At 67.9% G+C, this 48,637-nt stretch carries 31 protein-coding genes and 4 pseudogenes (1 of these 35 only partly in view); 18 read left to right on the top strand and 17 right to left on the bottom strand.

Annotation, left to right across the window (positions count from 1 at the left end; genetic code table 11):
• Positions 1-159 precede the first annotated feature (159 nt).
• Positions 160-438: a hypothetical protein gene (locus ACTWPT_RS47220; protein WP_443184080.1), complete on the top strand. Its 279-nt coding sequence runs from the start codon at positions 160-162 to the stop codon at positions 436-438.
• A 133-nt stretch (positions 439-571) separates the two neighbouring features.
• Here ACTWPT_RS47220 and ACTWPT_RS47215 read toward each other — a convergent pair whose 3' ends face one another.
• Both ACTWPT_RS47215 and ACTWPT_RS47210 read right to left on the bottom strand, forming a co-directional pair.
• Positions 572-1,384 (bottom strand): glycoside hydrolase family 12 protein, encoded by an 813-nt coding sequence (locus tag ACTWPT_RS47215; RefSeq protein WP_443184079.1) that lies wholly within the window; start codon positions 1,382-1,384, stop codon positions 572-574.
• 172 nt (positions 1,385-1,556) lie between these two features.
• Positions 1,557-2,282 carry an SMI1/KNR4 family protein gene (locus ACTWPT_RS47210; RefSeq protein WP_443184078.1) on the bottom strand — a complete coding sequence of 242 codons (726 nt, stop codon included), beginning with the start codon at positions 2,280-2,282 and terminating at the stop codon, positions 1,557-1,559.
• A 338-nt stretch (positions 2,283-2,620) separates the two neighbouring features.
• Here ACTWPT_RS47210 and ACTWPT_RS47205 point away from each other — a divergent pair, with 338 nt between their 5' ends.
• A complete protein-coding gene (locus ACTWPT_RS47205; protein ID WP_443184077.1) occupies positions 2,621-3,787 on the top strand; it encodes an erythromycin esterase family protein in 1,167 nt (388 codons plus the stop codon).
• A gap of 192 nt (positions 3,788-3,979) precedes the next feature.
• Here ACTWPT_RS47205 and ACTWPT_RS47200 read toward each other — a convergent pair whose 3' ends face one another.
• Positions 3,980-4,774: a phytanoyl-CoA dioxygenase family protein gene (locus ACTWPT_RS47200; protein WP_443184076.1), complete on the bottom strand. Its 795-nt coding sequence runs from the start codon at positions 4,772-4,774 to the stop codon at positions 3,980-3,982.
• A 102-nt stretch (positions 4,775-4,876) separates the two neighbouring features.
• Between ACTWPT_RS47200 and ACTWPT_RS47195 the strand changes: the two genes are divergently transcribed.
• The gene (locus ACTWPT_RS47195; RefSeq protein WP_443184075.1) at positions 4,877-5,815 is read left to right on the top strand and encodes a helix-turn-helix domain-containing protein; all 939 of its coding nucleotides are present in this window, start codon (positions 4,877-4,879) and stop codon (positions 5,813-5,815) included.
• Positions 5,816-5,855: 40 nt separating this feature from the next.
• Here ACTWPT_RS47195 and ACTWPT_RS47190 read toward each other — a convergent pair whose 3' ends face one another.
• The gene (locus ACTWPT_RS47190) at positions 5,856-6,977 is read right to left on the bottom strand and encodes a DUF1835 domain-containing protein (RefSeq protein WP_443184074.1); all 1,122 of its coding nucleotides are present in this window, start codon (positions 6,975-6,977) and stop codon (positions 5,856-5,858) included.
• A 425-nt stretch (positions 6,978-7,402) separates the two neighbouring features.
• Here ACTWPT_RS47190 and ACTWPT_RS47185 point away from each other — a divergent pair, with 425 nt between their 5' ends.
• Both ACTWPT_RS47185 and ACTWPT_RS47180 read left to right on the top strand, forming a co-directional pair.
• Positions 7,403-8,533 (top strand): AAA family ATPase, encoded by a 1,131-nt coding sequence (locus ACTWPT_RS47185; protein ID WP_443184073.1) that lies wholly within the window; start codon positions 7,403-7,405, stop codon positions 8,531-8,533.
• Complete coding sequence (locus ACTWPT_RS47180; RefSeq protein ID WP_443184072.1) at positions 8,533-9,246, top strand: RloB family protein; 714 nt, start codon at positions 8,533-8,535, stop codon at positions 9,244-9,246. The genes ACTWPT_RS47185 and ACTWPT_RS47180 overlap by 1 nt, the downstream gene beginning before the upstream one ends.
• Positions 9,247-9,499: 253 nt before the next feature.
• Here ACTWPT_RS47180 and ACTWPT_RS47175 read toward each other — a convergent pair.
• The 3 genes and pseudogenes from ACTWPT_RS47175 to ACTWPT_RS47165 all read right to left on the bottom strand — a co-directional run.
• Positions 9,500-10,612 (bottom strand): annotated as a pseudogene (locus tag ACTWPT_RS47175) (YbfB/YjiJ family MFS transporter); the annotation flags it as partial.
• Between the two features lie 538 nt (positions 10,613-11,150).
• Positions 11,151-11,840, bottom strand: a complete 690-nt coding sequence (locus ACTWPT_RS47170) for a type 1 glutamine amidotransferase domain-containing protein (protein WP_443184071.1) — start codon at positions 11,838-11,840, stop codon at positions 11,151-11,153.
• A gap of 74 nt (positions 11,841-11,914) precedes the next feature.
• Complete coding sequence (locus ACTWPT_RS47165) at positions 11,915-12,520, bottom strand: TetR/AcrR family transcriptional regulator (protein ID WP_443184070.1); 606 nt, start codon at positions 12,518-12,520, stop codon at positions 11,915-11,917.
• Between the two features lie 677 nt (positions 12,521-13,197).
• Between ACTWPT_RS47165 and ACTWPT_RS47160 the strand changes: the two are divergent.
• Both ACTWPT_RS47160 and ACTWPT_RS47155 read left to right on the top strand, forming a co-directional pair.
• Positions 13,198-13,613, top strand: a pseudogene (locus tag ACTWPT_RS47160) (YciI family protein).
• Positions 13,613-14,839 (top strand): RNA polymerase sigma factor, encoded by a 1,227-nt coding sequence (locus tag ACTWPT_RS47155; RefSeq protein WP_443184069.1) that lies wholly within the window; start codon positions 13,613-13,615, stop codon positions 14,837-14,839. Before ACTWPT_RS47160 ends, ACTWPT_RS47155 begins: the two are co-directional and overlap by 1 nt.
• Positions 14,840-15,303: 464 nt before the next feature.
• Here ACTWPT_RS47155 and ACTWPT_RS47150 read toward each other — a convergent pair whose 3' ends face one another.
• On the bottom strand, positions 15,304-28,629 hold the full coding sequence (locus ACTWPT_RS47150) for a Tc toxin subunit A-related protein (RefSeq protein WP_443184068.1): 13,326 nt from the start codon (positions 28,627-28,629) through the stop codon (positions 15,304-15,306).
• A 207-nt stretch (positions 28,630-28,836) separates the two neighbouring features.
• Here ACTWPT_RS47150 and ACTWPT_RS47145 point away from each other — a divergent pair, with 207 nt between their 5' ends.
• Both ACTWPT_RS47145 and ACTWPT_RS47140 read left to right on the top strand, forming a co-directional pair.
• Positions 28,837-31,893, top strand: a complete 3,057-nt coding sequence (locus ACTWPT_RS47145) for a hypothetical protein (RefSeq protein WP_443184067.1) — start codon at positions 28,837-28,839, stop codon at positions 31,891-31,893.
• Positions 31,894-32,142: 249 nt separating this feature from the next.
• The gene (locus ACTWPT_RS47140; protein WP_443184066.1) at positions 32,143-33,126 is read left to right on the top strand and encodes a LysR family transcriptional regulator; all 984 of its coding nucleotides are present in this window, start codon (positions 32,143-32,145) and stop codon (positions 33,124-33,126) included.
• Here ACTWPT_RS47140 and ACTWPT_RS47135 read toward each other — a convergent pair.
• Together ACTWPT_RS47135 and ACTWPT_RS47130 are read right to left on the bottom strand one after the other, a co-directional pair.
• Positions 33,113-33,856 (bottom strand): SDR family oxidoreductase, encoded by a 744-nt coding sequence (locus tag ACTWPT_RS47135; RefSeq protein ID WP_443184065.1) that lies wholly within the window; start codon positions 33,854-33,856, stop codon positions 33,113-33,115. The genes ACTWPT_RS47140 and ACTWPT_RS47135 overlap by 14 nt on opposite strands.
• A 39-nt stretch (positions 33,857-33,895) precedes the next feature.
• A complete protein-coding gene (locus tag ACTWPT_RS47130) occupies positions 33,896-34,744 on the bottom strand; it encodes an oxidoreductase (RefSeq protein ID WP_443184064.1) in 849 nt (282 codons plus the stop codon).
• Positions 34,745-35,862: 1,118 nt separating this feature from the next.
• On the opposite strand from ACTWPT_RS47130, the gene ACTWPT_RS47125 reads away from it, so the two are divergent.
• Positions 35,863-37,545 (top strand): TROVE domain-containing protein, encoded by a 1,683-nt coding sequence (locus ACTWPT_RS47125; RefSeq protein WP_443184063.1) that lies wholly within the window; start codon positions 35,863-35,865, stop codon positions 37,543-37,545.
• 469 nt (positions 37,546-38,014) lie between these two features.
• Here the strand turns inward: ACTWPT_RS47125 and ACTWPT_RS47120 are convergent, their stop codons facing one another.
• Both ACTWPT_RS47120 and ACTWPT_RS47115 read right to left on the bottom strand, forming a co-directional pair.
• Positions 38,015-38,227 (bottom strand): alpha/beta hydrolase, encoded by a 213-nt coding sequence (locus ACTWPT_RS47120; protein ID WP_443184086.1) that lies wholly within the window; start codon positions 38,225-38,227, stop codon positions 38,015-38,017.
• Positions 38,228-38,437: 210 nt separating this feature from the next.
• Complete coding sequence (locus tag ACTWPT_RS47115; RefSeq protein WP_443184062.1) at positions 38,438-39,253, bottom strand: CPBP family glutamic-type intramembrane protease; 816 nt, start codon at positions 39,251-39,253, stop codon at positions 38,438-38,440.
• 429 nt (positions 39,254-39,682) lie between these two features.
• Between ACTWPT_RS47115 and ACTWPT_RS47110 the strand changes: the two genes are divergently transcribed.
• Positions 39,683-40,099 (top strand): nuclear transport factor 2 family protein, encoded by a 417-nt coding sequence (locus ACTWPT_RS47110; protein ID WP_443184061.1) that lies wholly within the window; start codon positions 39,683-39,685, stop codon positions 40,097-40,099.
• A 128-nt stretch (positions 40,100-40,227) separates the two neighbouring features.
• Here ACTWPT_RS47110 and ACTWPT_RS47105 read toward each other — a convergent pair whose 3' ends face one another.
• On the bottom strand, positions 40,228-40,878 hold the full coding sequence (locus ACTWPT_RS47105) for a hypothetical protein (RefSeq protein WP_443184060.1): 651 nt from the start codon (positions 40,876-40,878) through the stop codon (positions 40,228-40,230).
• Between the two features lie 888 nt (positions 40,879-41,766).
• Between ACTWPT_RS47105 and ACTWPT_RS47100 the strand changes: the two genes are divergently transcribed.
• Together ACTWPT_RS47100 and ACTWPT_RS47095 are read left to right on the top strand one after the other, a co-directional pair.
• Positions 41,767-42,165 carry a hypothetical protein gene (locus tag ACTWPT_RS47100; RefSeq protein WP_443184059.1) on the top strand — a complete coding sequence of 133 codons (399 nt, stop codon included), beginning with the start codon at positions 41,767-41,769 and terminating at the stop codon, positions 42,163-42,165.
• Positions 42,162-42,821, top strand: coding sequence for an ABC transporter permease (locus tag ACTWPT_RS47095; RefSeq protein ID WP_443184058.1), 660 nt, complete (start codon positions 42,162-42,164; stop codon positions 42,819-42,821). Before ACTWPT_RS47100 ends, ACTWPT_RS47095 begins: the two co-directional genes overlap by 4 nt.
• Before the next feature lie 289 nt (positions 42,822-43,110).
• Here the strand turns inward: ACTWPT_RS47095 and ACTWPT_RS47090 are convergent, their stop codons facing one another.
• Complete coding sequence (locus ACTWPT_RS47090; protein WP_443184057.1) at positions 43,111-43,599, bottom strand: RICIN domain-containing protein; 489 nt, start codon at positions 43,597-43,599, stop codon at positions 43,111-43,113.
• Positions 43,600-43,657: 58 nt separating this feature from the next.
• Between ACTWPT_RS47090 and ACTWPT_RS47085 the strand changes: the two genes are divergently transcribed.
• Positions 43,658-43,924 (top strand): hypothetical protein, encoded by a 267-nt coding sequence (locus ACTWPT_RS47085; protein ID WP_443184056.1) that lies wholly within the window; start codon positions 43,658-43,660, stop codon positions 43,922-43,924.
• Between the two features lie 954 nt (positions 43,925-44,878).
• Positions 44,879-45,115, top strand: a pseudogene (locus tag ACTWPT_RS47080) (hypothetical protein); the annotation flags it as partial.
• A gap of 14 nt (positions 45,116-45,129) precedes the next feature.
• Here ACTWPT_RS47080 and ACTWPT_RS47075 read toward each other — a convergent pair.
• Entirely contained in the window at positions 45,130-45,501 is a 372-nt protein-coding gene (locus ACTWPT_RS47075) for a hypothetical protein (protein ID WP_443184055.1), read from the bottom strand.
• A 286-nt stretch (positions 45,502-45,787) separates the two neighbouring features.
• Between ACTWPT_RS47075 and ACTWPT_RS47070 the strand changes: the two genes are divergently transcribed.
• The 3 genes and pseudogenes from ACTWPT_RS47070 to ACTWPT_RS47060 all read left to right on the top strand — a co-directional run bounded on the left by ACTWPT_RS47070 (position 45,788) and on the right by ACTWPT_RS47060 (position 46,808).
• Complete coding sequence (locus tag ACTWPT_RS47070; protein ID WP_443184054.1) at positions 45,788-45,973, top strand: hypothetical protein; 186 nt, start codon at positions 45,788-45,790, stop codon at positions 45,971-45,973.
• Positions 45,906-46,247, top strand: a pseudogene (locus ACTWPT_RS47065) (GMC oxidoreductase); the annotation flags it as partial. The gene ACTWPT_RS47070 and the pseudogene ACTWPT_RS47065, both read left to right, overlap by 68 nt.
• A gap of 147 nt (positions 46,248-46,394) precedes the next feature.
• Positions 46,395-46,808 (top strand): SgcJ/EcaC family oxidoreductase, encoded by a 414-nt coding sequence (locus ACTWPT_RS47060; protein WP_443184053.1) that lies wholly within the window; start codon positions 46,395-46,397, stop codon positions 46,806-46,808.
• Positions 46,809-47,143: 335 nt separating this feature from the next.
• Here ACTWPT_RS47060 and ACTWPT_RS47055 read toward each other — a convergent pair whose 3' ends face one another.
• Positions 47,144-48,001 carry a nitrilase-related carbon-nitrogen hydrolase gene (locus tag ACTWPT_RS47055; RefSeq protein ID WP_443184052.1) on the bottom strand — a complete coding sequence of 286 codons (858 nt, stop codon included), beginning with the start codon at positions 47,999-48,001 and terminating at the stop codon, positions 47,144-47,146.
• A protein-coding gene (locus ACTWPT_RS47050; RefSeq protein WP_443184051.1) for a purine-cytosine permease family protein crosses the window boundary here: on the bottom strand, positions 47,998-48,637 show its final stretch. 806 nt of this gene lie beyond the right edge of the window; the window shows 640 of its 1,446 coding nt (coding positions 807-1,446); its start codon lies beyond the right edge, outside the window; it ends in the stop codon at positions 47,998-48,000. The genes ACTWPT_RS47055 and ACTWPT_RS47050 overlap by 4 nt, the downstream gene beginning before the upstream one ends.

The following is a 48,637-nucleotide window of genomic DNA, read 5'->3' as shown; positions in this document are numbered from 1 at the left end:
TACGGTAAGCGGCACGGGTGTGCCTTCCCGACCGACGTTGGCGCGTCGGCCTTATCTCGAAACCACATCGGATGATCCGGGAAGGTACACCCCTTCCCGGCAGATCCACAGGTTTCGATCATTGCTCTCGGTCAGGCCGAGGGCCGCACTGCCCTGCAGGTGTTCGATACCCCGCCGGTGAACCTCCAGGTGAGCGAGTATCGGATGCTCAAGGTGAGCTGCCCTGGCTGCCGTCGGGTGGTTCAGGCCGCCACGCCGCCGGGGATGGCCGGGCCGTGCAGCTACGGCCCGAACTTCTCCCAGGCACTCGACGAGGTGATCGACTCGCGCGTGTGGGGCGGTGTTCACTTCCGTACCGCGGACGTGCAGGGCGCGCGACTCGGCAAGGAGGTTGCGCGGTGGGAGCCCGCCAACTACTTCAAGTCTGTCTCGCGTTGATCAGATGGCGGCGATGATCGGCCGTCGGGACCGCCGCCGTCCGCGGCGGTCCCCTGGCCCGCGGCGCCGGTGGACCGGACCCTTCACCCGTATCGACTTCCCGGGACGGTATATCTGTCCCCTCCAGCCGATATCAGCTCGCAGACACCGAGAAACTGTTGGTACGGAAGTCCATCCCGCCACTGGACGACGTGATCTCGTAGCCGAACTGGACGTCGCCGAGCGTCACGTCACCGAACCAGTTCCTGGACCGGAGCCAATTCAAGATCGCCTTGATGTCCACGGTCCCGGAGTTGACGTTGCCCTGCCGCACGAAGGAGAACACCTGGTTGGACCCGTTGGAGCCGCGATAGACGTCCCAGCTGTGGCCGCCCACCGAGGCGCTTGTCTGTCGCGACCCGATCGGGCCCACCGGGCCGTACTTGTTCATCCACAGCATGATCTCGTAGGTGTGGCCGTCGCACCAGATGTCGTACGCGCTCGTGTAGGCGCCGCCGTTCGGCACGGTGACGTTGAAGCTGCTGGTCACGCTGCCGAGAGCACTCAGCCGCCGGTTCACGTTCTTCGTGGCGTTGGGGTAGGACTTGACGCCACCGGTGTTGGGGTGGTTCGCCCAGACGCCCCAGTTACTGCTCGAATTAGCCCAGATCGTCTGTGGGCCGGCACCGCTGCCCCAGATGTTGTTGTACAGGGTGTAGCCGCCGTTGGTCCATGTGCCCCACTGGTCCGACGACCACCAGACGGCGGCTTGGGCCGGCTGAGCGAGCACCCCGATGAGCGCGACGAGCATGGACGCCGAGACGACGAGGCGGAGCTTCCTGAGCATGGTCTCCCTTTCCGCTGTTGTCCGCCGATGGCGGGCACCACTTTGTCGAATCCGGTCATCGAAGCGCTTCGACGAAATTCCGACACGACCGAGACCGGTTTCAACGGGAAGTGGAGTCACCGTAAGTCCGCATCGGACCCGAGGAAACACCAGCGAGAAAGAAACCCTCACTGTCGCAGGTCAAGCGACGATCGGCAGCGGGATGGATGTGAAAGTTTCACACCGCCTGCCGGTCGCCGTGCCGGGGCCCCGGGTCGGATGTCGGAGCCTCGCGAGGCTTGAGTTCGCAAGCTCAGTAGGAGTAGTCCATCATCCAATCACCGGGCAGCTCGGTGCGGATCTGAGCGAGTGCTTCAGCGGTTCGGGCCCGGACCCAGATCCAGGTGCGCTGGTCATCCCGGATGATGAGGTCCGGGTCGGCAAACCAGCGAACGGCCGGAACCGCCGTCTGGGACGTCGGGTAGTCGGGCAGCGGCAGCCGCGTGAAGCGCTGAGCCAGCATGCTGGCTTCGCCCTCAGCGAGCGCCCGGTTGTCCCCGAGGTCTTCGGAGGAAAAGAGCGACTCCGACAACACGAGCTCCAGGCAGGCGTGCGAGAACCGGTCCAGCCAGCTATCCCAGCTCTCGGCGCCCTTGTCCGCCAGGTCCGTCCGGAGGACCACGGGAGGGTCGGGCTGGTCCAGCTCAGCGATCGGGATGCCCCAGAAGACAACAGCCTGGTTCTCGGCGCGGAACACCAGCGCTTGATCTTTGACTTCGAGATCCGCCGGGCTGAGCAGCACATCTTGGAGGCTGGTCAGGTCGGTGCGGCGTCCGAAGAGCTGGTAGGCCTCCCGCAGCGCTGCGGGAAGGCGCACGCCGAGTCGCGCCTCGGCGGCATCCAAGTCCGCTTCGGACCAGCCATCGCCGTCGGCCAGCGGAGACCTCCATGTCGCCGCGAACCCACGGATGAAGTTCCACGCTCCAGCTCGGTCAGCCATTGCCGCCGGGAAGTCGTGAATCACCTCGAAGGCCGTCATGGTCGGGAGGTTATCGCTGCCCGAGTCCGCAAGTCACTCCGGGCTGACCTCACCCCCACCTCGATTAGTTGTCTGCGTTTCTTCGACCTTCGCACCTACCACGAGCTCCACCGCGAGCACTGACGCACCCGACTCGATCACCACTTCAAGTGCGCGTTCAGAGAACGTGCAGCATGCCTTTCTCAAGACTGCCACCGCCAGCCCACTCGGCTTCGCCTACTTTCGGATCGAGGTCCACTGGCCTCATGGATGCATCACCGATTGAAGGTCCATCGCGGTGGAAGCAGGTACGCGGACGGAAAAGTTTACACCGGAAGTTAAACGATACCGTTAAGACTATGGATATCAAGGACACAGCCCGTCCGCTCGACGGGGCGGGCGTCTCGGCGTTCCTGCGGTCGCTTCCCGCCAAGCCCCTGCTGCTCGGCCTGGGCGAGGCCAGGCATTTCGTGGGGGAGCTGGGCGAGCTGCGCAACGAGATCTTCCGGCATCTGGTCGAGCACGAGGGCTACCGGTCGTTCGCCATCGAGAGCGACTGCCTCAGGGGCCTCGTGGTGGACGACTACGTCACGACGGGCGCGGGCACGCTCGATGACGTCATGGAGCGCGGCTTCAGCCACGGCTTCGGCACGTCGCCGGCCAACCGCGAGCTCGTGCGCTGGATGCGCGCGTACAACGAGGAGCATGACGAAAAGCTCCGGTTCTTCGGGTTCGACGGCCCGCTGGAGTATTGGGCCGAGAGCCCGCGCCAGGCGCTCACCGCCCTCTACGACCTCCTCGACGGCCCGCTCCCCTGCACCAGGGAAACCCTCGACGCGCTGCTCGGCCCGGACGACCGGTGGTTGAACGAGGCCACGGCCATGGATCCGTCCCAGTCGATCGGCCAGTCGGCCGAGGCCCAGCGGCTGCGGCTGCTCGCCGACGACCTGGTGGCACTGCTCGACACGCAGGCGCCGCGGCTGAGCGCGGAGGACAGGGAGCGGGCGGCACTGTACGGGCGCACCGCCACCGGCCTGCTCCGCTACCACTACTGGATGGCCGACGCGTCCCCGGGACGGTGGACGCGGCTGTCGGCCCTGCGGGACGCGATGATGGCAGCCAACCTGTGTGCCGTCGCCGAGCACGGCCCGGCCCTGGTCTTCTCCAGCAACCTCCACCTGCAGCGGAACAAGAGCTTGATGCCGTTCGGCGACCAGCTGCTGGAGTGGTGGAGCGCGGGAGCGATCACCGCGACGCACCTGGGCGACCGGTACGCCTTCCTGGCCTCAGCCCTTGGCACGGTCGGCGACAACACCCCGCCCCCGGACACCGTCGAGGGCATCCTGTCCACGCTCCCGTGGGACCGCTCTCTCATCGACGCCCGCCGCCTGGCCGGGGCCATCACGAAGCCCGCCCCGCGCATCTCCCCCGACTTCGCCTATTTCCCGCTGGACCCGGCCCAGCTCGACATGATCGACGGCATCGTCTTCCTCAAGCAGGCTGTCGAGCTGAAAAAGCTGGGTTGACAGCACATGGCTGTCGGTCTGGCCTGACCACCGGCTGGATGCCGCCGGCCCGAGCCCGGGCCGCTCCCGCTGCGCCGCGGCCACGTACGCCTCCGCACCTTCGGCGAAACCCGCCGCCGGGTCAGGCCAGCAGGCCCACCAGCGCTAATAGCGGGTCTGACGCCGCCACGCACGAGACCCGCTTGGCACCGGTCACCTAGCCCAGGGGCGGGGGAAGGCGTCGCCGTCCAACCGGTCGCCCACGGCGAGTCCGAGAGGATCGGTCACGATGTGTTCGCTCCCCCCGTAGGTGGTCGCCTCGTCCATATAGATGGTGACGTGCGCGAACCGGGCCTGGCCGGTGCGGTTGGGCAGCGCCATGTGGCCGGTGTAGCCGCTGTGGAAGGTGCAGTCGCCGGCCCGGAGCGGCACGGTGACCCGGGGGATCCAGCGCAGGGACGGGTCCATCGCGAACAGGTCTTCCTCGTGGTGGAGGTCCTGCGGACGCAGGCCGGTCCGATCCTGGGTGCCGGGCAGGAAGGTCATGCAGCCTCGCTCCGGCGGCACGTCGACCAGCGCGATCCATGCCGACAGCGGCAGCCGGTCGCCCGCATGCGGCCAGTACGGACGATCCTGGTGGAACTCCGTGGCGGCGTTGTTGTGCGGCTCCTTGACCAGCATCTGGTCGTGCCAGAGCCGCAACGGGAACCCGGCGAGCTGTTCGGCGATCCGCCCGAGCCGCGGGTCCAACGTGAGCTCCCGCAGCGTCCGGTCGCGTTGCCAGACGTTGACCAGCTGGCTGAAGACGCCGTGCTTCTCCAGACTCTCCGCGCGATGCGCCTCCAGGAACGCCTCGGCGGCGGCCCGGAAGCGCTCGACCTGACCCGGCTCGAGAACGCCCCGCACTCGGACGAAACCGTATTCACGGTACGCCGCCACAAGCTCCTCCGGCACCCGGCCGTCGGCGCCCATGTCGCTGCCGGACTGCCCGGCCGTCGTCATCGTCATCACTGACCTCCAAGGTTCTCGCGGCTGGGATACCAACCAGCGTCGACGAGACGCGCCGTCAAGGGCTAGGCCGATCCCGGCGAATAGTCGTACGATTCCGACATGCCTGCCACGCTGCACGAACACGCGCTGTTCGCCGGGAGCCCGGTCTTGGCAGGTGTCCACCACGTGGATCTCGACCTCGAGCCGCACGCGCACGACTTCCTCGAGATCGCCGTCATCGGAAGCGGTGACGGACGGCACGTGACCAGCCAGGGCGAGCACCCGCTGCGGCGCGGGCAGGTCATCGTGCTCCGCCCCGGCGCCTGGCACGGCTTCCTGGACTGCACTGACCTGACCGTCGCCAACTGCTGCCTGTCCGCCCATGCCCTGCGAGCCGAACTGGCGGCACTGTACGACATCCCGATGCTGCGCCGGACGCTGTGGACCGACCCGGTGGCATCCGGCACACACGGCGTGGCGGTCACGACCGTCGATCCGGCCGCCGCAGAGGAGGCCATCACGGAGATCAGCCTGCTCGAACGGGACCTCGGAGCCGACCAGGGCCGGCCGGGCCGCGTGCTGGGCCGACTGATCACCGTGCTCGGCATCCTGGCCGACGGCCGTGACCCCGAACGGGAGACGCCCGAGTCCGCCATCCACCCCGCTGTCGCCGCCACCATCGCCCGGCTCGAGGCAGCGCCTGCGGATCCGTGGCGGCTGGATGATCTCGCCCGGGCGGTCAACCTCGACCCCGCCTACCTCGGCCGGCTGTTCGGACGGTACGTCGGGCTGACGCCGCTGGGCTTCCTGGCCCGGCTGCGGGCCGAGCGCGCCGCCACGTTACTGGCACACTCGACCCTGCCGGCTGCCCGGGTCGGCGCCGCCGTCGGCTGGGACGACCCGACCTACTTCGCCCGCCGCTTCCGGACGCTGGTCGGACTGACACCCACCGAGTACCGGCGACGCAGCCGATCAACCGCCCATACGCAGCTCGGCACCCCGGCCGAGTCGACGGACGAGCGGCGCAGGTCGCGCTCCTTGCCGCCGTCGCCCACGTAGCAGATGGCGTCCACGATCCAGCGGCGGCAGCACTCTTCGATCAGTTGTTCACGGCGAGGTGGACGATGGTTTCGGTGCCGTCGTCCCAGCGCCACGGCACGTGGTGGCCCTGCAGATGCACGCCGCCGATCCATCGGTCGATGCCGTTGAGGGCGATCTGGTCGGCCTCGCCGGCCAGCACCCGTGCCCCGGTGTCGGTCAGGCTCACGCCCGTCGTCCGCTCGACGGGGCGGCCGGGCGGGTTGAGGCGGAGCAGCGGGTGCGGCCCCTCCGCCATCCGGTCCATCCGGCCGAAACACGTGGTGTCCCCCATGTACGGCCGCGTCTCCCGTGCCCCGGCCCGCACGAAGGCCGTCCCGGCGTCGGTTGCGCCATCGGCGACGGCGGCCAGCACCCGCCGCTCGGTCAGCGACAGGCCGTCCCGCGTCGCCGGATACTCCCGGCTGAGCCGGTCGAACGCCTCGCCCAGGAACCGCAGCTCGCCCAGCCGCGCGGCGGCGATGGTGCCCAGACCCTCCGGGGTGGGTGCGCGGAAGGCCGCCCACGCGCGGGTCGCCAGCTCGAGCGCCGCCGGGGTCAACCGCGCGCACGCGTTCGTGTGCGGCAGCTCCCGCAACTGCTCGGCGGTCAGCTCCCCGAGGCCGCCGAAGCGGGCGATGCCCGCGTGTTCGCCTATGCAGATCAAGGTGATGCGCTCGGCGGGAACGCCCAGATCGGCCAGGCGGGCGAGGATCTCAGCGATCTGCAGCTGGTCGTACAGGTCCGCCTCGAACCACAGCACGTATTCCCCGCCGCGGTTGACCTCCAGCGCCTGGTCCCGCTCGGTGAACTGGCGCGTCGCCTCGTCGCGTTCGGCGCTCTCGTAGCCGGTGAGGTAGTCGACCCTGATCCGGCGCAACTCGGTCGGCGCGACGTCGGGCACCGGTCCCTCGTGCAGGATGTCGCGCCAGTAGACCACGCGCCGTGCGAGCCCGGTGCCCGGCACGTCGGTGCTGTCGCCGTTGCTGATGTGGAGCGCGTCGGGCATCCAGTCGAGCGGGGAGTCGTCCGGCGTCGTGCCCGGGTGCTCAGCGAGGAGCCTGCTGCGGGCGGTCGCGTACGATTCGCCGGTCTTGGCCATCCGGGCGCGCACGCGCCGCTTGAAACCGGCCTGCTTGGTCATAATCGTCTCCCGCGTCCCGCCCGCGGATCCCCCAGCGATCGCTGCGGCGGGCGCACGATCGACGAATGACGCCCCGGCCGAGAGATGGGTCTCCCTTTGCCTCCGTCGGGTGACCCGGCTGGGGCGGGTCGCCGGAGGTTGGGCGCGGACGGTCGCCACCTCTCAAGGTACTCGGCGGCCGGTACGTCGCGCGATCCCTCCCGCCTAACTGACTCCTCAGCGCTTCTCGCCAAGCGTTTTGCGTAGATAATCTGCACACATCAATCTAGAATGGATGCGGGATATGGATTAGAGGGCACGTGATGCTGCTTAGGTTCAGAGGTGCGAACCATAGATCGTTTCGCGACGAGTTCGAGGTCTGGCTGGCGGCGAGCAAGTTCAACCAAGGGGCAAGGCGCTCTGCCGGTCTCGCCGAAGATCCCGACTTGACCTACCTGCCGGCGACCGCGATCTACGGCTCGAACGCGTCCGGCAAGTCGAACGTCCTGCATGCCATCCGCTGGATGCGGCAGGCCGTCCTCAACTCCGTCCATGGGTGGTCCGCTCTTGACGGCATCCCCCGCGAGCCGTACGAACTGGACCCGACCGCCCGCACGGACACTTCCCTTTTCGAGGTCGACATTGTTCTCGGCGGTGACCGGTACATCTATGGCTTCGAGGTCTCCGACGAGCAGGTCGAGACCGAATGGCTGCATGCATATCCAGGCGGTCAGGCCCGTCGGCAGGTCTGGTTCGAACGCGACACCGACACCGCCGAGCCCTTCTCCTTTCCCGGTGAAGGACTCAAGGGGCCCAAGGAAAGCCTTGTCTCCCAGACCCGTCCCAACGCGCTGTTCCTGACCGTCGCCGCAGCCTTCAACCAGCCCCATCTCAAGCCGATCCACGACTGGTTCCGGCACAACCTCTGGTGGATCAGCCCAGGGCGCGACTTCGAAGACCGCCAGAGCTTCACGCGCAAAATGCTCGACGACCCGCACCAGCGGGATCGCATCATCGGACTTCTCAAAGTCGCCGACCTCGGCGTCGTGGGAACCGAGATCGACAGCCTGACCGGCGAGCTCCGGCTCGTGCACCAAGGGCCCCACGGCCCTGTCGCGCTGAGCTATGACCGGCAGGAATCCATGGGCACCCGATCCTGGTTCGCCTTCCTCGGCCCTCTCCTCACCACCCTGGACCACGGGGCGGCTCTCCTCGTCGACGAACTCGACACCAGCCTGCATCCCCTCTTCGCCGCCGAAGTCCTCCGGCTCTTCCAAGACCCGGCTGCCAACCCCAACAACGCGCAGCTGGTGTGCACGGTCCACGACGCGACCCTGCTGGGCCGCACGCACCTCTTCCAGCCGTTGGAACGGGACCAGGTCCGCATCACCGTCAAGAACCGGGACGGCGTCTCCGAGATCTATCCGCTGACCGACGCCCGTCCTCGCAAGACCGAGGCCCTCGACCGCAACTACCTGGCGGGCGCGTACGGCGGCGTGCCCAGGCTGACCGTCGGCGAGATCGCAGAGACGCTCGCCGGCCCACTCGCGGAGCCGTCAACGGAGGTGCACGCCTGATGGCCAAGCGCGGGGCACCCGGTGGAGCCACGCCTCCGCGTCCAGGTGCGGGCAGCCCCAGAAAGAACAAAGTCCTGTTCATAGTCTGCGAAGGGCAGACCGAGCGGAGCTACTTCCACCATCTCAACCACCGTTATGGAGCGGAGCACAACTTCCAGATCCAGCTCACACCACGCAAGGTCACCGAGGGGCAGCAGTTCAACGGCTACAAGCCCGTCCCAGCGGTACGAGAGGCGATACGGCTCAAGAATTCCACGAAAGGGATCAAGAACACGGTGTTCTGGGCGGTCTTCGACCGTGACGAGAACGAGGACCTCTACGAGGCGTTTCGCCTTGCCCGCCAGAACGGGATCAACGTCGCCTTCTCCCACCCGCACTTCGAGCTCTGGCTCTGGCTCCACCTCGCATCAGGCCCACCTGGAAGGCTCGGCGGGGACCGTACGGTGATCCCGGCGAAGCTTCGAAGGATCAAGGAATTCGCGGACTTCGTCAAGCTCGTCGAGCCGCATCATTTCGAGGAGCTGATCAAGGAAGGTCGGCAGGCGACAGCCGTCAAACTGGCCCAGCACCTCGTGGCCGACTGCCCAAGCGGACGCTGCGCACCCGCACCAGAACCCGGTGCGTCTGGCCACGCTCCCAACTGCGACATCCTCCTACGCGATCCCTCAACCGACGTCTACCGCATCCTCGAGGTCCTCGGGATCGTCTCCTGACACAACAGGAGATCGAGAGCATACGAACTCGGCCCTATCGGATTTGGTGTTACCCGTCGGTCGGCATGAGCATGAGTTGACTACCGATCCACCGGAGGGTTGAAGTTGTATCCCGCCCTTGGTGAGGATCTGGCGGCACTGCGTAGCCCTGGAGCGCCAGTCAGCCGCGTTCTGCTGCCGACCTTGAACGACCGGACATATCAGCGGTTGTGATGAGCGACTGTCCAAGCAGTCGGAGAGCAAGGGCGTGGACCTATGGCGCGTCCCGCGTCAGGCGGGACGGCTCGGTCATGTTGCCCACTTGGTGCGGGAATCGGACTCTGAGCGCTACGGCGGCCAGAGTAGCGGCCGCCACGATCATGCCCCCCAGCAGCAATGGTGCTGAGTAGCCGGTGCCCAGCAGAGGCTGGGAGACCAGTGGCCCGATTATCTGCCCGATCCCATAGCCGGCGGTCAACAGCGCCACGGCCCGGGGCAGCTGAAGATGCTCGCCGAGGGCCACTGCCAGGGAGCTGATCCCCACGAATGTGCCGCCGAACGCAACCGCCGCGACCAGCGCGCTGACCTCGCCGGGAACCAGTCCGGCCAGGGCGATCCCGACGGCCTGGAGCATCAGTGCCAGAACCAGCAGGGTGGGTCGGCTCCACCGGCGTGCCAGGGCCGTCCACAGTGCCGAGCCGGGTATGGCCGCCAGGCCGACGACCACCCAGGCGCCAGCGCCGATCCGGCCCGGAGCGGCCTGGGTGACCGATGCGACGAGGAAGGTCCCCGCGATGATATAGCCGATGCCTTCGAGGGTGTAGCTGAGCGCCAGCGCGACGAACCAACGGTGTGTACGCGTTCGGCCCTCCATCGCTCCGGCCGCCGGCGGAGCTGCGGGGGCCAGCTTCCATGAAGCCGCGCCCAACAGCAGCGTGAGGGCGGTTGCGATCCACCACGCCGTACGCCATGTCGAGACGTCACGGACTGCCAGGACGAGCAGTCCCGAGAGCACGATCCCCGCGCCGATCCCGCCGAATCCCCAGCCGGCAAGGTGTGGGGCCAACCGGCGCAGCCCCGAGAGCAGCGCCCCGACCGCGTACACGAAGATGATCGCACTCGTGACCCCCGCGACGAAGCGCAACCCCGACCAGACTGCGGCGTCCCAGGTCAGTGGCATCAGGGCAAGAGCCGCGGTCAGCACGATCATCGATACCCGCATCCACGGGCGCGAGCGGACCAGCCGAGGCGCGACCATACCGGCCAGCGCACCGACGAGATAGCCGACGTAGTTCGCTGTCGCCAGGTTCGCACCGCCGGAGGCCGAGAGGCCGGCCTCGTCCTGCATCAGCGGCAGGATCGGGGTGTAGACGAAGCGGCCGATCCCTGTGCTCGCGGCAAGCGCCCTGGACGGCTACCGCCCACGGTGCGGGCCCGAGGGATGGGCGCTCACCGGCCTGTTCGAGAGTGGCAGGCTGTCCAGGGGCGAGAGTCACGAAAAGTTCTACCTTTCAAGAGGGTCTGGGCACGTTGCGGCCAGTCGGGCGGCAGTGTCCTCGACGCCAGGTCCGCGGTGGCACTGAAATACCGTTCACGGTGCGCTGGGGCTTGATGTTGTTCTCCTGCAGGCGGCCGGCCGGGTGGTCTCAGCGGCTCTGGGAGCCGTCGACGCCTTCGACGATGGACACGCGGTAGTCCGAGCTGGCCTGGCGGTGCGGACTACGCCAGGCCGGCCGGGCTGTCGTGTCACGCCCGCGTGTCCGGAATGTCGGAAGCGATGGATCAGTACTCCGTCGAAAGCCGCGTCTTTCAGGGCTCGATGACCTGGCATCCGACGACCGGTGTCACCGGGCGGCCCACCTGGGCCGCGCAGGGGGACTCGGCCGGGGCGATCAGGCGCTCACGGAGAATGACCACGTACGCGCTTACGCGGCGGCCGTGGTGACCAGCTTGATGAGGGCGTCGGCCGCCGGGGCCGAGGAGGCCGGGTTCTGCCCGGTGATCAGGAGACCGTCCTGCACGACGTAGGGGTTCCAGTCGCCGGCCTTGGAATAGACGCCTCCCAGGTCTTTGAGCTCATCCTCGACCAGGAAGGGGACGACCTCGGTGAGCTGGACCGCCTCCTCCTCGGAGTTGGCGAACCCGGTGACCTGTTTGCCCCGCACCAGCGGCGTGCCGTCCTCGTTGACCGTGTGCCGCAGGACGCCGGGGGCGTGGCACACCAGAGCGAGCGGCTTGCCCGAGCGCAGGGTCGTCTCGATCAGCCGCGCGGAGTCGGTGTCCTCGGCCAGGTCCCAGAGCGGGCCATGGCCGCCGGGGTATAAGACCGTGTCGAAGTCGTCGGCCGAGACCGAGTCCAGACGCACGGTGTCCGCCAGCGCCGCGGTGGCCTCCGGGTCGGCCTCGAAGCGCCGGGTCTGGTCGGTCTGGAAGTCGGGTTCGTTGCTTTTCGGGTCCAGCGGCGGCCGGCCGCCTTGGGGCGAGGCGAGCACGATCTCCCAGCCGGCCTCCTTGAAGCGGTAGTACGGCGCCGCCAGTTCCTCCAGCCAGAACCCGGTCTTACGGCCGGTGTCCCCCAGCTTGTCGTGCGAGGTGAGAACGATGAGAACCTTCATGACTTTCCTTAAGTAGTAGACCGGTCGTCTAGTGATGGACAAAAAGTGCTCCACGCCCCGGCCGGGCGTGAAATTCAGGAACCCTGCAGGTGCAGGAGCCGGCGGGTCGCCGCCAGGGTGGTGTCCATGGGCGCGAGATTGCGGTGGATCTTGACCATGACACTCGTGCCGAGCCACATGTCATACAGGACCTGGGCCACGGCGCGGGGGTGGTCACCGTCGATCGAGAGCGAGCCGTCCTCAAGGCCAGCGGCGATCGTCCGCTCGATACGGTCGACGACCGCGTCCGTGCCCTCCTTCAGAGCCAGTCGCATCGACTCCGACAGGTCGGCCACCTCAGCGCCGAGCTTCACAGCAAGGCACTTGCCCTGACACTCATCCACGCTCTGCGTCTGCCGCCACTGCTGCCAGTAGGCCATCAAACGCTCGGCGGCCGACTCGCCGGACCGCGTGAGGATGCGGTCCATGTCGGCGATGTAGTCCGCGAAGTAGCTCTTCAGCATCGCCTCACCAAAAGCGTCCTTCGAGGAGAAGAAGTGATAGAAGGAGCCCTTCGGCACACCGGCCTCCGCGAGCACCTCGCTTAGGCCGACCGCGGAGTAACCCTTGTGGGCCATGATCCGCTGGGCGGCGTCGAGGATGCTCCGGCGGGTGTCGGTGCTGCGCGTGGTGACCGGCATGTCAGTGACCATAGCATCGAGTAGACCGGTCGTCTAGTAGCGCCAACCTCAACAACGCGCAACTGGTGTGCACGGTCCACGACGCGACCCTGCTGGGCCAGCGGAGGACATGAAGGAGCCGCGCTCCACTGTCATGCCAGCTCCGTCATGGTTTCGCACCTGTACGGGCGAACCGGCTACGCCCATCACCTCCCATAGGCCGACTGGCAGAGTTCGATACGTGGCCCCTTCAAATACGTCACGGTGGCGCGCCGATTGCGACGGCCGCGCCCGGCATCGAACGGATCTCCGCTCGCGCATAGTGACGAACCATGGGAGGCCGGCCACGCGTTGTCTGCGGCATGAGAGTGCGCCGCGGGCGAAACGCCGCTGAAGATTCCCGTCGCTCTCTCTTCAGCCCGGTAGCGGAAAGAAGTCACTGAGCGCGTTCCGAGTGCTCTTCCCCAGATCTGTGTGAGCGTCGCCGCCTTCCAAAGATGCGACGATAAGCTTTCTGATCAGCAGGGCGTCCGCGTCAGGCATCACTCAGGGGCCGCTCTGACGGGCGAAACGCGGGTCGGACGGATCGGCTGCATCGCGGCGAGAGATTTCTTCGGGACTGTGTCGATCCGCGGGCCGCTCGTTCGACCTGTGGGTGCGAGGGCCGAGAGGCGGCCCCGCCGGACGAGGAGAACGCGATGCCGAAGTACCTGCTGATCATGCGGGGCACCGACGAGTCGAACGCGGCCATGATGGCCAACATCGACGAGATGATGGCCACGACCCGCCAGTTCATCGAGGAGATGGTCAAGGCCGGCGTTCTCCTCGCGGCGGAAGGGCTGGACGATCCGCGCAAGGGCGTCGTGGTCGACTTCAGCGGCGAGGCCCCGGTGGTCACGGACGGGCCGTACGGCGAGACCAAGGAACTGTTCGGGGGCTTCTTCCTGCTCGACGTCGCCTCGAAGCAGGAGGCGGTCGAGTGGGCCAAGCGGGTCCCGGCGGCCCCCGGGTCCAAGATCGAGGTCCGGCGGGTGCCCGGGAGCGACGAGGTCCCGCAGGTCGGCGAGTGATCATCAAGGACGGGGCCGGGCGCGAGAGCAACGGCCGGATCTGATGGGTACGGCCGATGTCGAGGCCGTCTGGCGGATCGAGTCGGCGCGGATCGTCGCCGCGCTGACCCGGTTCACCGGCGATTTCGGGCTGGCCGAGGACGCGGCCCAGGAGGCGGTGGCCGAGGCGCTGGTGTCGTGGCCGCTCGCCTCTCCGGCCAGTCCGGCCGGCTGGCTGATGGCCACGGCCCGGCGGCGGGCGATCGACGCGATCCGCCGCCGGACCGCTCTTCAGGACCGATACGCCCTGCTGGCGGCGGACTTGGCGGTCGACTCGGCGGTTGACGAAGAAATCGACCCCGACAAGATCGACGACGACGTCCTGGCGCTGATGTTCGTCAGCTGCCACCCGGTGCTCTCCCCGGAGGCCCGGGTGGCGCTGACCCTGCGCGTGGTCGGCGGCCTGTCCAGCGAGGAGATCGCCCGCGCGTTCCTCGTACCCGTGCCGACCGTGCAGGCCCGCATCACCCGGGGCAAGAAGACGATCGCGGCGGCCGGGGTGCCGTTCGAGCTGCCGCCGGCCGCCGAGCGCCGGGAGCGGCTGGGCGGCGTGCTCAGCGTCCTTTACGTGATCTTCACCGAGGGGTCGACGGCCACGTCGGGCGACCGGCTGCTGCGCCCCGACGTCGCGTACGAGGCGATCCGGCTGGCCCGCACGCTGGCCGCGCTGCAGCCGGACGAGCCGGAGGTGCACGGCCTGCTGGCGTTGTGCGAGCTGACGGCCGCACGCTTCCCGGCCCGGACCGGCCCGGACGGTTCGCCGGTCCTGCTCGACGAGCAGGACCGGCGGCGGTGGGATTTCTCGGCGATCCGCCGTGGGCTGGACGCGCTGGCCAAGGCATCGACTCGCGGCCTCGGCCCCTACGGCCTGCAGGCCGCGATCGCCGCCACCCACGCGTCGGCGCCCTCGGTCGAGGCGACCGACTGGGACCGGATCGTGGTGCTCTATGAGGCACTCGGCCGGGTCGCACCCTCGCCGGTGGTCGAGCTCAACCGGGCCGTCGCCGTGGCCATGGCCTCGGGTCCGGCGCAAGCTCTGGCCATGGTGGACGAGCTGATCGCCTTGGACCGGCTCCCCGGTTCGCATTTGGTTCCGACCGTACGCGGTGAGCTGCTGGCCCGGCTCGGACGGCGACCGGAAGCGCGCGCCGAGCTGGAGCTGGCGGCCAGGCTGTGCGCCAACCAGCGCGAACGCTCAGTGCTGCTGCGCAAGGCGGCCGCGCTGGGCTGACTTCTCCACCGACTACGAGCAGCAGATCACCGCTAGAGTGCTGCTCGCCGCATAACCACCGGTGTCCACGTCCGCATAGGCGCCAGCCAGCCTATCTCCATTTGCATCGAGCCCCTGGCCGTAGGGCCGAAAGCAGCCACAGACCCGTGACATCGCCTTTGAGCTCTGGCCGCCCGCCGAGCCCGACGACGTGGCGGAATGCGTGTGCCCACGCGGCCGGTCGGACTCCGGAGGGGCAGGGTCACTGGCGCTGAGCGGGCGGCGATCCACGCCGACGTGATGAGCGACGTCGCGACGGCGGCGGAGGCCCGGAGATCGATGCCCGGGGTGTCGTCATGGACGCGGTCGCCGCGACGGTGGTGGTCGGTCGGGTTTCTTGGTCCGGACGTGCCGGGGGCACGGCGTCGGGACGCGGCATGGCCCGTGCCCCCGACCAGGACTGGCCGGGGGCACGGGAGACCCCGCTAGCGGGCGCGGTAGGACAGGATCAGGCCGAGACCCTCGAGAGCGGACTTGTCGCCTTCCAGGACCAGACGCCAGGTCCCGGCGGTCAGGCCGGGGGTCGGCAGGAGCTTGCCCTCGTTGAGGGTCAGGCGTCGTTCGCCGTTGAGGAGGAAGCGGGCCGAGCCGTTGCCGGCCGGCGAGTACAGGGCGTACACGCCGGTGATGGCGCGGCCGGTCATGCCGGGGAACATGTCCGGGGTGAACGGGAGGGTCAGCGTGTCGTCGGAGCCCTCGACGAACGTTGACCACTCTTCGGGGAACTCCGCCGGGATGTCGCAATAGCGAGCCGTGGCATAGGGCTTGAGCATGCCCTTGACCGCACCGGCGAAGAGCTCACCGCCCTGTTCGGCGGAGTACTTCACGGTGATGGTGACGTCCAGGAGTTGCGGGGCGCCGCCGGAGGGCAGCTCCAGGCGCCACCGGGAGACCGCGCCGGTGCCCTCGAAGGGAAGGTAACGGTCGTCGTCGTAGCGAAGCTCGAAGAGGCCGTTGTTGTCCTTGTACTCCTCCAGGTCCGACAGTGCGATCTGCTGGCCGCCGCGCCAGTCGGCGCGCAACGTCGCCGGCATCGGGCCCTTGGGGTCGAGGAGGTACTTGATGGCCTTGGGATCGGCCGCGAGCACCGTCCTGCTGTCCAGCTGGGTCAGCACGGCGTTGAGACCGACCGGCCCCTCCTGGCCAGTGAAGGTGACCGACACCGTCTTGACGCGCCGACGGTAGTGGCCGGGGAAGTCGCGGTCGAAGAGGGCCTCGGTCAGGGCAAACTCGCAGCGGCCGGTGGTGCGGAGGCTGAGCGCGGCCACCGGGTCCAGCGCTAGCAGCGACACCTTCTTGATGATCTCCAGGCCGCGGCGGTCGCTCTCGAGCCAGGCCTTGCCCAGCCGCTCCAGGTCCAGCCCCAGGCTTTCCGCAGCGAGCAGGCCGTTGCGCCGGCTCTCCCAGTAGAGCGGCTGGATATAGTCGGCCTCCCCCTCGGGGACGCCCCGCTCGTACTGGAAGGACCGTTGCGCAGCGCGCGCCATGTCGTACGCCATCGAGTAGGTCTGGAAGTACAGCCCGGCCAGCCGCCCCGACATCCACTGGTACAGCTGGAGGTTGGTGAACTTGCCGGTCATGAAGGCGCCGACGGCCTCCAGGTTGGCGATCTGCTGATCCAGGATCTCCAGCTCGCGCTGGGCGGCCTTGAGCCGGAGCTCGGCGGCCTTCACCTGGTGGCCGAGCTGCTCCACGTCGTTGCGGGCGAGGGCGAGCTGGAAGGCCCAGTCGCTCGCCATCCGCTCCTGCTCGGCGCGGATGCCGAGCAGCTCGCCGATGACATTCAGCGCCTCGGCCGCCGACGACGAGGCCTCGCCGCCGTGCTCCAGGGCCTCCGTCACCTGCTCGCGGCCCAGCTTGGTGCCCGTGATGAACAGGCCCAGCAGGACGTCCGGCAGGCCCGAGGCGATGGCCGCGCCGGCCTGGAAACCGGTCGCGACGACGTGGGCGACGACCGCCGCGGACATCATGCCGAGCTGCGCCTGCTCCAGCGGTGTCAGCCCGGCGGCGATCAGCCCCTCGTAGTGGTCGACCCGGTTCAGCGCGCCCTGCTCGCTGACCTGCACCTCGCTCAGGCCCTGGGCGGCGATCTCCACCTCCGCCTCGCGCACGGCGCGGGTGAGGGCCAGGATCGTGCCCTCGTGCCGGTTGTTGAGCAGCGCCAACTCCTCGGAGTCGCGGCGCTCCAGCACGCTGAGCAGGTCGCCGCCGAACTGCCGCAGCTTGTCCACCAGCTCCTGCGCCTTGCGGAAGACGGAGGAGAAGCGGTGGTGCGGCACCGGTATGGTCGCGGCGGCGGCGAGCCGGTCGAGCAACGCTCCCGCCGCCGCGCCGCGCACCAGCGCCATCACGTCGGCCGGCGGCTCGAACAGCGGCAACGGCCGGCTGACGCCCATGATGTCGAGCGAGGCCCGGATCTTGCGCAGCCGGTCCTCGACGCGGTCCCAGTACTCCAGGAACACGCCGTTGGCGGGGACGTGGAAGTACGGTCCCGCGACGCTGGCGTGCACCTCGCCCGCCTTTTCCAGCATCGCGCCGCCCGCGGTGAGCTCGGGGAGCCCGTCGTCCTGGGGCGCCCGGCGCAGCCCCTCGTAGGTGAGCGCGGGCGTGAGGGCTCGCGGGCCGAGGTCCTCGGGCGGCCGCTCGCCGAGCAGGTCGTAGGCGAAGATGTAGAGCATCCTGGCCTCGTCGACGCTCTCGGCGGTGTACTGCCTGAAGAGCAGGTCACCCCAGTCGAGCAGGTTGTCGACGTACGCCATCACGACCGCGCGCCGGTAGGCCGACGGACGCAGCTCGGCGATCGCGTGCGGGTCGAAGGGATCCTCCAGGTACGCCTCCAGCAGCGCGGCCCGGTCGCCCATGAGATCGTACTGCTGGCGCAGCCGGCCGACCATGGCGATGCGTTCCAGCAGGCCGTTCAGCGCCGGCCCGCCCTCCGGCGGCGCCTCCAACGCGTTGAGCGCCTCCTCGATCGGCGGCAGTCCGGCAGTCGACGGCCCGCCGGTCGGTAGCTCGGCGAGGTAGTCCTTCTCGGTCTCGCTTAGCTCGCGCTGGTGCTGGAAGGCGGGGGCCATCGGCTCCACCTTGACCAGGATCTCCTCCAGGTCGGCGGCCGGCTTGCTCACGTCGGCCCCTCGGCCGGCGAGCTCGGCCAGGTCGTCGCGGCAGCTCTGGACCAGCGCCCCGACGTCCGCCGCCAGGAACGGCAGGAAGCGCCAGTATCGCGGCATGGTGGGGTCGAAGACGTACTCGTACCAGGTGCGCGCGTCGTCGAAGCGCTGGGCGGCGTTGAGCGCCTGGGCGATGAGCGTGGGGGCGTGGAAGAAGACCTCCCAGTAGTAGATGCCGTTGCCGCTGTTGAAGTCCAGGTGCGTGCCGGCCGGCACGCCCTGCTCAGCGGTCGACTCGGTGACCATGATCGTGGTGGCGTCGGAGACCCGCGTGCTGAAGGCCGGCAGCTCGTCGATCTCTTGGATGTCCGGCGCGAGCAGCGCAGGCACGCCGCCCTCCAGCAGCGCCTTGTTGAGCCTGTACGCCGTGCTGGAGGTGAGCCTGATGACCTCGTGCGGCAGCGCGGCGATCTCGTACGGCCGCTGGACCTTCACCGACGAGGGGTATGTGATGTACGTGGAACCGAGGAACAGGTAGAGGTCGGTGCTGTCGAGCACGCCGTCCAGCCCCTCCTCCCAGCCGTCGGGCAGGCCGCGCCAGTTGCCGCTGACCGGGGAGAACTCCGCCGCGGTCGTCGGCTCCTCGCCGGGCCGCAGCACCGTGTAGTCCTGGTCGCTGAAGACGTAGCGCAGGCCCGAGCGCTGGAAGACGGCCCGGATGCGGCGGCTCATGGGCTTGGGATAGCCGGGATCGGCCAGAGCGGCCACGACGCCGTCCTTGAGCGTGTAACGGACGTACTCGAGGTTCCTGGCGAGGAACAACGTGGCGTCCTCGCCGTCGTCGCCGGCGACGACGTAGGCCGCGTCGACGCCCTCGTCGGTGATGGCCGTCCTGGCCACGCCCAGGGTCTTGATGGAGGACGGCTCGCTCTGGACGTATTCCCTGGAACCGTTGCCGGATTGTCCCCGGCCCCTGCCGGATTCCTCGCGGGTGATGGACAGGTAGGTGTGGGTGTCGTTGTTGAAGAAGTAGACGCTCTCGCCGTGACGGAAGGGGGCGCTGACGGGGCCGGACTGCGGCAGGCCGTCCTTGTTGCCCGTCAGCTGGATCGTGCGCTCGTTCTGGCCGTCCCAGCGCCGGTAGGAGTCGCCGTTCACGACGAAGACCTCGTCGCCACGGAAGAGGACCGCCCCCACTTGCGTGTTGCCGGTCGCCCATGGCGGCTGGAAGGCCTCCAGGGAGTTGCCGGGACGGGTCCGGCGCACCCACACGCGCTGTTCGGCCGAGTGGTAGTACTCCACGCCGTCCGCGTCGACGGCGGCGGCGTCCACCTTGTCCCACTGCGGGAAACCCTCTTTGTTGCCGTCGATCAGCTTCGGATAGCCCACGTCGATCCTGCCGAAGGGGTCACCGGAGTAGCGGTAGTAGTACTCGCCGGAGAACAGGTAGAGGAACCCGTCCTTGACGATGGCCGCGTCGGCCTCGGCCTTGTCGTCGTACAGGGCGGTGGGGACGTGTCCCCACCGTTCGGCCGTCGGCGGCTTGCTGAGGCGGGTGGCGGTCGTCCGTGTCGCGGAAACCTCCACGTAGTAGGGACCGGAGCCGTTCTCGCCGGTGTTGTTGAAGAAGTACCTGACACCGCCGGGCAGCTCGACGGCGGCGTGGATCGGGGACCACGCCGGCAGCTTGTCAGGATTGCCGCTCAGCTGCTGCGGCTCCTCCCCAATGCCCTCCGGGGCGATCGGCCGACACAGGAAGCTGCCGCCCTTGTGGTCGACGCTCATCCACGCGTCGCTCTCGGCGCCGGTCGGCATGGCCAACTGGACGACCTTGGACGCATCGATGGGCTCGTTGAAGATCTGCTCCAGCCGGGACGGCCGCACCGGCGCGGGCACCCCCTCGGCGCGGATCGCGTACAGCTCGGGGGTCAGCGCGAACGCCGACTGCACCTTTTCCGGGCCGTTCGGCCTGGCGACCGTGTACGTGCAGGTGATCAGGATGGTGTCGTGCGTGCCGCCGTCCGGCACCGGCACGGTGGCGGACGCCTGGACGTACAGGCTGACGCCATCGACGGGCGCGTCCTGCACGTCGTCCAGGGGCAGGACCTGCACGGGCACCCATTCGCCGTTGAGGTTGCGGAAGGAGTAGTTGACGCGCACCCGGTACTTGGGCGGCGGCGGGGTGAGCGTACGGTTGTCGCCGCTCTGCTGCTCGGTGAGCGTGGTCTGGGCGCCGGGCTCGGGCGCGACCGCCTCGGCCGTGGGCCAGAAGACGAAGATGCGGCCGAAGGCGTGCACCGGGTAGACGATCTCGGCCTCGACCTGCGCGTCGACCTTCAGCCACGGCTCCCAGGTGGCCGACAGGCGCCCGTCGTCCCTGAACTCCGCCTCGCGGCAGTAGTAGCGCCTCGGCTCGGTCCTGGTCCTGCCGAACAGCACCAGCCGCCGGACGCCCGCTTCGGCGCCGTCGGCGCTGTAGACGTAACCGCCGGCGATCGAGAGCCTGGAGACCTCGGTGTACTCGTCGAGGTAGCGCTTGTAGGCCTGCTCCACCTTCTCCTGGGTAATCTCGCCCTGCAGCAAGTCGTCCTCCAGGGCGCGGAAGGCGGGCGTCTTGGAGCCGCGCAGTTCGGGGCGCAGGTAGTTCTCCGGGTAGAGGAAGACCTTTCTGTTGGCCTCCCACAGGCGGTAGTTCTTCAGCCACGCCCACCAGGTCCTGATCCGCCGCCTGGTCTCCTCCGGGTCCCACCCATGCGGGACCGTCACGTGCTCCAGGTCGAGCAGATAGCGGTGCACGTAGAGCTGGGCGGCCGCGATGGCCTCGCGCACCCGCGAGGTGCGGCCCTGACCGCCCATCTCGACGTCGGCCAGTAGCTGGTCGTACAGCTCTCCCGGGGTCCCCTTGGCGATCGAGACGAGGGCGTCGCGCTTGATCACGTTGATCTCGTCATGGACGGCGGCCGACAACGCCTCCCACTCGCCGGTGTACAGGCGTTCCATGATCCCGTAGAGGGCGGTGTTCGCGGCCGCCAGGGCGGGCGGGTCGCCGAAGGCGTGCCGCCACACGTCGGTGTAGAGCGTGGACGGGGCGTCCCCGATCCGGCCGGTGAGCGTGAACAGCTCGACCAGGCGGAGCAGGAACTCGACCTCGAAGCGGTCCTCCTCCTGCCGCACCGGCGCGGCGCTTGCCGCCGCGGCCGCGATGGCCTCGGGTTCGGCGGTCAAGAGCGCGGCGTTGCGCTTGGCCCACCTGATCTCATCGACGTCCCAGCCGAACAGGTCTCCCAGGTAGGCGTACGGGTCCTGCACCACGGTCGGCGGGTCCAGCAGGAAGGCGGGCAGGCCGTCCGGGTGCCGCCGGGCGAGGTCGATGAACCTGGAGATCGTGTGCACGTCGCTCAGCCGGTAGTCGGCCGTGCCGCCCCAGCGGTAGCGGAACCGCTGCGGGTAGGTGCGGTCCACCTCGTGATAGCCGCGGGAGTAGCGTACGTATTCGTCGCCCTTGCACAGGTACGTGCGGCCCTCGAAGACGAAGGCGCCGTCGACGCCCGACTCGAAGCGGTCCGGCAGGTCGCCCCAGTCGTCACGGACGGTACGGGGGTGGCCTTCCTCCACGAACTCGAACGCGCCCGGACGGTAACGGACGTACTGCTCGCCCTTGAAGGCGTACAGCTCGCCGGTGGGCGCGGCGAAGGCGGCGTCGATCAGCCTGTGGCCGGCGTCTGCGAAGGCGTTGCGTACCTTGCCGAACAGGGCGTTGACAGGCTGCGCGGCCGGTTCGCCGACCCGCTGGCAGAGGTTGCCCTTGATCAGGTGGACGGTGCCGGCGGGGCCGGGGGTGCGGAAGGCCGCGTCGAGGCCGTCGGCGAAGTCCGCGGGCGGGTCCTGCATGCGCAGATCGAGGGCGAGGCCGGGGAGGATAGTGCGGGGGTAACCGTCGTCGGCGTACTCGTACTCGGTGCCGGTGTAGCGGACGTACTGGTCGCCGGAGAACAGGTAGGTGTGCGCGCCGGTGACGACCGTCGCGTCCACCTTCTCCCTCTCCACGAGATTGTTCCTGACGCGGCCGAAGACGGCGAGGTCGCGGGTGGTGGTCGCGGCGCGGGAGACGACGTGGCAGGAGCCGCCCGCGAAGAGGTAGGCGGTGCGGCCGTTGGCGATGGCGGCGTCGATCGTGCGGCCGGTGACCGCGTCGTCGAACGACTCCGGCAGGTTGGCGAAGGCCGCCTCGCGGCGCAGATTGCCGACGATCTTCTTTGGGTAACCGGGATCGATGTAACGGTATTCGGAACCGGTGTAGCGGACATACCGGTCGCCGGAGAACAGGAACGTCGTGTCGTCGCCGAAGACGCAGGCGGCGTCGATCCTGGCGGTCGCGTCGTCGGGCACGAATGGGTTGGGCGACCTGCCCCACCGGTCGCGGATGACCGCGAGCGGGGCGAAGTCGTGTCCGTCATGGCGGGAGTACTGCTCGGAGAGGAAGAAGTACGTCGAGCCGTCCGGCGCGGTGAACGCCGTGCGCAGCGCGTCACCGTCTTCCCTGCTGGATTCGAGGATGCGCTCGAAGCCGGGCCAGAGCCGCTCGATCGGGCGCGGATAGGACCAGGCGCTGGCTCTCTCGTCGTACTGCAGGCAGTGCTCGCCGTGCAGCAGGAGCATGGTGTCGCCCGCGAACAGCACCGCGTCGGGCACGGGGCGTCCGAGTATGCGGTACTGCTCGGGCACCTGCCAGAAGCTCTCGTCGGCGAGCTGCGGCTCGCCGTCGGGCTCGGTGTAGTCCGTGCCGGAGTAGACGAGGTAGCGCATGCGGCCTTCCTCGTCGGGCGACTCGAAGACGTACGTCTTCGTGCCGCGGACGTACGCGAGCGCGACGTCGTCCAGGCCGCCCCAGTGCTCGGAGATGAGCCGAGGCTCGCCGTCGATGGTGAGGCCGGGGTTGGGGGCGGCGGTATCGGCCGGGCCAGGGTCGGCGTAGACGACGAACTGATCGCCGCTGAACAGGTATGTCCTGCCGTCCCTGCCGACAAACGCCGCGTCCACCTTGTTGTCCTGATAAATCGTGTTACGCGGCTTGCCCCACTCCTCGGCGAGGAGGTACGGCCTGTTCAGCCGCGTGTTGACGCAGTCCGGCCCCTTGAACAGGTACGTGGTGCCGTCGGCGCCGCGCAGCACGGCGTCGAGCCCGCGGCGGAACTCCGCCGGCGCCGCACGCAGCGACCGGGGCGTACCGGTCTCCTGCGCGAACCCGTGGCCCTCGACGGCCTCGATGCCCGCGCGATGGCGCCAGCCGCCGCCGTCCTCCGCCAGCAGCTTGCCGTCCTCCAGGAACGCGCAGCTCAGCCCGCTCAATGAGGCGTCGTCGTAGCGGCGGTAGAGGCCGTCGGACACGATGTGGCAGCGGCGGCCGCGGAAGAGGTGGACGTTGCGGCGGTCGGCGAAGGCGGCGTCCACACCGTCGAGCGTGACGTCCAGGGCCGCCATCCCGGGCTCCCGCGACAGCGCGGACAGAGCGGCCGGATAGCCGTCCTGCACGTACTCGAGCTCCGTGCCCAGGTAACGTACGTACTGGTCGCCGGAGAACAGGTAGGTGTAGTGGTTGTCCACCTTCCTGCCGTCGATCTCCTCCGTCACGGTCCTGGTCAGCGCGGCGTCCACCAGGCCCGTCCGGGCAATCCTGTTGACCACGTTGCCCCAGTACGCCGGGACGGAGGCCGGGTAGCGGTCGTCGGCCCTGGTGTAGTCGTCACCGGAGAAGCGGATGTACCGGTCGCCGGAGAAGATGTAAGTCCGGCCGTCCTTGCCGACGAAGGCGGCGTCCACCCTGGTGAAGGGCAGCAGGCTGTCCCAGTGGCCATCGATCGTGCGCGGCTCCGACCACCAGCGGTGCCGGGCGTCGGACACCACGAAGCTGTCGCCGGCGAAGAGGTACGTGCGGCCGGTGCCGTCGGTGAAGACCGCATCGATGACCGCGAAGCGGGGGTCGGTGGCCAGCGATGCGGGCAGGTTCCACCAGTTGTCGGAGATCGGCTTGGGGTAGCCGGGGTCCGGGGTGGCGTAGTCCCTGGTGGAGTAGCGGACGTGGAAGTCGCCGCCGTCGGCGTGCACCTGGATGTGCAGCGGGTTCCTGCGGAGCGTCAGCGCGATGCCCTGCTCGGTGCCGACGTGCCACTTCCTGTACTCGTCCGTGCCCTCGGAGGTGACGGTGGCGTTCTCGGCCAAGGTCAGGCCATGCTCCAGGAAGTGGCGGCGCAGCGCCGGCGACAGGCGGCCCTCGTTCAGCTCGGGCTCCTGGGCGAGCGGCACGTCGAACAGGTGGCCGCCCTGGCCGAACAGGTACGTCCTGCCGTCCATCACGAAGGCGGCGCCGACCTTGCGTAGCCCTCCCCAGTCGCCGGCGATCCTGCGCGGGTAGCCGAGGTCGACGACGGCGTAGTCGGCGCCGGAGTAGCGGATGTACCTCTCGCCGCTGAACAGGTAGGTCTTGCCGTCCATGCCCACGAGCGCGGCGTCCACGGCGCCGCCGGCCAGCACGTCGGCGACCTTGCCCCAGCGCTCGGCCGTCGGCTGCGGCACGCCGACGCCGGAGGCGGCGAAGGAGACCGTCCTGCCGTCCTTGAACAGGTGCACCATCCCCGAGACGGGCTCGGTGAAGGCCGCCTCGACGCCGGCGTGGAACTCACCGGGCAGACGGGCGAACTCGGTCTCGATACGCCGCGGATAGCCGTCGTCCACCCGCACGCCGTGGTTCTCCACGCTGTCGGTGTAACGGGACACCTGGTTGGCGCGGAACAGGTACGTCCTGCCGTCGGGGCCGGTGAACGCGCCGTCGAGGCTCTGCGCGCCGTCGAAGGCGTTGCGGATGCGGCCCCACCGGGCGGAGATCGGCTGCTCCTGCCCGCCGATCTCGAAGTAGCGGCCGCCCGCGAACAGGTGGACATGCCCGTCCACGTCCTGAAAGGCCGCGTCGAGCGCCCCGGTGAATGCCTCGGGCAGCGGCGTGTCGTGGCCCTCGGCCTGCCACCATTCGGCGACGCCGCGCGGGTAGCCCTCGTCGACTGTCGTGAAATCGGGGTCCGAGTATCGGATGTACTGGTCGGCGCAGAACAGGTAGGTCCTGCCGTTCTCGTCCACGTACGCGCTGTCGATCCGGCGCGGGGCCTCGAAGTTGTTCCTGACCTTGCCCCACAGCTGGTCACGGGGCGCCCAGCGGATGCTGCCCGGCTCCTTGACGAACAGCCGCGAGACCTCCCGATCGGGGAGCTCGTCACCCTCGTTCCGCTCGACGGCGCGGCCGACGATCCACTCGGCGCCGTCGGGGAAGGCGAAGGCGGCGTCGACCCGGGTCAGCCCGGTGAACCGGGGCGACAGCTCGGTCAGTGCCTTGGACCTGGGGTCGAGCAGGGCGTACGTGTCGGCGGAGTAGGCCCAGTAGACGTCGCCGGCGAACACGTAGATGCGGCCGTCGGAGCTGCGCAGCAGCGCGTCGACGACGTCGACGCCCGGCGGCAGGGCCAGGGGTTCGGGGTATTTGCCGGTCAGGTCCTGGTCGTGGAAGGCGACGGCGACCTCGGTCTCGTCCATGCCGAGCTTGCCGGCCAGCAGCGCGAAGCGGCGGATGCGCTCGTAGGCGGCCTGGAAGTGCGGATCAGACAGTCGCCGGGGGACGGCGATGACCGGCGGGAGGAGGGTCTCCATCGCCTCGGGCAGCCCGCCGGCGACGCCCGCGCAGATCGCCGCGGCGCTTCCCTCGGGCACGCCGAACGCGTCGGCCAGTGCGGAGGTGAGCGCCTCCTGCTGCTGCCCGGCGCGGTTCTCCAGCGTGGCGGTCACCTCCTCGACTGCCTCGGCGAGCGCCACGGCGACCGCGTGCAGCAGGAAGAACACGTCCCGTTCGAAGTCCTCCAGCCCGTGCAGGGCGAAGCTGACGACGTTCGCGGGGTTGGCGAAGAAGGGGACGGCCTCGCGCGGCACGGACAGGCCGTCGGTGAGGTGTCCCTGCGCGATCAGCTTCTCGACGACCAGGCTCTGCTGCTCGTCGTCGAAGCCGAGCTCGCCCAGCGCCTCCAGGTGGATCCGGTACGGCCGCTCGTCCTGCGCGCACTCGGCGACCCGCCGGGCCACGATGCCGGTCTCGGCCGCGGTGAACCCGTCGCCGAGCGTCTCCACCTCGGCGACCGGCCAGCCGTCGCTCAGACAGACGCCCTCCATCGCGGCCATCGCCCGCTGCGCCATCGCCAGGTCCGCGGTCCCGGCGAAGTCCTCGGGGGTGAAGGTGTAAAGCTCGGTCTCGAGCTCGCCGATCTGCCGTTTCACGACGTCGAGCACGGCCTGCCGGTGCGGGTGGAATTCGGGCGGCAGCGCGAAGTCTGCGGACTGGAGCGCGGCCAGCGCCTGCTTGTTCAGATAGCGGCCGTTCTCGTCGATGTAGCCGTTGAAGCGCAGCCCGTCCATCAGTCTGGCCAGCCGCGCCTCGCTGAGCCGCAGCCCCGCGAGAAGCCCGGGGTCGAGGACGAGCGACTCGGCGCGGAAGGCGTCGATGCGCCGGCGCAGCAGGGTGAGCATCTCGGGGGCGACGTCGGACAGGCCGGCGTTGACGCGGAACGCCTCGAGGTTCTCCTCGTCGGCGAAGAACTCCGGATCCTGGATGGCGCCCTCCTCGTCGACGTACCCGTGGTAGATCAGGTTGTCGTACAACTCGTCGAGCTGCCCCTGGGACAGGTTGCCGACCGTGGCCAGATCGGAGGGATAGAAGGACGAGGTGCCGTTGCCGACGCTGTTGATCAGCTTGAACAGCGCCTCCTTGAACGGCATGAAATCCCGCTCCAGGTTCAGCGCATAGTCGGTCTCGGGCATGCCCTCGGTGCCGAGCGTGCCGTCGGCGCGCAGCCGTCCGCTGAGCACGAGCTGCGTGTGGATCTTGCCGGCCAGACGCTCACCAAGCCCCAACCCGATGAGGTCGTCGTCGACGATCATGCCGAGGGAGGTGACCGCCTCGTACGCGGCCACGGCCACCGTGTCGGGGTCGAGGCGCAGCAGCCGGGCGTCGCGTTCCGACACCACTGCGCCGGTGTGGGTCGCCAGCACGTCGTGTACGGCCTGCGCGGCCCGCGGCCCGAAGCGCTCGCCCTCGAACATGGCCGGCTCCATGGCCACCGACTGGAACCGCTGGTCGAGGCCCTCCAGCACCGCGAGCCGGTCATCCCCGCGGGACCCGCCGGACCCGCTGGACCCGCCGGATCCGCCCCCCAGGATCTCGGCCAGTTCCTGGGCGCCGAAGCCACCGTCCTGCATCCATCGGGCGACCGCGAGCAGCGTCTGGGCCAGCCACAGGCCGGAGGCGGGGTCGCCGCCCTCCAAGATGCGGTAGCAGTCCTGCGTCTTCGGCTCGACCCCGCCCAGGAGGGAGAACGTGGAATACCGCCACAGCGACGGGTCGCTCTCCAGCACCCCCAGCAGGTCGAACAGCTCGCCGGCGGACATGCCGAGCGCCGACGTCAGCCTGCCGGTCCGCCGCAGCAGCGCGATCTGCGACGATCCGATCGGAGCGCGGTCGAAGGGGCTCGGCTCCAGGGCGCTGTAGCGGTCGCGGTAGCGCCGCACGGTCTCCATGATGTCGCTCTCGGAGGCCCCAATCCCGATGGCCAGCTTGCGGCGGTACTCCTTGTTGTGCGGGCCGAGGATGTCGCCCGACATCGCGGGCAGTTTCTCGGGCACCGGCTCGACCTCCGCCACCAGCCCGCACACCGCGTCGACGGTGAGGTCGTAGCCCTGCCGCAGATGCACGACGAGCGCGGTGGTCCGCAGCGCGGCCGCGTCGAGCGTGCCCCCGCAGCACGTGGTCAGGACGCGATCGAGGTCGCTGAGGCCGAGCCCGGTCCACCTGGCCAGCCGGACGATCCGGCTGATCCGGTCGTACCAGCCGGAGGTGGCCCCCTGCAGTCGCGTGCCGTCCGGCGACATGGTGACCGGCTCGCTGTCCTGGTTGACGTAGGAGTCCTTGGGCGGCCGTACGAGGTCTTCCGGCTCGCGGAGCAGCTCCAGTAGCTCCAGCGCCGACAGGCCCGTCACCTGCTTGAACCTCTCCACCTCCGCGAGCGAGGCCAGCTGATCCTGCGGTGCGAGCCCGTAGAACGCCTTGATCCGCGCCTCGTCCGCCGGCGACGTCAGATGCGTGACGGCCTCCGCGGACAACCCCAGGAACAGCCGGGCCACCGTGTCGGCGTCGGCCACCGGAGCGAAGATCCGGTAGAGCTCGTCCGGTCCGGTCCTGAGGTGCCGGAGGTAGGTCTTGAACCGCTCCTCGTCCAGCGAGAACGGCATCCCGAACGGGTGCTCCAGCCGCTGCCGCATCCGCTCGTACGGCTGGTCCCCGGCGAGCCTCTCCAGCAGCTCGATGACGATGTCCAGGTAAGGAGACTCGCCGAAGGTGTTCTCCCCGTCCAGGAGGACCCTCTTCAGGTCGGCGCGCCGGTCGTCGCCGAGCAGCGACGGCTGCTCCAGAACGGTCTCGAGCAGCCCCAGGAGATCCGCGAGATAGGCCCCCGGCGAGTAGACCGTCCTGGCCTCGTCCTCCTGCCGGCGATCGAGATTCGTGCCGTCGAACAGTTCCTCGTAGCTCGGGAGCGGCTCGTTGCCCGCCATGCGTCCCCCTCAGAGAAGCCTGTGTAATCCGGACCGACCCCACAGAGCGGTCCACGCCCCCCCAGATACAAGCTCAGAAACGGCGCCACGAATATGGCGACCGAGCGACCTGTCCTCATCCGGACAGAGGCGGACCATCGTTCGTCAGACAGGGCCAGATGTTGCGTACGGCGCCGACGTGCTGGACCAAAGAAGCTCGCTACGAATGTGGCGGACAGGGAAGCTTTGCACGCCCGGGAAAAGGTGGACGATCGATCGGGTCGTCTGGCAAGGGGGAGTTTTGAGAAGAACGGCTGGGGGATCATGAAAAAGTCAGGGCCGAGCATCGGCACGAGCAAAAACAAGCGTCAGCGCAGGCGTACGATCGCCGGATCAGAAAAGATCATGCCTGGCATATCAGACATGTCTGACGTGCCCATCACGAAGCGTAACGTGTCCGTTGCCTCCGCACCGGTCTCCACATCAACGCCGCCGGGCTGGCAGAAGTTCACCGAGAAGCCCGACTCGACCACCGCCAAGGTGGTGGCGAACGCGCTGCAGGACACAACGTTCTCCGTGCAACACATGGCCGAGATGCTGGCCCAGCGCTCGGCGTATGAGCGCAGCACGATGTCCCGGCTCATCGTGGCGCAGCTCAGAAGCAACCCCGCCCTCGACTTCCTGAAGGCGACCGCCGAGGTTCGTCTCAAGCCCAAGACGCCGCAGAAGCAGGTGCCGCAGCCTGAGGACGGTCGCGCGCCGGGCCGCAACCCATCGCTCGAGGCGCTCGACCTCGCCGCGCCGGGCAAAGGCGCCGTCGACCTGGACGAGCTCGCGAAGCGCACTGACGATGCGGACGACGCCTCGTCGATGGCCTACCTCAAAAAGGCGTTGGATGACGTCAAGTCAATCAGCAGCAGCAAGACGCCGTACTCGCAGGAGCGCCGCACGGCGCTCGGGCGGGTGGCGGTCGCCGGGCAGGCGCACATCGTCGAGCAGGTGGGCTTCCGTACGGCGAGCAGCAAGCGCACCGGCCAGAGTAACCTGTCGACCCAGCACGACCTCGAGACCAGCTACTGGCGCACGTCCTACGGCGAAGCCCTGCAGAAATTCGAGGAGAAGCTACAGGCGGACGGCAAGCTGAAAGAGGGCGACATCCTGGTCAACAGCCCGCGCGTGCTGCGCAAGCTCAGGATGGTACTGGGCCCGGAGGTGCTGGCCAAGCTCGAGATCCAGCCACTCAAGGGGGAGACGGGCATCAGCGTGCTGAGGGGCACCACCGACTTCTCCTTGAGCTGGAAGGAGATCCTGGAGGAGATCGGCGCGACGCCGTCGGCGTACCAGCTCTACGAGCTCATGGACGCGGACCAACCCCCGCCTCGGCCGAAATCCCCCGTCGACACGCACGCCGACCTCGCGCAGCTCATCACTTCCAGCGCGTTCTCCCGCCTGCAGGACATCGCGCGCGGGAAGGGCGAGCTGGCGCCGGTGTGCGCCATGGTCGAGCACCTCATGCTCGGCCTCACCGACAAACATGGCCCGGACCGCAAAGACGCGCTGACCGCCGACGCCCTGGGCTCGCTGAGCCGGCTCCTCGACATCGTCGTCGAGGATCCGAACCCGTCGACGGCGTTGCGCGCAGTCGACCTCATGATGGACGAGATCGCCGTCGTGCTCGCCGTGGCCAAGAACTACACACGTACTGACTATTGGAAGACGATGCAGGACGTCCTGCTGAAGCGGGCGCCGAGCATCGCGCCGAACGTCGGCAGGGAGATCGAGCTCAGCAGCCACCTCATGACCAGCGGCATGGACGCGCTCGGGACGGCGCTGTACATCGCGCTGTCGGCGCGGCGCACCGGCCAGGTCTCGCGCGCCACCGAGAAGGTCGACTACTTCGAGACCGGGAAACTGCTCGGCAAGCTCAAGAAGGGAGAGACGGCGAAGCCGCGCAAGGATGTCGTGGTCGCGGCGCTGAACCCGAGCACGCCCTTCGAGTCGCCATCGACAAAGAACCTCGTGGAAGGCGTGCTCGAGGGTCTGAAGGCACGCAAGGCGGATGACCCGCCGTTCGCGCTGATACTCGACACCACCGTCGAGGACGGGCTCGACCTGTCCACCGGCCGGACCCGGCTCGACGAGGTGCTCAACGGCCTGAAGGGCGCCATCGCCGACGGCAGCCTCGAGGTCTTCCTGTGCAAGAGCTTCCAGAAGTACGCCTCCTTCGGCACCGGCAAGGTCGCCGCCGGCGACCTCACGGTGTTGTCGAAGAAGGACAGCGACAGCATCGCATCCCAGTACACGCAGGCTGAGGCGCGGCTGCAGGAGCTCGACCTGGATCTCGCCCGGCATGACGAGGGGCAGCTCGTGATACACATGCTCAAGCACGGTAATCAAGACGAGCAGGCGCTGATGCGCGGCGCCGCCGGTAACGCCGAGTTCGTGAACATGTTCTGCTGGCCGGTCACGCATACGGACCTGGGGTCTCCGTACGTGGACGGCATCCCCCTGCTCCTGCGCTCGAAGCCCGAGGGCGGGATCGCCGAGCTGTTCCAGAAGCTCGCCCTGGTCGATTGGCGCGGCAGCTTCTCGTTCCTGCGGACGTCGTTCGTCGACCTGATCCCGGGGCCGTGTGGAGCAACAGATCAACAAGCGGACTGGTACACGCGCATCAACACCGGCCACGAGTCGAAGCAGACGATGGTCGAGTACTTCTACGCGTTCGGCCACCTGGCGACCGGCATGCCCCCTGGCGCGAAGAAGCCGACGACGCAGGTCAATCTCAACAGCCTAAGCATGAAGGACGTGAAGAACCACTGGGACGCACTGGGCGGCGTCGAAGACAATGACGATGCCGACATCGCGCGCTACCGGGACAGCATCATGGCCTCGTACTGCGCGTTCGCGTGCCAGAACGTGCGGTTCATGCTGCACGTGCTGCCGATGCTCATCGCGTTCTTCGCGACGCCGACGACCGGCGTCTCGATCGAGACCCGGCGCTATCTCGCCGGCGAGCTGCTCTCGCGAGCGAATTCGACAGCCTTGAAAACCGTCGATGCCCGCACCCTCACGGAACTGTGTGAGCAGGCGGATTTCAAGATCCCAGGCATGGACAAGCCCAACTCGACCGTCACCCTCGGGGCGCTGTGTCGCGCGGCGGACGTCCTCCCCAGCTGGTCGATGAAGCCCTTCGCCCAGGGACTCAAGGACAAGCTCAAGCCCAGCGGCGATTCGAAGGAGGAACAGCGGCTGCAAGATCTCATCGAACGAGCCCTCAAAGCCTGAGGTCGGCGGGCGATCAGCCGGTCGATCACGGTACCCGGGGCCCGGCGCGTGCTGGATCCCCGGGGCGCGTTTACAACAACCTGGCTGCCGCCGCTGGGCGGGGGCTCGGTTCGGGGCAGCAGTCACCGGTCGGTGCTACCTCCGGGAAGGGTTCGGGATGAGAGTGCGTTGAGGCGAGGGCACCGGGTGGGCTGAAGAACGTTCACCTCCGGTTGGGGAATCCGGCTGACGTGAGTACTGCGGGACACGATGACGACCGGGTGGACCGCGCTCCACCCCAGGAGGGAACGGGTGCCGATGAGCCTGCGCCAGTTCGAGTACGCCCTGGCGGTTGCGGCGGAGGGCTCGGTGACGGCGGCGGCGGAGTTGCTGCACGTCGCCCAGCCGTCGATGTCCCAGCAGATCCGCAACCTGGAGCGCGACCTCGGCGTGACGCTGTTCGCCCGAACGCCGGGCGGACTGGTGCCCACCGCGGTCGGCCAGGCGTTCCTGCGAGAGGCGCAGGTCGCGGTGAGCGCGGCGCGGCGGGCGAGGGCAACGGCGCGGGCCGGTGCGGATGACCTGGTGGGCGAGCTGGTCGTCTCGGCGCAGCTGGGCTTCGGCACGCGGCAGCTGCCGGGTGCGCTGAGCGTGCTGCGGCGCCGCTTTCCGCGGCTGGAGGTCACCGTTTTCGAGGAGTCGAGCTCCGCTGAGCTGGAACGGCTGTGCCGCAGGGGTGCGGTGGACCTCGCCCTGATGGCGGCCTGCAAGCGGAGCCCCGCGGACGCCCACCACCTCGGCGAGGAGGAGTTCGTCGTGATACTGGACGCCGGGCACCGGCAGCTCGCCGCGGACCGGGTCGAGCTGCGCGAGCTGGAGGGGGAGCCGTGGGTCAGGTTCGACCGCGACAGCGCACTCGACGGCGTACTGCTGGAGGTGTCGCGGGACAACGAGCTGACCCCGACTACGGTCGCCCGCGTGTCCCAGACGGCGACAGCTGTGCGGTGGGCCGCCCACGGCCTGGGAGTGACGCTCGTCCCAGCCTCCGCGGTGCCCCGCGGTTATGAGCACCTCGCGCGTCCGGTGTTCCCGGCCGTGTCCCAGCCTGTCATCGCCGTGGTCCCGTCCGGCGCGGGCCCGGCGGCGACGGCTCTGCTCGAGCTCCTGCGTCAGGAAATCTGGGACAGCTCCGCCTCCTTTCGTCGGTCAGGCGCTGGGGCCGGTGAGCTTCACGGGCCAGTCACAGCTGGGTGACTCCGCCGTCCACGGCGAGCTCGATGCCTGCGGTGTACGTCGCGTCGAAGGCGAGGAACGCGGCCGCAGTGGCGATCTCGTCGAGGGTGCCGAAACGCCGCATGGGATTGTCCGCGACGCGCTCTGCCTTGAACTGCTCGGCGGCCTCCTTGGTCATTGAGCGCTCCAGAATCCCTGTGTCGATGGGACCGGGGCTGATCGCGTTGACGCGAATCGTGCGCGGAAGCAGCTCGCGGGAGAAGCTACGGGCCATGGAGCGCAGCGCCGCCTTGCCGGCCGCGTAGACACTGGTGTCCAGCATGCCGACGGTGCCGGCGACCGAGGTGGTGAGGACGACGCCGGCGCCCCCGCTCAGCAGCGGGGCGAGCTTCTGCACGGTGAAGAAGGCGCCCTTGACGTTGATCGCGAACAGCTCGTCGTACATCTCCTCGGTCGTCGACTCGAAAGGCGTGAGGACTGTGATGCCCGCGTTGACGAACAGGGCATCGATCGTGCCGAGCTCGACCTTCATCCGGTCTGCCAGGGCGTCCAGGTCGGACAGCGAGGACACGTCGCCACGGAAGGCCACCACGTTCTCGCCGAGCCGCTCCCGCGCGGCGTCGAGCGTGGCCTGAGAACGGCCGGTGATCGCCACGCGGGCTCCGCCGTCCGCCAGCAACTTCGCGATCGCGAGCCCAATGCCGCTGCTGCCACCGGTGACCACGACATTCTTGGCGCGGTATTTTTCCATGTCAGAATTCCTTCGTTCGTTGATGTGACAGCTCGGCGGCTACGCCCGGTTCTCGCTCCGAATACCGGCTGCCGAATTCCTGGTGTCGAATTCGGAGTGCTGAATGCCGTCGGCGTCAGTTCCTGGGGATTCGCCGCCGTCCACGGAGAAGTAGGTCCCGGTGAGCCAGCTCGCCCGGTCGGACACGAGGAACAGCACCACGTTGGCGATGTCGTCAGGCTGGCCGTCGCGCCCGAGCGGGGGTGTGGCGGTCGCGACCGATTCCTCGTCGTCGCTCGCCCACCGCTTCCGCGTCTCCTCGCCGCCGGGTGTGGAGGTCCTGCCGGGGCCTAGGGCGTTGACCCGGACTCCGAACGGGGCCAGCTCCGCGGCCAGCGCCCGGCTGTAGCTCTCCAGCCCCGCCTTCGCCGCCTGGTAGTGCGCGAACGCCGGCAGCGGCGGCAGGAGCGCGGCCGTGGAGATGTGCACGATCGCCCCCGATCCCCGTTCCCGCATCCCCGGTGCCAGCAGCGAGTTCAGCCGCACAGCCGCCAGGAGGTTCAGCTCCAGCGTGTCCTGCCAGTCCTCGGCAGGGATCGTCATGGCGCTGGCGCCCTCGTTGGCCCGCGCTCCACCCGCGTTGTGGACCAGGATGTCCACCCCGCCGAGCGTCTCCTGCGCGGCCGCGGCCAGCGCCTGCGTCCCAGCCTGTGTCCGGATGTCGGCTGTCACGAAGGCGGCCCCCTCCGGCGCCGTGTACGTGGTCGACCTGGCGGCGGCCAACACCTCGGCGCCCGCGTCCAGGAGCTGGCGCACGACGGCCGCTCCAATTCCGCGGGAACCACCTGTGACCAGGGCTCGCTTTCCCTTGAGCTCTCGCGTCTCATATCCGTCCTCGAACGAGGTCATGCCACCATTCCTCTCGATTGCGTGCTCATCCGCTCGACGTAACAAGAACCGACGTGAATCTTTCGGAAAATCGCGGGTGTGCACCTCGCCGAGCGGATTCACGGTACATCGGGAAAAGAACGAGAGGCAAAGACGAAATGTCAGCAGACGCCATAGGGAATTCCTATGGCATCGCGGCTCCCAATGCCGGGAAGACTGTCGTTTTCACGGTGTGACTGTTTTTGTGGTGATGTTCGTCTCGCCTGGGTCTGGGATCCTCGGTGGGAGGCGATGTAGCGCGCAAGGCGATCCTGGAAGAGGTCCCGCAGCACAGGATGATGCGGATCGCACCTTCAGACGGCCGCGCGCCGCCGCACCGCCGAGGTCGCCACCGACTGATGTCCTCCTGCAACAGCTACCCTCTTCGGGGTCGCACCTACATGGCTGGCTCCGGTCCGAGACGCGAGCTCCCCGATGCGCACATCGCCTCCCGGCTAGATTAATCACCAACGACGCGACCTGCGTATTTACGCCTTACCGCGTGACCGCGCAAGCAAAAGAACTTGCGCTCTGATCGGCCTCCCATGCTACGGTTTCGATCAGTTAAGCCCCTCCGAAATCCACCATCCCGTCGGGCTCGGAGCGGGTACGGGTCGAATGGCGTCGGTTATCTCTTTCTGGAAAAAAGATCGCATCCGGTGCCGCTTCTCATATCCGTATCCGCTCCCGGCTCGACGGTCTTCGGTGCGGTTCGGTGAGGGCACGGGTCGAAGTTCGTCGGTTACCACTTCTAATGGGGCGGTCGCAGGTTCGAGTCCTGCCCGGGGCTAACGCTCCGGTAGCTCAGTTGGCCAGAGCACCAAACGCCGGTGAACATCCCACATCCGTGTCTTCTCCGAACCACACCGATCCACTCGTCAGCCCTGTCGGGAGCACGGGTCGAATTCTGTTGGTTACCACACAGGTAAAAGGTTCGACTCCTTTCTGGCCCACTCATGGGCCAGCATGCCCAGGTCGGCTGGGCGCCCGGCAGGAGCCCCACATCCGTGCCACCGGCAAGGCTGACGATCACGGGAGGGCGGATCGAAGTCCTCCCCCACATCCGCCGCCTGGCGGGTCGAACACCTTGGAGATCCTTCATGGCCCGCAACCGTGACCCTCTCGCAAGCGTTTCCGCATTCGCAACCCCGCAGACCCAGCCTCTGCCCGGACGCACCGAGCAGGTGAAGAACGCGGCGGGCGGCTACGTGTTCGCCAAGGACCTGTGGCGCAAGCTGGAGGACTTCCTGATCCTCGGCACCACGGGCGGCACCTACTACGTGTCGCAGGATCAGCTGACGGCCGAGAACGCCGGCGTGTTGTTCGAGGCGATCGCCGAGGACGGCCCGCGCGTCGTCGAGCTGCTGACGGAGATCTCGACCGCGCGCCCGCCGCGCGCCCCGAAGCAGCGCCCGGCGCTGTTCACGCTGGCCGCCGCTTACGCCAAGGGCGACGCGGCCACCCGCCAGGCGGCCAAGACGGCGCTGCCGAAGGTGGCGCGCACCACCGACCACCTCGCTCAGTTCTTCGGCTACTACAAGAACCTGGGCGGCAAGCCGACCGCTCGCGGCAGCGCGCCGGTCGTCGGCCGGTCGCTGCGTACCGCCCTCGCCTCCTGGTTCCTGTCGGACCGCGCGGACACCGTCGCGTTCAAGGTGTGCAAGGCCCGCCAGCGCAAGACCCCGCAGGGCGAGGCGTTCGACCTGCGCGACGTGCTGCGCATCGCGCACCCGAAGGCGGACAGCCCGGAGCGGGCGCGGCTGTTCGGCTGGATCGCCGGGAACGTCTCCGATGCCGAAGCGCGTGACGTGCTGGAGTCGGTGGACCGGTTCCTGGTCGCCAAGGCCGTCACCACGCCGCGCGACGCGATCCACGTCGTGACCGAGCGGAAGGTGCCGTGGGAGTTCCTGCCCGACGCCATGCTGCGCGAGCCGAGCGTGTGGGAGGCGCTGATCGACACGGTCGGCCTGACCGCGCTCATCCGCAACCTGTCCCGCATGACCCGCATCGGCACCCTGCGTCCGATGAACGACGCGACCCGGCGCGCGGTCGCCCGGCTCACCGACCAGGGGGCGCTCCTTCGGGCGCGCATCCACCCGATGGACGCCTTCCTCGCGCTGCGCGTCTACGGCTCGGGCCGGTCCCAGCCGAACCCGCGCGCCGACGTACAGGCGTGGACGCCGGTCCCGGCGATCCTCGACGCGTTGGAGGAGACGTACGAGCTGTCGTTCGGCAGCGTCGAGCCTTCGGGCCGGCGACTGCTGGTCGCGGTGGACTCGTCCGGGTCGATGTCGGGTGACTGGTACGGCAACAGCGGCGTCATGGTCGGCGGTTCGTCGATCGGTTCGCCGTACGAGGTCGGCTGCGCTCTGGCCGTCATGCTCGCCCGCATCGAGAAGGGGAACGTGCATGTCATCGACGTGGACACCAGCGTCCACGCGTCGAAGGTGACGCCGCGTACCAGCCTCCGGGAGCTCAAGAGCTGGCGGCCGTCCGGCGGCGGCACCGACCTGTCGCTGCCGTTCCGGTGGGCGCGCGACCAGCGGATGGCCGTGGACGGCTTCGTGGTGTTCACCGACAACGAGACGTGGGCCGGGCGGTCTCACCCGTCGCAGGAGCTCGACGCCTACCGGCGCACGGTGGCAGCAGATGCCCGCGTCGTCGTGGCGGCGATGACGGCGGCGAGCTACTCGATCGGCGACCCTGCCGACGCGGGGGTGCTGAACGTGGCGGGCCTGGACGCGTCGCTGCCACTGATCGTGAACGGATTCATCCGGCCGTAGCCGGAACATCCACCCGTCGGGCTTGTCACCACGAACACGCCCCCCACCTTGCCCAGCAACACCGGCCCCGGCATGGTCCCGTTGAACGTCCGCACCCGCTGCCGCGCCCCCGGCGCGACCTCCTGCACGGAGGTGTCGGTGGCGCGGATCTCGACGTGGCGCTCCTTTCCGCCGGGCGCGGGCTTGAGCGTCGCGTCGTACGGGGTTCCAGCCAGGTGACATGGGCGCGGCCACGTCGATGGTCCTCACCGTTCGTCTTGCTGTGATGGTGAAGGCGAGGCACCCGGAGTGGGGACGTCCGGGTGGTCGGGCCGATCACAAGATGGGGCGATCATCGATGGTATGACCTGGCTATTCGCCTCTGTCACGGTTCCTTGCCCTGTGTGGGTAGCGCAGTCTCCGCTGACAGCTCGGGCCGCGACAAGGCAGAACGCCTTGCCGCGGCCCATGCCGTCCTGCCATGTGACGTTCAGTCCGCGTGGCAGGTGAGGTCGGTGGCGGGCAGGGTGCCGTCGCGGAAATAGGTGTTTACCGCGTTGTCGACGCAGGGGTTCGGCAGGCGGCCGAAGATGCCGTGCATGCGCACGTCCTGGAGGCTGACCAGGCGGGAGGCGGACATCGCCCGGTGCAGGTTCACGCCATCCTGGTAGACGGTCCGGGTGTCGAGAGTGGCTTGGACGATGAGGGCCCGTTTGCCCAGCTCACCGATAGCGCGTGATCATCGTTGATAGAGCGGAGACCTGGGCGCTCGGCTGCATCGTGGTGAAGTCGGCCGAGGGCAACGTCTCGACGGAGATCTTGCCCACCGACCTGCCCGGCGCGCTTGCGGCCTGCTCCAGAGCGAGGCATCCGGCCCTCGGCCAGCGGACGGCACCCCTCGTTTCGGGCGGTCTTACATCGAGTACGCGCCGGAGGCGAGGGCGATGACGCCGACCACGGTCATCAGCAGCGCCGAGCCGGGGTGCATGGCGATCGAGATGCGGATGTCCTGCTTCTTCCAGGCGAGCCAGACGCCCGGGTAGAGGAAGACGAGCTTGGACAGGACCGTCCAAGGGGCCCAGAAGTGGTACACCGAGAAGAGGAAGGTGTTGAAGAACGGGGCCCACTTGCCGAGCTGCGGGAGGCGGGGCAGCAGGAAGCCGCGGAAGTAGTACTCCTCGAGCAGGGGCAGGGTGAAGCCGGTGAACGGCGCGCAGATGAGCAGCGTGGTGAGCACGAGCTCCTGCGGGTAGCCCTGGAGGTAGGCGGTGCCGTCAGGGCCGGCGCCCTGGTAGTCCACCCAGGTGAAGAACCAGTCGTAGACGATGTTGTCCAGCGGGGTCAGCGAGAGCGAGACCACGGTCATCCACACGAGGCACGCGGCCCCGAGCCAGAAGACCTTGCCGCGCGAGAGCGGCTTGTCGCGGTAGTGGACGACGCCCTTCATCGTGAAGCGGCCGGTCTGCTTCTTGCCCAGCCACAGCAGGAATAGCTGGAGCGGGAAGAGCACAACCGCGAGGGCGATGGCCCACGCCAGGAAGATCGGGAAGTCCATCGCCCGCACCAGGGGGGCGGCGATGAACGCGTACACGGCGACGATGACCGCGCCGGGCACCAGGTGCAGTGCGATGGAGAACGGGACGGAGTGACGGTCGGCGAGGAGCTTCGCGACGAAGCCTTTCGGCTGGGCGCCCTGGGTGTCGGCCGGGGGCCGCATTGCTGTATCCATGCCGAGAATCGTGGCCCCGCGACCCAACACGGAGCTGACATCGCTCTGATACGGCTTCGAGTCGCCGTGAAAGGCGCAGGTTACGGTGGGTGCGGACCGGTCGGGAGCTATCGGGTCGCTCCCGCGTCGCGGGTTCAACGGGGATCGGAATTATCTCCAGGAGCTGCTGTACGGCGACGCCGCCCCGGACGTCGGGACCGTATGGCAGACCACCGCAGACAGACACGCTGACCACGCGCCCCGATGAGATCCCGCTTGCCGAGTGCATGAGCTGTCCGCTCCGACGGCCCTGTGAGCGCCGGGCGCGGTGTTAGGCATACAGTGCTCGTCGGCAACCGCCTACCCGCTGCCGGTGAGCCGGGCCCGCCACCGTGACACCGCCCTGACCAGCGGTGCGTGTGATCCGGTCGGCCTCGCTATGGTGGGCTCATGTCTCAAACGCCCCGCACCGAGCAGCAGTCCGACGGTACGGACTCCGCTGCCGCCGAGGCGCTACGCGCCGCCGAGCAGCGCCTGCAGCAGGCCCAGCTGGCCTCGGACGTGGCGGAGCTGGACCGCTTGATCGACGACCGGCTGGTGTTCACCGGACCGGACGGCCGGCACTACACCAAGCAGGACGATCTGGAGATACACCGGTCCGGCCGGCAGTCCATGACGCGGGTCGAGGAGGAGGACCTGAAGGTGCTCGTCGCCGGGGACACCGGCGTGACGTGGTTCCTCGGCACGCTGGAAGGCGTCATGAACGGCGAGCGGTTCCACGCCCGGGTGCGCTACACCCGTACCTGGGTGCGGAATGGCGGAGAATGGCGCCTGATCGCGGGGCACGTCAGCCCGGCCGGCGCGTAGCTCCAGATGCGGGAGGTTGTAGGCCCACAGCACCCGCCCGCAACAGGGCCTCCGCAACCACAGCGGCAACCCGAAGTAGGGGCCGCCCGGCCCCCGGGAGCTTCGGCGCCATGAGCGCGCCGCTTTCTTCAGCTGCCTCCAGGGCGGAGGAATTTGGTACGCGCATCAGTGGGGACCGCAGCCATCATTTCCAGGATATCCGGCGTGATCACCGGGCTGCCTCCGATGAGGATGGCGCTGATGCGGCTTTTTACCTGCTCGTCGACTGAATCGATGGCCTCGAAAGTGCGCTGGTCGAGATCGTCCGGAAAGTTAAGGCGAAAGACACCGAGCCCTTCCTTGATTTCGTATGAGTGGTCCCCGATCTTTCGATAGCCGTGCTCTATCGGATCACCCATCGGCCCGAAGGTGTCCGCTAAAACGGCCGTGACATTCGGCTGGGCAGGCAGCGGCAATCTGTTGATTCGTCCCGATGTCGCGTCCCAGCGAAGCATCTGCTCCTGCCCGGATCGCCATCGTGTCCAACTGGCGAGCCGGCCGTTCTCGTCGATCTGAGCGGCGACTAATTCAACGACCTCCTCTCCTCTCGCCTCGATGTCCATCAATACCTTGGACCGCTGCCGGCGAATTACACCGCCTGGGTCACTGCTGAACTCGTCCAGGCGGAACTCTACGCTTGTCGTGCGAATTTGGTTATTCACATCTCGTCCGAAGTCGATCTGGGCTCCTGATCCGCTGCACAACATCACGACCAAAGTCGATACGGCGACCAACACCATCCGCGATGAGGGCCGCGAACTCCTGGTGCCAGGATCAGTTTTCAACACGTTATCCTGATCACATTGCTGCTCGTCCTGTCGCCTCCCGTCGTTCCGTCCCTCCACCAGATCATGTGCTCTGTCTCGGTCTGGTAGTTGTACGTGCCTGTGCTCGCACAGCCCCAGACGGCGCTGGAAAAGGCCGATGACCGACCTCTCACCTCCGTGGGGTCATCTTTCAGGCGCTGCCAGCCCCAAAATCTATGGCGGATCAGTCTCGCGTTGACGAACTGTTTCGGTTCTGCCGAGAGACATTGATTGTATCCCTCTCCTGCGATCTGCGTTCTGCCGGCGACACGTTCTGGATCCTCCGATCTGACCCAGCATCCCTCCGGCTGCCTGGCCGAATTCCGGGAGCGCGAAGGAGTGAGCCGCTTCCGGCTGGCCTGTGACTCCTGTAAGCCGGGCTCGGGAGCAGTGGGATCGGTCGCCGGAACCACAATCGCATTGGCTGGACACGATGAAACCAGGATCACTCCGAGAGCCAGGGCCGCCGATGCTCGGGGCATGGTGAGTGTGCGTGGCATTATAGATCTTTTCCGCCTGGACATGCCGCGGCCTCCCCTGGTCGAGTTACTCCCCGTTCGACTATCGAGGACGCTAGGCTTACGGCACGAGCCGGTCAAGGACTATTGATAGTTCTCGTTGGTTTGGTTTAGGCGCCGTTTTCCGGTGCTTGATCAATGAGGCATTTCACTCCGAATGCCCTGGTCATAGCGAGCCAAGAGTGCGGTGGCGGATGAGCTGATGAAGCGCAGCTCATCGTCGAACTTTTCGGGCCAGTTCGGCGTGTGGGTGGTCCCCCGCTACCGGCCCAGGCCGGCCTCGTAAGCGAGCAGACCGGCCTGTGTGCGGAACCTGGCCGCCGAAGGGCGCACCGTACTCCTCTCCAGCCACCTGATGAGCGAAATGGCCCTGACGGTGGACCATCTGGTCGTGATCGGGCGGGGCCGGCTCCTGGCCGACGCGGGAGTGGAGGAGCTCACCGGCTCACAGTCGGTCCTCGTGCGCGCCGCGCGGTCGGAGGAACTCGCCCAGCTCCTGTCGGCTGAGGGGGCCACGGTACGGCGGTCGGGGTCGGCACTGACCATCACCGGCATGGACAGCGCCGCGATTGGAGCGCTCGCCGCAGAGCGCGGCCTGGCCCTGGCCGAGCTGGCCCCTCAGCGGACCACCTTGGAGGAGGCGTACATGGATCTCACCGGCGACAGCATCGAATTCAGCGGGGATTCGGGAGGGGCGCGATGAAGGCCGCCCTGCGGGGTGAGTGGCGCAAGCTGCGCACACTCCGGTCCACCTTCTACAGCCTGATGGCCTTGGCGATGTTGAGCGTCGGTTTCGGGGCGCTGTTCAGCGGCGGCGCCACCGGGAACTACTGGGACCGGCCCGCGGACTTCGACCCCACCGCCCTCAGCCTCCAGGGCGGAGTGATGTTCGGCCAGCTCGTCATCGGCGTCCTGGGGGTTCTGTCGATCACCTCCGAGTACACCACCGGCACCACCCGGGCAAGTCTGGCCGCCGTCCCCCGGCGCGGACGGCTGTTCGCCGCCAAAGCCGTCGTCGTCGGCTTGGTCACCACCGTCGCGGGACTGGTGGCGGCGCTCACCTCGTTCCTCATCGGCCAGTGGGTCTTCGCCACCAGCGGGGTGCCGCATGCGGGTATCGGCGATCCGGAGGTGGCGCGGGCCCTGCTCGGGGGCGGGCTCTACCTGGCGTTGATCGGGCTGCTCGGCCTGGCGCTGGGATCCCTGACCAGATCGACAGCCGCCGGCGTCACCCTGCTCATCTCGCTGACCATTCTCGTCCTAGCCATACTGCAACTTCTGCCGCAGCGGGTTGCGAGCCTCTGGCCGACCATTGCCGGTATGCAGGTCGTCGCGACGCTTCCCCACTCATCGCCATAGCCCGGCTTCCTGCTGTTCACCGCCTTCATCGCCGTGTTCACCGCCGCCGCCCTCCTGACGTTCTGCCGCAGAGACGCGTGAGTGCATTGACGAGCATCGGAACAAAAGTCCCGTTAAGAGGGCTCCCGTGGGCGGCTAACCGTGACTGGAGACCCGGATGATCGGAGACGATCACGTCCGGTTCGGGCCGGGGGCCGCTGCCGTCCGCGAGTTCGGGGAACCCTCGGGCGCTCGATCGCCGTCGGCCTGAATCCTTGGCCTTCAGGCCAGGGCGCGCGTCACCGCAGGCTCACCTCCAGCTCCACCGCTGGTTGTTCCCCCCGTGGCAGGTCCACTGGCCGACCCGGGCCCAGTCGGCCGTGCTCCAGCCAAGGACTTCCAAGCACTTGCCGCTGTGGACGTTCCCGATCAGTCCAGTGGACGCGGCCATGTACCACCGCTGGTTGTTCCCCCCGTGGCAGGTCCATTGACCGGCCACCGCCCCATCGGCCGTGCTCCAGCCAAGGATTTCGAGGCACTTGCCGCTGTGGACGTTCTGGATCAGTCCGGTGGTGGAGCTGTACTGCCATCGCTGGTTGTTCCCGCCGTGGCAGGTCCATTGACCGGCCTCCGCCCAGTCGGCCGTGCTCCAGCCAAGGATTTCGAGGCACTTGCCGCTGTGGAGGTTGCCGATCAGCGTGGAGCTGACGCTCGATGACTCTACTGCGCTGGATACGGCCGAGGTCGTGCCGGTCAAGAACACCGCTGCGGTGACCAAGACGACCGATGTCGACCTCACCTTCCGATTGATCGTAGGCATTGGAACTCCCGCGTTGCTGGAGCGATCTGTTCCATGAATGCTGGCGCAGGCAAGCGGGGTTCGCCTGAGTAGGCCCTACTCAGCTTCGGGCAAGAGCCAGGACGACCGGACAGCGGCGGTCACGCTGCGGCCAGCCAGCACGGGACCGGCCGTCAGGCTGGCCCCGGCCGACGACCACCAGGACCAGGACGACGACGGCGACCTCGAAGACGAGGACGACGTCCGCCCACCAGCGGCCGCGGCCGCACCCCAGCCGAAGACCGGGATGACGGTGGGCCTAATGGTTACCTTGACGGCCGCCTAGCACGACGAGGCGACCGTCCTGATCGACCGCATCCGGTCGCAGGACGGTGAGGCGCTGGTACGCAGGACCCGGCGGGATCCAGCGCCCGTATACCGGCCGTATTCCGTGAATATATCGAGGTCATATAGAGTTCGGTCGGCGCAAAACTCGAAACGTCTGCAAGGAAAGGAATTGTAATGACCAGCAAGCGGAAGAGAATCGCACGCGTCGTGTCCGTTCTCGGCGTTTCGGCCGGCATCGTTGTCGGTAGCTCCGGACCCGCGTTGGCCATACCCTCCGACGTCGCGGTGGTCCGGATTCTGAGCCACACTGAAATCGGTGCCAGTACCGGATTCTATGAAAGCTTCAACACATATGCGTTCCGACACCCGGCAGTCGTGCGGGTGGTGGGCTACTTCAGGAGCCACACTTCGACGAGGGTAACACTTACCAAGATCAAAGTGTGCTATACGAATGCCTACGACAGGAATGTGCTGATCGCCCCGGCCATCACGAACAGCAGCGGCACTTTCCACAAGGATTGGATAACCAACAGTTACTCGCCTCGACAGTGTCGCGAATACCCCTACACTCGGACCCTGTCAAGGCAGTCTGACGGGAACATGATGCAGGTACTTTTGCGGATCGTATGCAGGGACAACTCGAGGGCGTCAACGTGGACCGGATTCAACCGCTAGCCCAGCGAGGGGGTCCACCGAATCAAAGGTCACGAGTGGACGGGCCTTGATGATGCGGCGGGTCGCCTCGCCGGCCCCCTCCGCGGTCTTCGACTGGTAGCCGTACGCAGTTCGTCGTTCGCTCAGCTGCTTGGCGGCCAGCGTGCAGGCGAGGACATCCCAGCTGCGCGCTTCCACGGCCTGGTCGGGCATCTGCACGGACGCCGACACCGTGCCGCCTTTGCTCGGGCGGGTGACGATCGGCGTGGTGGGACTCCCACTCGACCGATCCCGGAGGAAGTCCAACCAGGCGACCAACCGCAAGAAGCGCGGCTCCTGCGGTGGCCGCCCGATCAGCCATGATCCAGGTCTCTACAAGCAGCGCAACACGGCGGAACGCTGCATCGATCGGATCAAGGAGTGGCGTGGGCTGGCCTTCCGCTTCGACAAGACCCCCGAAAGCTACCTGGCCGGCCTTTACCTCCGCGGGGGCCATCCTATGGATCCGAAGTCCGCGACAGGCCTGAAGATCTGAACTCCATTCAGGACCTAGCAGACCGGATCTATCACACAGCCGAAGTAGCCGTCCACCCTGTTGGTGTTCCTCGTCCCAGTCGCGCCCGCGGGTGTCTTGAAGTATGCCTTGGCATAGATCTCATCTCGGGCCCCGATGTCCTCGTTGAGGTGGTCGCCGAGAATCTCGCTCGATGAACCCCAAATGTGGATGATAAAGTCGTCGGGGCCCCAGTCGGAACCATACAGCTTGAATGTGGTAACGTTTCCATCGGTGCAGCCGACCGTCACCCGGTACGTGGAAGCGCCGACCACTGGCTCGATGGTCAGGGTGCAGCCGGCCGCCGCGGCCGCGTTTGCAGGGGCCGACGAAAGCGCCGTCAGCCCGAGAATCGATACGGCCGCCACGGAGACAAGCCGTGTGTGCCATTTCCTTGGACCAGTCATTCGGTCCCCCCCGTAGATATCGGTGGTGTGCTGTCAGATAGAAGGGCGTTCCATTCCGTTCCGTCCCGGGCGGTTGGGTCTCCGCATCGCCCGACGGGACTGGGGCGATGTGCGGACGGCTGGTTGGCGGTGAGTCTTGCGGTCAACGCCGAAGCGGCCCGAGCCGCTCACCGGTTCGCGGACTTACATAAGTAAGTACGCTTTCCAAGGGTCGAGCGACCGAGCTCGTTGATGAAGATCCTTCTCGATGAGAAAGTCCCCGAACCCCGGTCGCGGTGATCACCGGTCTCTGGGCCTGATCGCGCTCGGCATCGCGGGTTACGACGCGATCTACAACTGGCTGGACCGGGCCGACCTGCGCCGTCGGGAAGCCAGGACCCGCCGGCAATCCCTCAACGCGCGTGGCCGCGGCGGAGGGTTCCGCCGCGGCTAGGCTAACTGCGGGCTTCTCCGCGCTGCCGGCCGGTGAGCATCACGGACATCAGCTTGCGGCTCTGCTCGCCGGCCAGGTGCAGCTTCGTGGTCCATCCGCCGCGCGAGCGCCCGAGCGCGTGGTCCGCCGGCTCGCCCCGAACGAGGTGATCGCGTCGGGGATGCGGGCCTACATCGACTCCGCCATAGACACCGCCTTCAACCCGATCGGCACGGCGCGGATGGGCGCCGCGGACGACGAGGCCGCCGTGGTGGACCAGTACTGCGGGCGATGACCGGGCCTCGTCACGTCGCCCGCCCTGTCCGCCGAGCACGCCTCAACATCTCTTGGCCGCAGGCGCGATGAGTTCCGACCCCGCCGCCGGTATGTATGACGAGTTCGCCGGAATCCCCCGGGCGAGCCGATCACAAGGGAGAATCTGATGTCGAACACTCGTGCCGAAGACGAGGCCGCAATCCAGGCCGTGCTGGTTGATTCCTACAAGGCGTGGGAGGCCGGCGACGCCGACGGCATGGTCGCCAACTACACCGCGGACGCGACCGCCATCATGACCGGCTCGCTCCGCGACAGCCGTGACGTGATCCGTCAGAACATGGCCCTGGCCTTCGAGGGGCCGCTCAAGGGCAGCTCGACCTACAACAAGCAGCTCAGCATCCGCTTCGTCGGCAGGGACGGCGCGATCGTCGTCAGCGAATCCGCCATCCTGTTCGCCGGCGAGACCGAGGTTCCGGACGACCTGCGTAAGGTGAACGCGACCTGGGTTTTCGAGAAGCGGGACGGCCAGTGGCTGATCGCCGCCTATCACAACAGCCCGGTGCTGGCGCCTGAGCAGTGAGCCGCGGTTGCGCGGCGCGAAGTAAGCTCCGGGACGTTCGATGCCGAGCCGGTCATTGAGCGTTTCGATTACTGTCACTGTTTCCGTACGGCACGTCGCGTAGCCTGGGGCGGCCACCAGCCTCATCTTCGTCGTGGGAATGCTTCGAAGAGAAGGGTGGTGGCCGTGCGGTCCACTCCGGCATGTGCCCACGCCGACGGCGCGGGTTTGGCTGAGATACATACCGCCGCCCGTACCGACGTACGGGCGGCGGTACAGGTGTTGTCGAACCCCGATCTCAGCTATGCGGCTGCGCCCTCAGGCTACGGCGGCAAGGATGGCGACGGTGGTCTGCGTCATGATTTCTCCGATTCGACGTACAGTTCTGGGCGCCGGTCCGTGTGTACGTCGTTGAGCATGCTGATTGATTTGTCGCGCGCCTGCGCGAGGTCGACGGTCGCCGTGATGAGAACCTCCTCACCGAGGTGCAGCTGCGTCACGGGGTAGCCGTCCGCGTCGACGATGACACTGCCGCCGAGCCACTTCTGTCCGCGCTCGGTGCCCGCGCGGTCCGCGACCGCGACGAACATGCGGTTGATGGCGGCATTCGCCTGCACACGTACGATCTCGCCCGGCCGCTCGCCTTGGGGCCGCGGGTACAGGGGCCAGTTGACCGGCCCGCACAGTACTTCGGCGCCGGCGAGTGCGACGAGCCGCACCCACTCCGGGAACTCGAGGTCGTAGCAGATCATCATGCCGATACGCCCGTGCGGTGTGTCGATCACGGGCGGGCGGTCGGAGCCGGGCGTGAAACCGCAGCTCTTCTCGCCATTCCACAGGTGCGCCTTGCGGTACGTGGCGCGCAGGCCGGTCTCGTCGATAAGCAGGGCGGTGTTGTACGCGTCCACGCCGTCGAGCTCGGCGAATCCGCTGACCACGACCAGCCCGTGCGCGGATGCGAGCGCCCTCAACTCACGGATCGTCGCGCCGTCGAGCGGCTCGGCCGCGCTCCGCAGCTCGTCGAGGTCGTGAAACATGTAGCCGGAGTTCGCCAGCTCGGGCAGCACGACGATCTGCGCGCCGCGGGCGGCGGCCTCGAGCACAGCGCCGCGGATCCGCCGCCGCGTCTTATCCGCGGCGCCGAGTACCGGTTCGAGCTGGCAGCATGCGACGGTGACATGCCGGGGCGGTTGAGCGAGCGAGGCGCGGCTCACTGTACTGATCCCTCCAGCTCCACCTCGTTCGTCTCTCGCACCGCTGCTTCGGCGGTCATGTCGAGGTTCCGCGAGAACAGCAGGTACAGGCCGCCGGAAACGACGAGTCCGACTGCGAACGAGAAGTCGGCGCCGCCCATGCGCTCGGCGATGGGTCCCACGAAGAAGCTGATCGAGACGAACGGGATCATGACGAGAATTCCGATCACGTACGCGACGACACCGCGCCACTGCCAGCGGCCATACAGTCCGTCCGGCTTCAGGATCTCGGCGACCGCGTACCTGCCGCGCCGTACCAAGTAGAAGTCGACAAGGTTCACGGCCGTCCACGGTACGAGGAAGTACAGCATGAGCAGCACAAAGCTGGTGAAGCTGTTGAGATAGTTGTCGGGGATGAACAGCGCGATGATGAGGGATGCCACTCCCACGATCACAAGGCCGATCACTCGCAGGCGCACCGTCGGTTTGACCTGCCTGAAAGCGTCGACGGCGCTCGTTCCGGTCAGCATGGCGCCGTATGCGTTGACGCCCATGACCGATATGAGTGCGAGCACCGACACGATCACGGTGATGGTGCCGAAGCCGGGGAACAGCAGGTCGCCGACCTCGCGCAGGGCGCTGATCGGGTCCGCGTTC

The sequence above is a fragment of the Nonomuraea sp. 3N208 genome, from assembly GCF_052245935.1.
Classification (GTDB): domain Bacteria; phylum Actinomycetota; class Actinomycetes; order Streptosporangiales; family Streptosporangiaceae; genus Nonomuraea.
Note: the sequence above shows the minus strand (reverse complement) of the source record. Positions and strands in the feature narration are given on the sequence as shown.

Bases quoted from the DNA above. Each gene is read 5' to 3' on its own strand.
- ACTWPT_RS47200 (WP_443184076.1), bottom strand. From the start codon at position 4,774: ATGACGATGACGACGGCCGGGCAGTCCGGCAGCGACATGGGCGCCGAC.
- ACTWPT_RS47135 (WP_443184065.1), bottom strand. From the start codon at position 33,856: ATGGAAAAATACCGCGCCAAGAATGTCGTGGTCACCGGTGGCAGCAGC.
- ACTWPT_RS47105 (WP_443184060.1), bottom strand. From the start codon at position 40,878: ATGGTGTTGGTCGCCGTATCGACTTTGGTCGTGATGTTGTGCAGCGGA.
- ACTWPT_RS47180 (WP_443184072.1), top strand. From the start codon at position 8,533: ATGGCCAAGCGCGGGGCACCCGGTGGAGCCACGCCTCCGCGTCCAGGT.
- ACTWPT_RS47205 (WP_443184077.1), top strand. From the start codon at position 2,621: ATGGATATCAAGGACACAGCCCGTCCGCTCGACGGGGCGGGCGTCTCG.
- ACTWPT_RS47130 (WP_443184064.1), bottom strand. From the start codon at position 34,744: ATGACCTCGTTCGAGGACGGATATGAGACGCGAGAGCTCAAGGGAAAG.
- ACTWPT_RS47195 (WP_443184075.1), top strand. From the start codon at position 4,877: ATGCCTGCCACGCTGCACGAACACGCGCTGTTCGCCGGGAGCCCGGTC.
- ACTWPT_RS47125 (WP_443184063.1), top strand. From the start codon at position 35,863: ATGGCCCGCAACCGTGACCCTCTCGCAAGCGTTTCCGCATTCGCAACC.
- ACTWPT_RS47155 (WP_443184069.1), top strand. From the start codon at position 13,613: ATGGGTACGGCCGATGTCGAGGCCGTCTGGCGGATCGAGTCGGCGCGG.
- ACTWPT_RS47085 (WP_443184056.1), top strand. From the start codon at position 43,658: ATGCTGGCGCAGGCAAGCGGGGTTCGCCTGAGTAGGCCCTACTCAGCT.
- ACTWPT_RS47150 (WP_443184068.1), bottom strand. From the start codon at position 28,629: ATGGCGGGCAACGAGCCGCTCCCGAGCTACGAGGAACTGTTCGACGGC.
- ACTWPT_RS47190 (WP_443184074.1), bottom strand. From the start codon at position 6,977: ATGACCAAGCAGGCCGGTTTCAAGCGGCGCGTGCGCGCCCGGATGGCC.
- ACTWPT_RS47210 (WP_443184078.1), bottom strand. From the start codon at position 2,282: ATGACGGCCTTCGAGGTGATTCACGACTTCCCGGCGGCAATGGCTGAC.
- ACTWPT_RS47095 (WP_443184058.1), top strand. From the start codon at position 42,162: ATGAAGGCCGCCCTGCGGGGTGAGTGGCGCAAGCTGCGCACACTCCGG.
- ACTWPT_RS47115 (WP_443184062.1), bottom strand. From the start codon at position 39,253: ATGGATACAGCAATGCGGCCCCCGGCCGACACCCAGGGCGCCCAGCCG.
- ACTWPT_RS47165 (WP_443184070.1), bottom strand. From the start codon at position 12,520: ATGCCGGTCACCACGCGCAGCACCGACACCCGCCGGAGCATCCTCGAC.
- ACTWPT_RS47140 (WP_443184066.1), top strand. From the start codon at position 32,143: ATGACGACCGGGTGGACCGCGCTCCACCCCAGGAGGGAACGGGTGCCG.
- ACTWPT_RS47110 (WP_443184061.1), top strand. From the start codon at position 39,683: ATGTCTCAAACGCCCCGCACCGAGCAGCAGTCCGACGGTACGGACTCC.
- ACTWPT_RS47060 (WP_443184053.1), top strand. From the start codon at position 46,395: ATGTCGAACACTCGTGCCGAAGACGAGGCCGCAATCCAGGCCGTGCTG.
- ACTWPT_RS47170 (WP_443184071.1), bottom strand. From the start codon at position 11,840: ATGAAGGTTCTCATCGTTCTCACCTCGCACGACAAGCTGGGGGACACC.
- ACTWPT_RS47070 (WP_443184054.1), top strand. From the start codon at position 45,788: ATGAGAAAGTCCCCGAACCCCGGTCGCGGTGATCACCGGTCTCTGGGC.